A 57,671-nucleotide genomic window follows, 5' to 3' on the forward strand; every position below is an offset into this window, starting at 1 on the left:
ATCAAACAAAAGAAATATAGGTAAATATAGAGCAAGAGCTAAACCCATAGTCTCTAAAAATCAAAAGGATAGCTTGTGATATTTTACTAACTTAATGACATTGGGCTAAAGCCCGTTCCTATTGAATTTTATACATATCGTTGAAGATCTGTCATCTTGGTTTTTGTTCTTGATTCTTCAAATCTAAAACCTATTCTAATACTGGCAAATACCTCTCTTTAATTATACTCAAATGATGATAATTATGTCCCACAATCAGTTTTCCGATTGTTTCCACAGCCAATTGATTTCCATTGGCTATTCCTGTATTATTTAAAACAGATGGTTCAAGGGTTTCAATTAGAATTTGTGAAGACTTTCTTACAAGTTTGTACTCTTCCAGTAGAGATTCTAAAGATCTGTTATTAGCAAAAGAAGCCGAGGCATACTCTTCTTCATCGAAGCCTTGCAATTCCGCTTTATCTCCTCTTGCAAAAGCCAGAATTCTGTATTGAAATATCCTTTCGGTATCAGATAAGTGGAGTAAAAGTTCTTTCAGGGTCCATTTTCCTTCTGCATATGCAAAAAGAGACTGTTCTTCTGTAAGAGCGGCATATATTTCTGCCGTTTTCTCGCCAGATATTTTTAATTCTCCAATCCAGTCCTCTGAAGGAATCTGGTCCAGATATCTTTGTACGTATTTTTGAAAATCAGACATTTTTTTTGAATTATAAGTTATCAGTTATGAATGAAAAGTGAAGAATGATGAATGAAAAATCATTGGTGATGGTTTAGAAAAGACCATTTCTTATTGACTATTAATCATTCACATTTTTAATTCTTCATTTTTAATTTTTTAATTTCCTTTGTTCGTCCATTCATAAAAGTTCACAGAGTCATAGAGTTCGAAGCCGCAGGCCGGATATAACTGGTTTCCGACATCATTGTTTTTTCCGGTTTCCAGCAGAACCCCGCATGCGTTTGATGATCGGCACAATTCTTTGGCTTCTTCGATCAATTCTTTGGAATAACCTTTCCCTCTGTGATTTTCGTTGACATAGAGATCATTCAGCAGCCAGTAGCGCTGCATTCTTGTGGATGAAAATATGGGATACAGCTGGACAAATCCTGTCAGTTTTCCATCTTCTTCTGCCACAAAAATTTCGGAATCTTTGTTCCCGATCCTTTCTCTGAGAAAATTCTCAGCAGCAGGAATATCAGATTCTTTATGATAAAAAATCCTGTATTGGTCGAATAATTCCGCCAATTGATTCACATCTTCAAAAGTAGCCTTTCTGGTATTTTTCATATGGATTATAAATGATGATCATAGCTCAATACCCTTTTCATTTTCCACTGTTTATCTTCTAAAATCCACAAAATAGTAAATTTTGCTCTGCTCCCCTGATTCCATTTTCCATTGGAAAATTCAAAAAAATCATGCTCTCCTTCTTCTATGAAAGCATACAGAACATTATTGTTGTATAAATGATAAACTTTCATACTGTTAGGTACAAGGTCACGCTTCACTTTATTGGGTCCGCCACAGATATTATTTTTAATGGAAGCGGTAAAAGCTTTCTCACCGGAAGTGATTCCTCCTTTATCGTGGTAAAACTCCAGATCGTTGCTGACTATAGATTTATAATGAGAAAGATCGCACTTATTAAATCCTATATCAAAGATCAGACTGTCCAGCTTTTTGGCCGTTTTATACAATTCATCAGTAGTTTTCACCTGAGAATATACCATCTGACTGAAAAAACTTAAGATCAAAAAAAATTGAATCTTTCTCATTATATTTTTATTTTAGTGTATTAAGAAAAAGCTCTCTCAAGATCTGCGATCAGGTCTTCGGCATCTTCAATCCCAACGCTTAAACGTACAAGATCATCCGTAATACCTAATTCTTCACGCTTATCTGCAGGAATAGACGCATGCGTCATCAACGCAGGGTGATTTGCTAAAGATTCTACCCCTCCTAAAGATTCAGCCAAAGTGAAAACCTTTACTTTCTCAAGGAATTTAACGGCATCTTCTTTTTTTCCTGATTTGAAAGTGAAGGAAACCATTCCTCCCGGTTCTCTCATTTGAGATTTTGCAAGTTCGTACTGAGGGTGAGATTCCAATCCCGGATAAATCACTCTATCCACTGCAGGATGAGTTTCCAGATATTTGGCAACTGCAAGTCCGTTGTCTGAGTGACGCTGCATTCTTAATGCTAACGTTTTGATTCCTCTTAAAACAAGGTAAGAATCATGAGGTCCTAAAATACCACCACTCGCAAACTGGATGAAGTGAAGTTTTTCTCCCAGTTCGGCATCTTTTGCGATCAATGCTCCGGCAATTACATCTGAATGCCCACCTAAATATTTTGTAGCTGAGTGCATTACTATATCTGCTCCCAAATCAATAGGTCTCTGGATATAGGGTGTTGCGAAAGTATTATCTACAGCAACCAGGATATCTTTTCCTTTGGCCATTTCCACCACAGCTTTGATGTCTACCAGTTTCATCAGAGGATTCGTAGGCGTTTCTACCCAGATCAATTTTGTTTTGTCTGTGATGACGTCGGCAATTTTTGAAACATCATCAAAATTCACGAAAGTAAATTTAAGCTGATATTTTTCAAAAAGTCTTGTAAACATTCTGTAAGTACCGCCGTAAAGGTCATCTACCGCTACTACCTCATCACCGGGGTTCAATAATTTTAAAACACAGTCGATAGCAGCCAGTCCGGAACCGAAAGCAAGACCTCTTGCTCCGTTCTCAATACTTGCGAGAGAGTCTTCTAATGCCTGTCTTGTAGGGTTGGCAGCTCTTGAATATTCATATCCGGAATGTACTCCAGGACTTTTCTGTGCAAATGTAGACGTTAAAAATACAGGAACATTAACAGAACCTGTTGCAGACTCGTGGTGCTGCCCTCCGTGAATTACTTTTGTATTAAAATTCATAATATTTTTATTTTTTATAAGCCTCCCATAAAAAAATCAAGGCTCTTTGAAACGTTATCAGATTTTCTTTTCACCTCTAGCTTTCCGTTAAAAGCATAAGCCAGAACTTCTATATCTTCCGGAACTTTATCTGGAACAGTAGTGGTAAAAGAAGCCTGATATTCACTGTTTTCGTATTTATCAGTGCTGGTTTCCTTAAGTTCTTCAAACTTTCCGTTGATTTTGAGAATTATTTTTTTCAGGGAATCATCTATATAAGCAATATCTGAGCCGTTTCCTTTAATGAAATCATCCATGCTGGGAACAAGCTCCATCACAGATTCACCTTCCATATCATGAGGATGAAGGCTTCCCTTTAACATCGCTGCTGGAATATCCTTTTCTTTGAATAAAGCAATATCCATATCCGCGTTTTCAGAAACATTCTCCGTCCCGGAAACTTCTTTATTTTCAGAAGCCGGAAGTTTTTCTGTCGTTATAGCAGAATCTGCTGTTTTTGTTTCCTTTACCTCAGTTTTCTTTTCGCACGCGGCCAACAATACCGCCGTACTGATGATTAGAAGTACTTTTTTCATATAATTTTGTGATTGGTGTGGAGTTTTGATATTACAATCTGATGGCAGATTTTACTGCAAATTCATCAGCAATCTGCTCCAGCCATTGTGCTACATCCTCTTCTCCCGTAGCTCTCTGGTACGTACTTCCTAAAGATACCAAAATCTGGTGAATAAACATCTTCATCTGGTCTACCGGCATTTCTTTTGTCCAAAGATCGATTCTTAAAGCTTCCATTGTTTTGTCGTCCCAAACAGAGATCATCGTTGCTTTCGTTTCTTCTTTTTCCACACCACCGTCCTGAGCATTCCATGTTATACTTTCAGGAATGTGGTTCTCATCCAACTCTACATCTATTGTAATCTGAGTTTTTCTCATATCAATTTAAAAATTTTCCGCAAAGTTAATACTTCTTCAGCTTATCTAAAATTTCTACGAAGTTATCTTCATCAGGAAATACTTATTAATGTAAATAATTTTTCACTTCATTAAGATGCGGAAAATACTTAGTTTTAAATTAAAAAAAAACCTCCAAATTACTTTGAAGGCTATTTTTTATTTTGACTGTTACGGTTTTTTAGGTTTGTAAACCGCTTCATTAAATATCTTTGTGGCATCCAGCTTTAAGAAATCCGCCAGTTTGGTTTCGGGTTTCAGTCTGAAATAGGCTTTGCATATCTGCCATCCTGTAAAGATTCCAATCTGAGGCGAAGATTCGTTATCAATTTCCGTATAGAATTTTGAGAATGGTCCGGGAGAAATGAAACGTTCTACCAATCTTGGGTCATCTCCGAAAATCAGGTTACTTTCTACGAAATAATTCCAGATGTTGGATTCATTCGCTACAGCCCATTCGTATTGCTTTTGGGTATAATTCATTTTCAGATAATCCGGTGTATCGGGGAGGAAAGCATCCTGCAACATCATAATTTTTCCGTTCAGAATAACTTTATCAATGAATTTCTGATGATCCGGAGATTCTGTCACAATACTTTCGGCGAAGATCTGTGAAACTTTAGGAACAATATTCTGAGGATTCATCGATTTCTGAAAATAGAGTTCGAGTCCTTTGTAATTGGCATTGCCATCACCCATAAATCCTGTAATATCTATGAATAACAGATTTCCTTTAGAATCATAAAAAATAGGATCCTGAATCATCTGTAATGCGGACGAAAACAGATAAACCTTAGGGCTTTTGAACTGTGGAAAATAATATTTGATATGAGCAAACAGATCCTGAAGCTCTTTTTGAAGCTTTGCCTCATCTATTTTCCCTGCTGCTTCTTTATAGATCTTGATCTCTTCTGCATCCGCTCTTCTTTTTCCAAAATCTGCATCAGAAACGGTTCCCTGGAACCATGGAAATTTAGCTTTAAACTGTTCCAGAGGAATATCCTGGTTATAAAACTCCTTGGAAATATCAGTTAGCTCCACTTTTTCTGCCGTATTTTTCACTTCTACTTTCCACTGATTTTCGGGCTCTTTTTTACAAGAATCCAAAGTGAGAACTAAAATATAAGAAAGGGCAATAATTTTAAAAATCTTCATTATTTTTACATGAAATTTAAGTATACAAAAATAAGGATTAAAAACACAATCGATGAGGAAAATTAAAATATTTACAACCTTCTGCCTGATTATTTCAGGATTTTCTCTTTTCTGTGCCCAAAAAATTAATTTTAAAGATCAAAACTTTGAAAAGGCTGTGCTTGAAAATTTTGACCTTAATAAAAACGGTTCACTGGAACAGCTGGAGGCAGATGCAGTCACTAATTTATTTCTGGTTCAGAAAGGCATTCAATCAGCGGAAGATGCACACCATTTTCCCAATGCTAAAATGATCGTGCTTGATGACAATGCTATTCCCAGTGTTTCTATTAGCCAACTTCCCCATCTTGAACTGTTTTCCTGTACGGGATGCAAGATATCTTCTTTCAGAGGAGAAAGCCTTAAAAATCTGGCTTCACTCTATCTTGACAACAACCTTCTGGAGAATATTTCATTAAAGGAAACTCCAAGAATTGATCAATTAACATTATCTTTAAATCAACTAAAAACCATCGATATCACTGCGCTCAAAAATTTACGAAAGCTGAACGTCGAACATAATAAGATTCAAAAGCTTGATATTTCCGGAAATCCAGCCCTTCAGACACTGAATGTGGGAGGAAATAAAATCAAAGAAACTGATATTAATAAGGGAATAAAAACCGACGTAACTATTTTTGGAACTGAGCCCTAAATTATGACTATGAAAATAGAAACAAAAAGACTGATCTTAAGAAAACTTGAAGAAACAGATGTTAAACGCATGTTTTTGCTGGATTCTAACCCGGAAGTGATGAAATACATTGGTGTTCCGGTACTCACAAAACCGGAAGAATCATTAAATATGATCAGAATGATCCGTAAACAATATGAGGAAAACGGGACAGGAAGACTTGCTGTAATTGAAAAGGAAACCGGTCTGCTGATCGGCTGGAGCGGTTTAAAACTGCTGACACAGCCAATCAACGGCTATAAAGACGTTCTAGAGTTGGGCTACCGTTACCTTCCTGAATTCTGGGGAAAAGGTTATGCATTAGAAGCAGCTGAAGCGGCTCTTGATCTCGGGTTTAAGGAGATGAATGCAGAAATCATTTATGCCTGTGCTCATTCTGAGAATAACGGATCCAATCATATACTAAGAAAATTAGGCTTTGAGAAAACTGGTGAATTTACAGAACCTGACGCAGTCTGCAACTGGTATGAACTGAAGAGCGAAAAATATCTTTAGACTTATGTTTACTATGCTGCAGGAGAGGTTAAAGATCACAAAAAAGTTTTTGAGCTTGTTGAAGAAGCTTTCAGAGATATGGAATACAGTGACCATTTCCTTGTGAAAAGACTAAGGGGGATCTGATAACTTCATTCCTGAACTTTCTCTAATTGCTGAAATCAAAAACGGTGAAATGGCCAGCCATATTTTTATTGCCAAAACTTAAAATAGTGAATGGTGTCGAAACATTTGAATCGCCGGCTCTGGCTCCTTTTCAGAATCGGGGGATTAGAGGACAGCTTCTCCTTCAAGGACATTCAATTGCTAAAGAGCTGGGCTATAGCTCGGTCATTCTGATGGGTACGAAAATTATCATCCTAAATCTGGTTACGAAAAAACCAGTAATTTTGAAATATCTTTTCCGTTTGGAATTCTGAAGGTAACGGAATGGTTGTATAACTAGCAAAAGACGGATTAGAAATATAAAAGGTGTAGTGAAATACCCTTAAAAAAATTGAAATAGATTAAAAAATATAAACAATGCAGACTCAAAAAGTAATAGATCATCTTGTACAGTGGTTAAAAGATTATGCTGTAAAAGCTAATGTAAAAGGATATGTCATCGGTGTTTCCGGAGGCGTAGATTCCGGGGTGGTTTCTACTCTTGCAGCCATGACAGGATTGAAAACCCTTCTGATCGAAATGCCGATACGCCAGAAACCGGATCAGATAGACCGTGCCTGGGAACATATGAATGACCTGAAATCAAAGTTTCCCAATGTAGAGGCTATGTCTGTGAACCTGACTCCTGCTTTTGAAGAACTTTATAAAACATTTGATGTAAAAGACGATCTGTTTCCTAACGAGAAACTGGCTTTCGCCAATACTAGATCACGTCTGAGAATGCTTACCCTATATTATTATGGGCAGATCAACGGTCTTTTGGTATGCGGAACAGGAAATAAAGTAGAAGATTTCGGAATCGGGTTTTATACAAAATATGGCGACGGCGGTGTAGACGTCTCTCCAATCGCAGATCTTTACAAAACTGAAGTGTATACGCTGGCAAAAGCTTTAAATCTGGTTAAAAACATCCGGGAAGCGATTCCTACGGATGGTCTTTGGGATGTAGACAGAACAGATGAACAACAGATCGGAGCTACCTATCCTGAACTGGAAAAGATCCAGAAAGAATACGGAACCAAAACCGCTGACGATTATGAAGGCCGCGATAAAGAAGTCTTTTTAATTTTTGACAGAATGCATAAAGCAGCTCAACATAAAATCAATCCTATCCCGGTTTGTGATATTCCTGAGGAGTGGAGAAATGATTAGTTCTGAATTATAAATTATAAGTTTTATTTATGAACGGTAAAATAAGATCGGTATTTTTCATTTGCCTGGGGCTTCTGTTCGGAATGTCTGTGATGTATGTCTACAATAATTTTATTGCAGATAAAAAGGGAAAAACAGAAACCGAAAAAACAGAAAATTCACGTTATGGAAGTACTTCCACGGATTCTCAAAGTACCCATGGAAATTCTTCGTCACAGTCCATAGGCCAACTGACAGCAGAAAAAACGGTTATTAATTATGTAAAACAGAACCACAGGCTTCCTGACTATTACATCACTAAAAATGAAGCCAAACAACTGGGCTGGAACCCGGGAAAAGGAAACCTCTGCGATGTATTGCCGGGAAAAGCCATTGGTGGTGATAAGTTCAGCAACCGTGAGAAAAGACTTCCCGGAGATGAAAAATATTATGAAGCAGATGTGAACTACAGCTGTGGCAACCGAAATGCAGACCGGATTATTTTTACAAAAAACGGTGATGTTTATCTGACTAAAAACCATTATAAAAGTTTTGAGAAGCAGTAGTTTTTGTGGTCTGGCAGCAATAGTATCCTTAGCATTTTCATGCTCGGAAAAACAGCAGCCCGAAAAGAGTGGCAAGCCGATGACCATACTGATTCAGCCGTTCAAAGATTTCAGTTCTGAAAACGTGAAACAAACCGCAGGAGAAATCAGGAAAATCTATCCTAGCGTGAAAGTTCTTGAGCCCATTGATTTTCCGGAAAATGCCTATTATAAAGCAAGAAACCGTTATCGCGCAGATTCTATCATAAAATTTTTGGATAACCACACAAAAGAAGGTTTTGTTACAATTGGTTTAACTTCAAAAGACATCAGCGTTACTAAAGGAAAAATAAAGGACTATGGAATCATGGGACTTGGTTACAGACCAGGGAAAGCCTGCATAGCCTCAACATTCAGGCTGAATAAAAAAAACAGGGATGAGCAGTTCTTTAAAATAGCAATCCACGAGCTTGGACATACACAGGGACTGAAACACTGTCCTGAAAAAACATGCTTTATGAGAGATGCCGAAGGTGGAAACCCTACTGATGAGGAAACAGATTTCTGCAAGAAATGCAAAACTTTTTTAATTAATAAAAACTGGAAATTTAATTCTATATGAAGACAATATATATCGATTTTACAGACATTGGCGACTACGAGGATTTTTACGCCCAATTAAAGGAAAAAGTGACTCTTCCGGAATATTTCGGAGACAATCTTGATGCACTGTCTGACGTCATTACCGGAGAGCTGGAAATGCCGCTTCACCTTGAATTCGTCAATATGACGGTAGACCAACTGGAGATCTTTGAAGATCTGCTGACGACCCTTGAGGACGCGGAAGATGAAAGAGAGGATTTCAGTTTCACTTATTACCTAGAACAGTATGAAGAAGACGAAAACGAGGATGAGGATGTCGCTGAAGACAAAGAATAATTTGACCTGAATAAAAACAAAACTCGCAGAAAATCCTGCGAGTTTTTTTTGGAAAAAGCGGAGGAATTTGGATGAGTTATGTACGTAACTCGACTTACATTGTTCCCTACATATGAAGTATCATCGCGGAACCTATGATTGCATTTCCGTCGACAGAAACATTAGAATTAATAAAAAACAGATATCAAAATACAGTTTAAATCAAAAAAAACTAAATCAACACCATAAAATCATTTAAAGTGATTTTTATTCAAAATAATTACAAAAATTAAGAATAAAATTAATTACCGGAACGTTTTTTGATAAACCTAAATAAAACTAAACAACGATGAAAACAATGAACATTATTATTCCCTTATTATTGGTCGGCTTTTCTTTTACAGAAGCTCAGGTAGGAATTGGAATAAATTCACCCAACGCCAATGCAGAAGTGGATGTAACCAGCACCAATAAGGGTTTACTCCTTCCAAGACTTGCCCTTGTTTCTACCAATAGCTCCTCTCCCCTTTCAGCCCACGTTGCCGGAATGACTGTATACAATACAGCTACCAATACTTCAGTACCCGCCAACCCTGTATATCCGGGAGAATACTATAATGACGGTACCCAATGGTTAAGGAAATCTACCTGGAATGATGCCAGAATGATTACCGGAGGAAGCATAAGCGACCCTATTGCGCTGATCACCACAGACGTTGTTGCCGAAACAGCATCCAATATAACACTGAGTACTGTTTCCTTTACTTTAGACAGACCGTCTACCGTAGAGTTCAGTGCCAATATTTCTACAAAGTATACCGCTTCCGGAAGCAATACAACCCCTTTATCAGACGGAGCCATAAAATTATGTACGGTCAACTTTCAGTTCACTACAGCTCCTGCCGGAGTTTCTACGACTGCTTTTTTTGGTGATCACTCCACCTCTTACACGAATTCACTTTCTGCTGCCGGGACTGCAACAGGAGATGTTTATCTGAATCCGTATAGCGTAGTCGCTTTGCCAGTAGGAAGCTATGTCCTGATTGTAAGAGGGACGGTTTTAAGCGGAACTGCCTTTAGAATAGGCTTTGGCGGAGGTACCCATGATATGATCCAAGTCATAGCTACCCCATTACAGTAATGGGAAGCCTGTCTATTTTTAACATCATTAAAATATGATACAATGAAAAAAATTAAATATACAATCCTGTTCTTTCTGCTTTTCTTTTTATTGACAAATGCTCAGGTTGGCGTGGGATTAGCCAGTCCAAATGCTAATGCTCAGCTGGATATCACAAGTACCAATAAAGGGGTTTTACTGCCGAGACTGGCATTAATCGCTACCAATAATTCTTCACCGCTAACAGCTCACGTAGCCGGTATGACGGTATACAATACTGCCACCAATACTTCTGTAGCAGCCAATCCCGTGTATCCGGGTGAATATTATAATGACGGAACACAATGGCAGAGAAAGTCTGCGCTGAATGATATAAGAATGATAACGGGAGGTACAATCGCTGATTTACTTTCCCCTATCACCGTAGATGTTGCAGCAGGCACCCCTGCCACTACTACTTTAAGTACGTTTTCCTTTACTCTGGACAGACCATCCAGAGTAGAGTTCGGAGGTAATATTTCTACATCTTTTACGGTGAGTGGTGACAGCACTACGCCACTGGGAGATTCGTCAGTAAAATTGGCAACTGTGAATTTTGTATTTACCACAGCACCAGCCGGAATAGCTGTCAATGCTCCATTTGGAGACAGTACAGTAACTTATATGAATGCCATCACGGCCAATATAACGACCATTACAGGAAATCTGTATACTGCTCCCCATGCTATCCTCCAATTGCCAGCGGGAAACTATGTGGTTAATTTAAACGGAGTGGCATCCAGCAGTAATGCTTTTAGAATTATGTATGGGTCCGGAATCCGTGATATGGCCCAGATTAAAGCCACGCCTACAAAATAACGGTAAGATTTTTAATATGAACTAACTAAAACCTAATCATGAAAAATATATTTCTGACAGTCCTTGCTTTTCTAGGTATTTCATCCCAGACGATGGCTCAAGTGGGAATAGGCCTTGCTTCACCCAACACCAATGCAATGCTGGAGGTAAGCAGTACAAATAAAGGGATATTGCTTCCCAGAGTAGCTCTTACAGCGACCAATAATTCGTCACCGCTTTCAGCACATGTGGCAGGAATGAGTATATACAATACCGTAACCAATACCTCTGTACCAACCAATCCCGTGTATCCGGGAGAATATTATAATGACGGAACCCAATGGCAGAGAAAATCAGCCTGGTCTGAAAAAACAATGCTTTCAGGGGGGACCATAGGTGGAGACGCACTGGCTACAACAACTCTGGATGTTCCGGCAGCTACAACCAGCGGCTCTATTACCACCATTACGCTGGCTACAATATCTTTTACTTTAAGCAAACCTTCTTTAGTGGAGTTTAATTCCAACATCTCTGCTATTTTCACCAATTTTGGTATTGCACCAGGCGCTACCGGGGCAGGAATAACAGATAATGCAGTGAAACTTTGTAATATGTACTACTCATTTACGGCTGCGCCAGCCGGTATACCTATCAATAACGCATTCGGAATATCTTCCCTATCTTATATTAATAGTTTTGCCACTTTTATCACCACTGGTAATTTTTATCTTGTGCCCCGCACTACACTTAATTTACCAGCAGGAAATTATATCCTTACGGTAAACGGCGCCGGTGCAAGCGGAACTGCTTTCAGAGTGACATTTGGTTCAGGAAATCGTGATACCATTAATATAAGGGCGACTCCTTCCAAATAATATCTTTATAGTTGATTGAAATTAAAAAAAGAGATGCAAAAACTGCATCTCTTTAATTGTACATGATAAAAAGTGTTCCGGAATATTTATTATCTTCCAATAACCTCTGTGATCGGGTTTCCTACATTTCCACTTGGAAACTGAATTTTCAGTAATGATGAAATGGTAGGGGCAATATCGGTCATATGATACGCTTTATTGCTTTCCCCTTTCTGGATTCCCCAGCCCATAAAGATCAATGGAATGTGGGAGTCATAAGAATTCCATACACTGTGTGTAGTTCCAGTCTTGGAATATGGAGGAAGCATCGAATCGTGGGAGATTAGCTGGATATCACCGCTTCTCTGTCTGTTGATTCCGTTAATGATTCTCTGTTTGATGGGTTCCGGAATCGTAGCTTCCTGAACTTCATCCACAGATACTGCATATAAAACGGTAGGATCTTTCTGCAATTCTTTGATTGTAAAATCTCTCAAATCATCCAACTCTATTTTGTTATCCTGCATCAGTTTTCTGTCAAAATAAATCTGGTAGTTGTCTACTGCATTGATCAGTTTATCAACTCCGAATTTATCTTTCAGTTTTTGATTGATATCTTTTTCCATTCCATCCCCAAAGAATCCTGTAGTGATCTTATGCTCTTTCAAAAATCCTACTGAATGAGCTCCACCGTGATCGGCAGAAAGAAAAACAGTGTACTCTCCTTTTCCTACTTTTGAATCCAGATAGCTGAAAAACTCGGCAAGATCCTGATCAAGTCGTAAATACACATCTTCCACTTCGATAGAATTCGGTCCGAATTTGTGCCCTGCATAATCCGTAGAAGCCAGGTTGATTGCTAAAAAGTCGGTAATAGTATCACCTCCTAACTTTTCGCCTTCTACAGAAGCTTCAGCCAGTTTCAGTGTCAGTGTATTTCCAAAAGGAGTATAGCGGATATTATCTTTTTTCGTCTGATAATCCTGAGCTAAATTGCTGTAAGGGAAAACAGGTGTTTTCGCGCTTCCAAGCAGTCCTTCCCAAGAAGAATTATCCGGTGAACTTTCTGTATATTGATTGATCGGAAGTAAAGTATTCCAACCGTTTGCTACTAATTTTTCAGGCAGATTCTGGGAATTGAAAGACTTTACCCACTGAGGCAGGTCATTCATATACCAGGTGCTTGTAATAAAGTTTCCGGTACTATCATCAAACCAGAACGCTCCGTTCGGTGTATGGCCTGCAGGAAGAATGGAAGCACGGTCTTTTAATGAAACTCCGATTACTTTTCCCTGGAAGTTGGTAGCCAGTCTCAATTCGTCTGTCACGGTGGTAGACCAAAGGTTTTTCGGAGAATGACTTCCTATTTTTGCGTTGTTGGTTCCTACCGGCTGTACGCTTTCGTCTGCCGTACAGTATACGTTTTTTCCGGTTTCTTTATCCGTCCAGTCGTTTCCGGCAATCCCGTGGATCGCAGGTACAGAACCTGTATAGATGCAGGTATGTCCCAAAGCCGTAACGGTAGGTACGTAAGGGATGTGGACGTTATTTAAAGAATATCCTGTATTCAGAAGTCTTTTGAAACCATCGTTTCCATATTTACCGTAAAAACGGTACAGATAATCCCACCTCATCTGGTCTACAACCAGTCCTACGACTAATTTGGGTCTTTCTACTTGAGAGTTTTTGTTCTTCTGAGCATTGATTGTCATTACGGACAAAAGGGCTGCTGCCGCAATTGAAATTTTCCTAAGCATCTAGTAAATTTTTGTTGACCACAAATTTACGGGTTTTGAAAGTTTTGGAGTGTGAAATTTTATTTAAATTTAATCAAACCAAATACGCTTTCAGTTTTTATTATTTTATCTCATGTAGAAAAAATGTTTTTTATATCTAGGAATAGTTTAAGACCACTAAGTATATATGAAATGCAAGATTTATTGCATTAGAAATTTACTTACTTTTACAGCGATAATTAATAGTTTCATTTATGCGAAAGTATATTTCCTTTTTTCTTATTTTCATTCTCATTAAAACAAGTTCCCAAATCAATAAACAGCAATTAGTTGATAATTGGGCAAGGGTAAAATCCAGTATGCTCGACGGAAGCAGAGATCTTTCAGAAAGTCCTGAACGGTTTTTAATATGGAAACTTTCTGACAATAAAATTTGTGAATACATAGATCCCATATTTGAAGAGCGGAAAACATGCTTTGATATTAAAATAGAAAATACAAGTATCCGAACTTCGCCAAAAACATTCTATGAAATTGATAAGCTAACCAATGATACATTGGTTGTGATTGGCAGATCAGAGGGAATTACCAGCCATGATAAGATAAAGAAGATGTGGTTTGTACGAACGTCAAAATTCCAACATGAATATCTCAATACATTAAAGAATGACAGCATTGTAATAGCCACTCCATATTTTACACCTTCACTGAAAAAGAACATTTTCTCTGATGTTTTAGAGCGATCTATGACGAATAATGATCGTAATCTCAACATCAACGGAAATATTATAATCCATCCAAAGAAACAGAAGATCGATTTTCAATTTGAAAACCAAGATCAATCTAAAAAGAATTTAGAAAATATAGAATTTTTAAAATCAACTGTTGAAAAAAGTTATCATTTATGGAATTTGGCAGGTTTAGAAAAATTTGACCAGATTATAATTCCATATCGCATAGAAATTCAAATCAAGTATATAAATACATTTAAAGGTTCCACAATAAAATTTGCTTTTTTTAAAAGTGATCATAAAGATTTAAATAATATCCCTGTAACAATAAAAGATAAAATGCTGTCTAATGAAACTTACAATAAAGGCATGAACGCTCTTGAAAATCAGAAATTAGATAAAGCTATAGAACTATTTAATAAAGCATTTGACTTGGATAACACCAATATAGATGCGCTGTATAATACGGCTTCTATAAGCCTGAATAAAGAAGATGTGACTACAGCATGTACTGCTCTAAAAAAATTGAAAGACCTTGAACAAGCTGAAGGAACAAAACTTTTTAACGAAATATGTTCAAAAAACTAATTCATACCAACATCTAACCATGTGATCTTTCAACATTATGATTTTAGGCGTATACTGGTATTTTAAATTTCCCGAAAACTTATACCGTTTCCAGTTTTTTAAATTTTTCAAAGGAATTGGAGGCCATGCCAATAATCTTGCCGAACTGGAAGCCAGAATTTCAGTAGAGCATCCTGAAAACCTCATCAAAAAACTGGAGGAATTACATTTCCGTTTTAAAAGAATGTATCTAGATATTAAGATCAATGAAAACCAGTTATTGATTTCAACGGGTGACTATACCCTTTTTGATGAGCATTTTCAATTCGTCTCAGAGATAGAGAAGCTGCTGATTCTTGCCAATGCAATCCTGATTGACTCTTCTTTTGAAGTAAGATCAAGCAGAAATTTAAGACCGGAAAATGTAAAATATGAAACCATAGAACATCGGTTTATCCAAATCATCGGTTCAGATTTCAAAAAAGATAATGCCGAAAATCTTTCTATAAGAATTGATTGTAATCTCCCACTTTCCTCCAAAAAGGACCTTATTGATGATCTGACCCTCATATGCAGGGAAGAGAATATCCATGTTTTATACTATTTTGATCGGACCTTTAAAGATCAATGCAATCTGATGCTCGTTTTCACCAACGGAAGGCAGATGGAGAATGCAGTTCAGCATGTTTGCATTAATTCATTCGGAAGTAAGGTTCGTCAACTAACTGAAAAGTATCCGCTTCATTTCGGTCATTTCGGAGGTATGGAATACTATCCTTTACATGGGCCTTATATGCAATTGATGAAAGATGAAGAATATATTTTAAATAAAAATAAAACTTAATAATGATTAAATTCAAATACGTCATTTTATACGTTGAAGATGTTGAAAAGTCGATGAACTTTTACCAGAATACATTTGATACCCCTATAAAATTTATCACACCGGAAAAAGATTACGGAGAACTGATTACCGGAGAAACCAGTCTGGCTTTCGCATCCGTACATCTGGCCAGCTCCAATGTAAAGAAGGGATTTTTATCTTCCAGGTCTGAAGAAAAACCTTTCGGAATAGAATTAGGATTTACGACAGATGACGTAGAGAAACTGGTAGAAAAAGCCATTAAAAATGGAGCGCTCCCGTATGAAGATATCGCTGTAAAACCATGGGGACAAAAGGTAGCTTACATTAAAGATCTCGACAATTATTTGGTGGAAATTTGTACAGAAATTCAATAAATCACAATCACATTCTTTATTTTCATGGAAATAAAAAAATTAGAAAAACTGACTGAAAATCCTACACCAAACTGGGGACTTAACGGGTATAGCACCGACAGAATATTATCCATCTCCTTTGTTGAATACAGCGGTTCTTTTGAGTTTACATTAAGAGAAAAATCGCTGCATTACACCAAAGTCTGGGAAACCAATTCCAGCGATATAAATGATCTTAATGAAATCATAGAAAAAGGACATTCTTTCGGAGTTTTTGAAAATGGGGAACTCATGGGATGGATCATTGGTGAGCACAGGACCTGGAACAACAGTTTCTATATTGAAAATATACTGATCAGTGAAATGTTCAGAAGAAACGGAGCCGGACTTCAGCTCATTAAAAGTGCTGTTCGTGAAGCCAGAAATTTAAACTGCAGAATTATCGAACTGGAAACACAAAATACCAATTATCCGGCGATACAGTTTTACAGAAGAATGGGCTTCAGCATAACGGGACTGAATACAAGGTTGTACGACAATCCTGAGGAAACTGCTGTTTTTATGACTTTAGACTTATAATAAGTTTAATGATTGACAGAAACTATAAAACATATTGAATTTATTATTTTGTACCGAATGGTACAATTATATACCTTTGTCCCAGAAAATGAATCCCAATGGCAGGAAGACCTAAAATATTTGACGAGCGTGACGTGGTAGCAAAAGCCACTGAAGTTTTCAGAAACAAAGGCTATGATACAGCTTCTGCTGACGAACTGCTTCGGGCCATGGGCATCGGGAAAGGTAGTTTCTATCTTACCTTTAAAGGGGGGAAGAAAGAACTTTACGTCCGCTCGATCAGCCAGTTTTCAGACCATTTTTATCAAAAAATTTCGGAAAGCCTCACGGCATCTGAGAATAAAATCCAATTCCTCAAAAAGTTTTTTCTGAATCTGGCCAACACTTCTGAATGCGACAAAGAACCTGGTTGCTATTTGGGAAATGCTTTGGTACAGCTATCTGAAAAGGATGATGAAATAAAAAAGATCACAGCTCAAATGCTGAAAAAACTTCAGGTTTTGTTTGCTGAGACTATCAGAACCGCACAGGAAACCGGGCAGATCATTAGCACTGAAGATCCGGAAATTATCGGATGGCATCTCAGCAATCTATGGAACGGAATTCATGTGACAAAAAGGATGGAAAGCTCACCGGAAATATTGAAAAGCATTATTGAACTGAATCTTAAAATACTGGACTAAAATTTTTTACTCAATTCTGTACCAATTAGTACAGTTTAAAAATATCTAATCATTTAATAACAAAAAATATTATGAACATTACCAACAACACGATTTTAATTACTGGCGGAGGATCAGGAATAGGATTGGAAATTGCAAAAGCACTTCATGCAACCAACAAAATTATTATTGCCGGAAGAAACAAAGAAAAGCTTGATGCCGCAGCAGAGGGTCTTGACAATGTTTTTACCATTCAGGCTGACATCACCAATGGAAATGATGTAAACCGATTGGCAGAGGAAATTAAAGTGAATTTCGGTGGACTGAATATTCTGATCAATAATGCCGGACACGCCTATGCTTATACGCTTTCCGATACCTCCGACACTTACACCAAAGCTTCTGCAGAATTTGAAACCAATTATTTTGCCCCGATACGTCTGACAGAAAAATTACTTCCTTTATTAAAACAACAGGAAAATGCAGCTGTTGTGAATGTTTCTTCTATTGTAGCATTTGCGCCGGGTTCTCATGTCCCAACTTATTCTGACTCTAAAGCGGCTCTCCACTCCTATACAAAATTGCTAAGGTATGAACTGGCCAAAGACACCGCTGTTAAAGTTTTTGAGTTGATGCCGCCACTTGTCAATACGGATCTTTCAGCAGAAATCGGAGGCAGGGAAAATGGTATTCCGGCTTTAGAGGTAGCTGACAGTTTAGTACAAGGCCTGATGAATGATACCTTTGAAATTCGTGTTGGAAACACTGAAGTTCTATACAGCAATTTCTTTGCTGGCTCTGATGGTGCTTTTGAAATGATGAACCAATAGCTGGTTCCATATATCCAATCTTACTACTGCAGGGGAAGAAATTATTCTTTTCCTGCAGTTTCATTAATATGTCTCATCAAAAAGATCAATTTGCGACTTCTTTACGCTATTTAAATTATTAAATCTTTAAATAATAAACTACCCCGGGGCAGAGCCCCGAAGTATTAAAAGTCAAAAAGTGTAAGTTGAGCCTCATGCACTTTTTGATATTCTTTTTCTTTTCCTTGATTTTCTATATATTTTTTAATGACATCTTTGTTTCCATATTGACCTACTGTGTTTGCGTAATAACCACTTGTCCAAAAATTTCCACCCCAAAGCTTAGCTTTAACTTCAGGAAAACGTTTGAAAATCTCTTTAGCTGTGATACTTTTTACTTTCATACAAATTTCACTAATTGACAAATTTGGAACACTTTGTATCAAAAAATGAACATGGTTATCTTCATAACCAATTTCTAAAAAATGAATTTCATAGCGATGAGACAATTCAATACATATTTCTTTCAAGCCAGTTCCAACTTCTTCACTTATAACCGAATTCCTGTATTTCACAGGAAAAACAATATGGTAAAGAAGTAAGGTTTTATTATGTCTTTTCAAAATATGATCGTCCATAAATCAAAGCTACATCTTTTTATTCTTTTGAAAAACCATCCGTTTTTCAAACTTTTCCTCTTTTCACCCCGAGGCAGAGCCTCGAGGAATTCTTTAGATTAAACCCAAATTACGTGATAGAGATTTTTGTGTTAGGTCAATTGGGTAATCCCAAATTCCAGTAAACCACTTTCTTCTTTTTTTGGTAAGAGCAATTTTAAGTTTTAGGGTATGGTTTGTTTTTTCAAAATAAGCACCCACGGCAAATGTTCTATATCTGAGTGTGGATAAAGTTGTTTGTTTTTTTTTCCCTGAAGGACAACAGACGAAAAGCAGACATCATTAAGCAATCATAGAAAAAATAAGGGCTGCTTCTGTAGGGAAAAATCCTTTTAGATTAAAACTTTCAGCCTTTAACTCTTTAATCCTGTTTTCTGCATCGCCTCTGTTTCTGTATGTTCTCCAAACATCCGTTGCCGATTGCTGTTGGATGGTAATATAGGTGGAATAGCGATAGTTTCTATGAATTTCATCTTCTGGAAAAATGCTCAAAGTTCTTCCTGCCGCCTTTGGTCTTTGTGCTGTTTTTTGTCTAACAATGACAATTCTTCTCGGCTTTTCCCATGTTTTTGCTTGATAAAATTTGTCGCAAATTTCGATTCCCTCATCTATTCCTACCCAAAAATCCTGCCGGTCTATTAAGTGTTGTATTGGGTGATGAAAAAATTATTATTACCCATTACATTATTACTGTCGGTCACCATGTATTCTCAAGTGGGAATAGTCACCCCTTCCCCTGATCCATCTGCTATGCTGGATGTTGTTGCGTCTGACAAAGGTCTGCTTATTCCCAGAGTCGCTCTTACAAGCGCCACAGATCAAATAACAGTTCCCTCTCCGGCTGTGGGGTTACTTGTTTATAATACAGGAGCTGCAGCTTTAACCTTTAAAGGATTTCCTCAAAAATTTACTTCGGGGGTTCTTTACAGCGGCAACGGTACGATTACCTATTCTGTAACAGGAACCCCTGATTTCAGTTCTCCAAGTACTGCCACAATTCCCCTGAGCTTTTTAGGAGCTAATTGCAGTGCCATTATTGGAAATAACCGTTCTTTGTTTGCTGTAGGAAAAATAAAGAGCGCCAGAATTATAGTTCCGGCAACACCATTTATAACAAACGGAGGAACTCGAAATATGATGAATGGAAAAGCTACAAACAATACAACAACGACCAATAGAAAAGCAGCTTGCGAATTGGCAACAGCAATTGATCAATCAAAATTCATTTTTATTAATGGTTTAAGAATGGATTTCTTGGAAAGTGCTACCAATGGTAATGTAAGTCCAAAGTTTTTTAATACTTTATCAACTGATCTCACCTATAATGTATCGTCTCTTTCTACGTATGATGCTAATATACATGGTGCAAATACAATTAATAAGACTGGATATTATTCTTATTATATTGATGGTAAGATGATCTGGGATGTTCTACAGGAGATCAGGCAGAGTACGTAAAATGCAATGGTAACTTTTAATAACGGAGAATGGTACAACTGTACCTGGCATGCCACAAGAGATGTAGATAATTACTATTTCTACATGAGGGCACAAAGATTAAACTAAGATTCTAAACACACACAATGATAAGCTAAACAAAATTGCAAAAAGTGAAGTCCATCCCTTTCACAGTACTTTTTTAGAAGGACATTTTCATCAAATCAAGCTTTATATTGAAACTTTATTTGTAAAACTCACTTGATTAAATAATTGAAAATGATAAAACACAGTTCTGTAGGAGCCTTCACTTCTGCAATGTTTTGTTAAAACAATTTTACTATCTCTTTCAATTCATTTTGAAGAGATATTTTTTTAAACTCTGACTATAAAATTCAGGAAACAAAAGCTATAGCTAACTCATTATAAAATATCTTATCTTTATAAAATGAGTTATTCTTTAGATTTTCGCAAGCAAGTCTTTAATGTAAAAGCTGAAAATAATTTTAGTTTACGTGAAACAGGAGAACATTTTAATATCCCAGTGCGTACCCTTCAAAAGATGGAAGATCAGAATAGAGCCAAAAACGAAGCGAAACAAACCTGCTACAAAAATAGATATGGAAGCCTTAAGAAAACATGTTGATGCTTATCAGTATGAACGTGCAGAAGTATTTGGAGTGAGTCCTAACTGCATCTTATATGCCTTGAGACGCTTGAAGATAAGTCATAAAAAAAACGCTGATCCATCCCAAAGCTAACGATCAGGCAAGGGCTGAATTTAAAAAGCAAATATTCTTCTACGAATTTATTGATCAAAGGCCAATTATCTATCTTGACGAAAGTGGTTTTGCTATGGATGCTCCTAGACCCAAGGGGTATAGTCTGAAAGGAGCGAGATGCTATGGAGCCCAAGACTGGCATAGCAGAGGAAGAGTCAATGCAATAGGGGCGATTCATCGATTTAAAATGCTTAATGTTTATTTATTTGACGGAAATATCAATGCGGATGTTTTTTATTCATGGGTAACCCAGCAGCTCCTCTCATCACTACCCGAAAGAGCCGTAATTGTAATGGATAATGCCACATTCCATAAACGTTCTGATAGTATAGAGGCTATAGAAAGCAAAGGACATAATATTTTATTTTTACCCCCATACTCCCCTGATTTAAATCCTATAGAAAAGAAATGGGCACAAGCTAAAAGCATCAGAAAAAAATCAGGTGTGATCCTCATGAACTTTTTGCTAATTTTTTAACATGATAAAATATGTTGAGTTAGCTATAAAATAAAAGCCACCCAATAATCTGGGTGACTTTTGTGAAAATTGGTCTCTGAATTTTCTAATACGAACTGTTATTCTTTAATTGCTTTGAATACTTTAGATTCCTTTTCACTTTGAATCTTTATCATATATACCCCTTTGTTCAGGTTAGATACATTAATTGAACCCGTTCCTGCACCCAATTTTTTTGTCTCAATAAGTTGTCCTGTCATATTATAAATAGTTATCTCAGACTCATCATTAAGGTTAATAAATAAAATCTCTTTCATTGGAACAGGATAAATTTTAATCTCCGTATTCTTTTCATCAGTAATTTTTACTGATTTCTCCTGAACTTTCGCTTTTGCCATTTTAGCATTCACAAAACCATTCGAAGTAGATTCGGCTTCCCAACTTTCCGGAAGTTCGTTATTTAAATCAGAAGAAATTAATTTTAAATAAGATCCTTGCCCGTTTGCCTGAATTGGCCATGGTAAAGTACTGGTAAAGAATACATAATCAACCGTATTTCCTGATTGGTCTTTAAAAGTTATCGGCTCACCGGAATTACTCAAACTTCCACTTATCCATTGATATTTATTAAACTGATCAAATCCTGTAATCAATGCAGGATCTTTTACCAACATGATGGTTTGATTTGGTGAAATTTTTGTTCCTTTCGGAAATGTATAGCTAACAGCATCCGCAACAGCAAATCCTGAAACATCTAAATCTGATCCTCCTGCATTTGTAATCATTAAAAACTCTGCATCACCGTTGGATTGCGGTTTATAATTAATTCCCGTGATAACAAATTTCCCCGGATTTGCTTCTTCAACTTTAATGGTTTTTGAAAATTTTGGTCCCCAATTGTTTGTTGCGAAAGGACGTGTCACAATAGCATAAGTACCCACTGGCAAATTAAATGCACCATTATACAAATAGGCTTCCTGTGAAACTGCACCATCATTTCCCATCGGATCTGTTCCATTTAACGTATAATAAACCTGAGTTCCCGAATTTGGATTATTGATCTGGATATTATCTGTTTTTTTAATCGTTTCAGGTGTTGGAATTTCGTTTGCTAAAAGTGTATGTGCCATATTATATTCCAGCCACTTTTTTAAACTAAATGAAACTCTCTCCGGAACCTGAGCAACAATTCTTGGGCCGTCAACATTTTTCCATTGTTTATAAACATTACCTGTATACCCCATGTAAGCTGCATCCAGTTTATACAGTCTATCAAGCTCAGTCATTGTAGTCTGAATTTTGTTTTGCACGTGCGCCACAGACAAAGGCGCTCCATCTGTTCCTTCAAAATTCCCTGAAGCCGACCCTATATATTGTAAAACAGCATCTTTTACCAAAGTTTTAAATTCAAGATTTCCTGTTGTGGTATTCGTATTTGAGCCCATGAATTGTCCAAATAGACCTCCCGGGCCATTCATACTGCCTGCCAAAAGCCATTTGTACTTATAATTACCGCCGCCACCGAAAAATCCTCTTGCAGGCATTGATGTATCTGATGAAGAATAAGTAATTCCGCCAAAGAACGAACCATCCGTATCATTGATCATGAATTTAGCTTTTATCACATTAGGATCGGTGTTATGCATAATGGCAACCGCTTCGTTTTCGGTATCAGTAAACATAAACATCAACTGGAATTTGATTAAATCATCAACATCTACCACTTTTTTAAACTCCTGAAATTTCTTGGCTAATGCAAGATTTCTGATGTTATTCCATACAGTTTGGCTTCCGTCTCCTGCTTCTACAATTCCGCCTGTAAAATATCCGTCCTGTAGATTTACTTTAGTATAATTATTGTCATCATCCCCAAAAACTTCCTCAAGATTATTTGCGTTAAAGTCGTTTCGCATGGTCTTTAAACCCCGGTATTTCCCGTTGACAAATAGGTTGACATACCGTGTATTTAAGGCATATTTCCCCATTTCCTTCTGCAAATTCATTGATATTTTTTCACTAAATCGCATGAAACCAATATTATAAACATTTCGGGAAGCGTTATCCTGGCCTTGTTTCAATTCTAATGACTGAATTTTACCCGGGTTTTCAAATGCATCGCTCGGATAATCATCAAAGAACTTATAATTGGCTTTTTTCACCCCCGAATCTGAATTAAATTTAAACTTAAGATTAGGATTATAAAAACCAACACTCTCCTGCCCGAATTTTCTCGTCAAAGAGTTACTAAAGAAGTTATTTCTTCCGCTATACACATTATTATCAATGTATTCTACAGATGCTTCTGCCCATATTGTACTGGGTTCAGAATTGGTTGTGACAGATACAATAGGAACTTCGCCAATCGCCTGTGCATATTCAGCTGCAGTAATATTGGATTTATAATACCATTGCCAATATCCGTCAGCTGTAGTTTCGTTGGCATAATTATTTCTCAAAACATACGTATGGGCAATCACCCCTGAGTTGTTTCCGCCGGCATCATAAGCATACACTTTTACTGCTGAGGTTTTGCTGATGGTAAGCGGAGCGGTGTAGGTTATTCCTACCGTTGCAGATGGAGTTTTTCCATCTAAAGTATATTTTATTGTGGTTCCGGGTTGCCCAGAAATGGTCAGATCAAATCCGGAATCATAAACCCCTCTTGTTTTACTGAAACCTAGGTCAAGACGTTGTTTTCCATCAGTATTTGAAGTATTGTAAGTAGGTTTAATAAAACTGGATAAACTTCCTGTTCCATTGGGTAATCTTCCAAAAGACTGATTAAAAGGTATATTTTGATACGTTAAAACATCCTGTTGAAGAACATTTCCGTTTACTTTTCTTGAAAGATAAATGGTTTCTCCGTCGGAGCCCAATCCAAAATTCAGATGATTATTTCCTTTGGCAGGATCGCTGTCAGCGATAAAAGTTGTAAACCCTTTGGCGGGAATATACATATCTTTTAATTCGCTTAGCGTTCTGTTTCCATTTTTATCGGAAAGATAAACTCCGCTGTTCTGATCTTTAAAATAAACCGGATAATCATGATCATTATAAAGCTCGATCCAGTCGGTATCTTGGCTCAGAGTACCTTCTGATGACACCTCGTTAATATAAAGTTTGGTCATATTCGCAGGATTGGTTTCTATCCCTTCAATCACAGGACCTGTGTTATTATTTAAATACTCAATGACCAATCTTGGCTGATAAAGTTCTGAACCGTTTCTGGAATACACATTTGCCCCTCCCGATTCTGATTCCAATTTAAAGGCTAATGAGCTGCCAGACTGCCAGCCATTGATTCTTACCTGATCAACCAGATTTCGGAGATTTGAAGTTCTGTATTTAGAGTTTGACACCCAATTTCCCGTATTCCAATCTACAAAAATTGATGAATAATTACGTTTTGTCATATTCTCTACTGTATTAGTATACACCAAAGCATCTGAATTTTCAGAAGATATCTTTACTTGTGCATTTGTACTGTTTCCAAAAGCATAGAATTCAATATAAGCATCAGTAACGTACGCATGATCAGGAAGCTGAATATTTTCAAAGCGAATACCTGTAGTTTGTGGTACAACTCCGGATTTCCCTCCCAATTCCAAAATTCCTCTTGCCAGATTCATTCCTCCGGAAATAAGAGCCTGTACGGCATCATTATTTCCATTGGAAACATATTGACGAACGGTTTCATCCTGAGGAACCGGACCTACACTTGGTCCTGCCCCATTACTTTTATATTCAATAACCAATTTAGGCTGATAATTAGGAGATCCTTCTCTGGACCAGGCTGTGGCATTTCCTTGATTTCCTTCAATTTTAAAAGCAAGCGGCTGCCCGGACTGCCACCCGCTTAACCGGTTCTCATCTATGATTTCTTTTAAATCAATACTTTTATATAATGTGTTTGCCGATGTCCAGGGAGAGGTAATCCACTTGGCTTTACGTTGAGAGTAGTTTCGTCCTGAAATAGTACTGTTTGCGATTGTATAAGCTGCAGAATTACCCAATTCTGTGCGGAAAACAAGCTCTGCATTATTAGCATTGATTCCGTAAGAATACAATTCGATGTAAGCTTTTGTAATTTGAGCATCGGCAGGAATCTGAACATTTTCAAATCTTAATCCTGTGATTTGAGGGGTCAATCCGAATTTCCCGCCAAATTCTAAAATTCCTTCAGCCAAAGTTGTATTTCCATTCGTCAGAAATTGCTCAGCGTCATTATTTCCCGAAGAAATTAATGTGGTAACAGTAGTTGTCTGCGTGGAATAATTGATGACCAACTTAGGTCTCATTCCCACTGCTGCAGAAAATGATTTTACAGTAAATGCCCCTTGTCCGCTCCCTTGAATACGAAATGCAATACTGGCATTATCAATAGCAGCAGGAAACATTTCACTGAATATGTTTTTCAGATCAGGAGACTGATACTTTTGATTGATCACACATCCTGAAGTGATCCATTCTGCAAAACCGTTGGAATATATCCTTGATTTTAAATTTAATCCCGTTGAAGCAGCGGTCGATGTTGGATATGCGGGTGAGCTTCCTATTTCTCCGGTGATTTTCATTGTTGTGGAGGCTGTACTTGCTTCATCTCCGTAAAAAACGAGATAAACACTGTTAATAATCGCATCAGACGGTAACGAAATTCCATCAAAGCGCAAAAATGTTTCCTGCAACGTGGCTCCGTCTTTTCCTGCAAGCTCTAAATCTGAACTCCAGAAACTCGCGGTGTTATTATTCAAAATTTCAACATCATTATTCTGATTGTTGACTTCCATCTGAAGTAAATTCTGTGAAAAAATCAACGCAGGAGATCCAACGAGAAGTAAAAACAGTTTTGTTTTCATATTTTAAACTTTAGTTTTAATTATTACAAAAAAACCGCCAGTGATGACGGTTTTAGTGTTTTTTTAGAATAAATTAGTGAATAGGTGCATTGTGGATAGCCCATGCAAAAATATTTCTCCAAAGATCATACGTAGCAGCATCTGTATTAGCTCCGCTTTTATCTCCAAAAATAAATGCTCCTTTATCATTTCCTATTCCAAGATTGCTTGTAATATCAGCATACAAATATCTTCTCGTCCCATTAGATCCGAATACCACTCCATTGGTGGAAGTTACATAAGCTGCATTGGCACCTTGTGTAGCAATTGAAGAAGGGGTAACTGCCGGAAGCGTATATCCATCCGGAGAAACCAAAACCTGAGGCAGTACGTTTGGATAAATATTAATTGTACTTGTAGTTCCCGTTTCAATATAAAATCCTAGACCTTGAGCAAATTGAGTTTCGTTAAGTTCGTCTCCCTGATCAATTACAATTCCTTTTCCGGCTTTGTACCAGTCATTCAACACAGCAATTGTTCCACTGTTAGATTCCGCACTTGAACGTCCGTTTAAATATACGATTGATGCTGTTTTTAATTCATCACTTAAATCTGCAATATTTGTTGGGCTCACACATACAATCTCTATGCTTGCTACTCCTGCAATGGTCTTAGCTTGAGCCGAAGCAAGCCATGCCCCTGTTTTTGCTGCTGCATTACCTGAGATATAGTATCCACACCCTGAAATAAGCCCTGTATAATAGTTTGTTCCTGTAATATTTACAATTTTTAACACAGAAGTTGCTCTACTGATGAAATTCACCGGAACATTACATGTTACGCCGGAACTGCCTATAGATGAGATATTAGCATTGTATGTCCCTGTAGAAGGAGTTCCTGCTAAAGAAGATGGATACAGACTTACAATCTGTTGCCCAATATTAACAAAAGTACCCTGTGCTACAAAATTGACTCCGTTGACTACAGTGGAATAGCTGTATGATCCCAGAGCTGTTACCCTTACTGGAATATCAATATGAACATTTTGATTGGTGACAGGTTCATCAATATTATAAACACCCACCACTTTAATAGTATTACAGTCAGTAAATATTACAGTCCCTTGTTTTTCACCACAAAACTGTGCCCAACCCCCTGTAGAATTAGAGCCGTTCCAATTCCAGACATTGTAGCAGTTGGTCTCTTTATTGTAAATAGTGAGGCCATTTTCCTTTTCTCCGGGGTTGATATCATTCCTTTCCGTAGTCGTATATCTCTGAATCAAAAGACCATTGAGTTTATCGGGATTAGAACTGTTTTGATCAATACGCTCAGAGATATGTAATCCTGTTTTCGGGTTCGGGTTGGGTGTATTAATACCTATCTGTCCAAAGGTTATCATACTTAGAAGGGAAAAGGTTGTAATAAGTTGCTTTTTCATCATAAATTATTTTAGTAATTATATTATTTAGTCATAGTTATATCAGCCTGAACTAGGTAATAGTTCAGAATTATAATGGTGAATGGAAAAATGAGTATGATGGATATCTAAGTAAATTGATATCCGGAAAATTGATTTTTATAGCTTTTTATAAAAACTTGTTTGGGCTATAAAAGAGTCGTGAAGAAATTGATTTCTTTCAGAAGTTTCATTTTTTTTCATCGTGTAATTTCAAAATTTTGTATTTCAATACTTATGAGATAGCTAGGACATGACATCCCAGCTAATTTATGTAAGGCATTTGTGTTCAAAAATTAGAATCATAATTCCAATCGTGAAAAATTGAATGCAGTCCATTACACTAAATTTTATACGATTGTTAATTCTAAAATTGTGTTGCAATATTAACTCAATATTTAAATTAGTTTAGAAAAAAAAGACCCTCACTTACACTCAACACACCCTCAATTTGATTTAAAACACACAAAATATACATTAAATGATAAATTAGACAAATAACAGGTTAATAGGTATTTAAAAGGAACAAAAGATCTGGTGGCATTGCGACCTGTCCCAGTGCAGACAAAATTATTCTCCGGGGCTCTTTACCGGATGAAAGCCTTTTGAAGAAAATGACCTCCGAAAATCAGTTTTCTTCCTGGCAATATCGCTATTATACAGACCAGAAATTCGAGGCAGAAGAGCGCACCGAATATTTCAATTTTCAGAAGAATAATGACAATCCGGATCCTGTCATCAAAAGAAAACGTATTATTATCTGAGCGGTCTTCCAGTAGGTTTACTTCTCCACAATGGCTGTGCTGCCAAGAAAATACCTTCCGGGCAATATCGATTCAAAGAGGACCTTTTGTCGGAAATAACCGATGCTCCTGCCAGCCTTGAGCCCAAAACCGAAAGGTATACTTATGACACAAACAAGAACCTGGTACTGATGGAAGATCTATGGAACGGGCAAAAAGTAAGCGAGCTGGAGATGATTTATGATAAAAAAGGGTTTCTAACTTCCATACAACGGAAATCCGATGCAATGGATATGGTTCAGTATTTTCAAGACCGCACGCTGTGGTTAACCTATACCTTTTACTAGACCTGTTGTTTCATCTTCTACCTAAACAGACTTAAATTTTCGCTATATCCTTGCCTGCATAAGGTGGAAAAACGTCCAATTCCAAATTCGGATTTCCTATCAGCACCGCTTTTGTATTGCTTAAAACATCAAACCCTGCTTTGTCGTAATACTTGCCTACTCCTGCATAATAAAATAGTTGGAAGAAAAATCTTCCAACTATTTTATTTTATACATTATTATACCATTAAAAAGAAATAAAACTGAAGATCTTGTTTCTAGTGCTTCAGTTTTTTCTACACGCGCATTCGTAATGCTCGTTGAGGTATACAATCGATTCCAGGCAGAGTTCCTGTAATACAGATATATCGATATCGGAAAGTTTTTTTATATAGATACAGGCTTTGCCCATTTTGAATTTCCCCAGATTGGCTAATAATTTTTCGCTTTTTTCGGTTCCGGAATAAACGTAGAGTGAGAATGCCGCTTTTCTTGGCGAAAATCCAAGAATGGGAGCATCACCTTCATGCCCGCTTGCATATTTGTAATGATAATTACCGAACCCAATAATCGTTGGCCCCCACATTTTGGGTTCAAAGCCGGACCATTCCTGCATAAGCTCTATAAGCCGAAAACTGTCGTTTTTCTTCTGCTCACTGTCAACATATGAGTTGATAAAATCCACTACATCTACTCCGGTATAGTTCGTTTTGGTCTTTGCCATTGCTCAGGTTTTTTTGATTATTGTCTTAAAATCTTTTCCATCTTTTTACCCTTCGCCAATTCATCAATTAATTTATCCAGATACCTTGCCTGTTTGGTTAGCGGGGTTTCAATTTCCTCAATACGGTAGCCACAAATGACTCCGGTTATTAAATGTGCGTTGGGATTCAATGTGGCTCTTTTGAAAAATGTTTCAAAAGTCACTTTCTCGTCGATAAGTTCCTGCAGTTTTTTGTTATCAAATCCGGTCAGCCATTCTATGACCTGATGCAATTCTTCTATAGTCCGGCCCTTGCTTTCCACTTTTTTGATGTAGTGCGGATAAACAGATCCAAATATCATTTTAGCAATACGCTGATCGTGTTCAGGTGTTGTTTTCATATCCTGATTTTTATTTTAAATAGGATGAATTAGTCGTTAATGACCGGTTCCACCAGCTTCATCAGCTTTTCCAGTGATTCCTGCCAACCTAAATAACAAAATTCTGCAGGAATCTGTTCCGGGATTCCTTCCTGTGTGATCTTGATTTCTGTGCCACACAATACCTCTTTCAGCCAAACGGTGGTTGTCATTTCGCCGGGAAGATTCGGATCTTCAAATTTGTCTGAATATTTAAGCAATTCGTTGGGTTTTATTTCCAGATACTGCCCTCCAAAAGAATGACTCTTTTCAGTAGTGAAATTATGAAACGACATCCGGTAGCCTCCGCCCACTCTGAAATCCATTTCGTGTACGGTACACAAAAACCCATAAGGCGGCAGCCAAAACGTCATTGCATTAGAATCGGAAAATGCCCTGAAAACCCTGCTAACAGGAGCTTTTATTACTCTGTGGAAACTTACGGTACTTGTTACCATAATTTTATTTTTTTTAGGTTAAACTTACTCTGTCTTTTCTGTTAGTTTATAGATAAATTCTTCTATTTCCATTTGTCATGCATTGTCAAAAAATTGGTCCGTTCCGATTTTAATAAAACCATTTTTTTCTAAAACTTTTTGCGACCCCAAAATTATCAAATGCGACCCGCCCAAAAATAGGTCTAAAAGTTTAAAAGGTCATTTTTTTTTAACTTATGTTTAGGTTTCTATGTTTTTTAAATTCACTCGGGGAATTTCTTATTTAGGTCTAAGTCGATAAGCATGCTTTACTTTATTTATGCGACCCTTATCCAAAAAACTCTATAGTCCGGAACCAAGCATTTTTATCCAAATAGGTTTATAAACAGGATTCTTAATTCCCTCTGTATGGTACGGGTTATTATTACCCTTCTTTTGTTTCAAAAGTGGTTGGTCTAGCGCAAAGACATTATCGGCAGGTATATGTAATGCTTTGTTTATTTTATCCAGCTGTTTAGCAGCAACTTCCTGTACATGATAAGTTGCGAAAACATTTTCCGGGCGTGTTATTAATTTTTTAAAATACCAGCCAGCAATTTTTTTCGTTTTTGAATCGCTGTAATCCCAACCGCCGGAAAAGCTGATGACTCTTGCTACCGACTCATGCTGCGCAATAAATTCAGCCATTCCTCCACCTTGCGATTGACCGGCCAAGGCTATATCGCTCCAAACAGGTTTGCCTGTACTTTGATTTAAGTATTGAGACCAGAAACCTTCTTTATCATTTTTCGACAAATACTGTAACAAATTTATCAAACGAGGTACAATAGCATCTTGAGACTCATCCGGAATAGATAAGAAAACAGTATCACCATATATACGTTTTCTACGAAATTCAGCAGCACAATCAATATCTTCACTTAATTTGTTTCCCACACATACCTGTGAAACACCGGGAGTACTAATAAAAGAAAGTGCAATAATCCTATATCCTTGATCCAAAGCTGTTTTGAAAAAGGTTATTGGAACATTATTAGTCGATCCATTAGTACCCGTAAGCCATAACAACACCTTACTATTTTTAATAGCCCTGTCGTAATAAACAACATGCACACTGTCCCAGTTCCGTACAGTGGGATCTGCTTCGCTAGGTCTTACTTTAAGTATTTTATATCTGGCAAAATCAGCAGAACGGTTTATACTTTGTGCTGTTATACTTATAACAGGATTTACAACGAGGACCAATAAAATAATTGGTAAAATGATTGAGAAAAAAATCTTTTTTTTCATTCGTATTTAGTGTTAAAAATTAGTATACTAAGTTATATAAAAGTACTATACACTTCGAAAATCCCAAGATAAAATCTGAGCATGCGCAATGTGGTATTAAATATTGAAATCTCCAGATTCTGTTTCACAATAAATGGAAACTCTGTACACCTCCCCTTACTCGTAACAATCCCAGCTGATCTAAGATCCAAAGCATTCGATATAGTTAAAAAGATACTTACTCCCAAAATAAAAACCCTGTAATTATTTAAAATTAAAGGGTTTAAATGCCTTTCAAGCGTTTTTGAAATCAGTGCAACCTGAATTAAAGGTCATTTTAATTATATCCAGGTATTTTTTTTTAAGAAATAACTATAAATGTCTGCCAAATTTTAAATAATAGATTATGTTTAGCTTTGTTTAAAAAAACTGGATACAGTTTTTGGTGTAAAGACTCGTAGAACTATTTAACATTATAAATCTTCTTCCATCTTGCCACTGTATTTCTACTGAGCTTAAACTCCAAAGCCAATTGTGTATTACTCATATCATATTTTATCTGATAATGAAGTAATTCAAGAATAGAATCTTCATCATACGATCTCCCCTGCCGTGTAACGATCTCGTTTACTGTTTGTTTTGAAATTAATTTATTGAATTTGATGATGTCAATACTCCTTTCCAGTTTTGGAACTGTCATATAATCTTCTAAACCTTTAAACTTTATAAGATCCTCATATATTTTCTGATAATTAGGTGTTTTCATATCATAAGTATTTAATGTTTTCTTAACCATTTGTAAATTGTAGTCCTTGGAATGTTATACTCTTCCATAATTTCTATTACAGACTTTTGATTGGTAGAAACTAAGCTTACCAAAAACTCCTTGATCTCTTTAGTGTAAATATTTTTTCTAAATATTATATGTCCATTAACTTTTTTTGTCTCTTTATTCCTTTTGGTATGGGAGATACCGTCATATAACAAAAGATGAGTCACATATAACCTAAAGAAGTCATATTCTGCCAGTTTGCACCATTTAAGAAGAATAGCCGTGTCTAAACTTTTTTGGTCATACATTTTGGTGATCTCTTCTTCGTGCATCTTGAAATATTTACAAATACGATCAATAGATATTTCCTGCTCCTTTACCTGTTCTTTTAAACAGTTTCCTATATGTATGTCTTTAAAATCTATATCCATATTATTGAAGATTAGTTTTTTTAACATGCTTTACTATCCACCTGTAAACCATCCATTTATAAATAGTTCTCTTGGATATATTGCTTTCTTTGGAAATTTGTGAAATGCTTTTTTGTTTAGTATCAATTAACTCTAAAATAAAATTTCTTATTTCTCTTTTGTTGAGGTGCATGGGATTATTTATTATACTTTAGAGCCGTTTAGAGTAAAAGTACTACCAGGTAATACTGTATTAACCCCTGCATTCCAGGCTTGAGAATACATAACGTTTGACAATATCAGTAAAGTCGCAAATAATAAATTTTTCATGTAAATTAATTTAAAATTTTCACTAGGGTTTCCAGAAGGACCATACCGTTCCATTAAAAATAGCCAGCTGATGTTTCACATTATCATACACGATCATCCCAGCTGCAGGATTGATGATATTCAAATGCGGACTATCTACTTTTGGGAGTATCATTGCTTTATTGGTATCTGTTAATACCAAAATCCCTGAGGTGCCATCTGTGGCAGCATTTATGCCTACTGCTGTTTTTGCAGAAGTTTGCTCCACAAGCGCATCTTGTAATGTAGTATTCACGATACCTGTATTATCTATGCTCAGATCAAACCAACTTCCGTTTTTTCTATATTTTACTTTTTTATCGGTAATGTCATAAATCATTGTCCCGTCTACAGCACCTGTTACTGATCCTGCAGAAGTTACCCAGGGCAATAATAACCCCCTATTGTCCATCCCGAATTCCAATGAAACTGAAGAATTGGTCACTGAATTTTTGCCTATTGCCACCTGTGCAGAAACACAGGCGCAAATAATGATAAATATTGATATAAACGTTTTTTTCATTTTTGAGATTATTATGAGTTAAAGTAGTATTAATAATCAGGGCAGGCTTGTGTATTAAAGCACTGCCAACTAAATGTCATTCCATTATCTACTGTCGTATAAATTTTCAGACAATCGGCTTCTTCATCGTAAACCATCATTCCTTCAACAGGAATAGCAATAGCATTAACCTGTGCTGTCGTAGGTATTCTGTTGACCACAAATCCTTTGGTCTTAGCTTCCAAAGCCGTCCATGCTCCTTTTCTAACCATTGGCCAGTTACCGCTGTTTACACCTGCTCTTCCTAATGCTGTTATACCATACTTTGTGTCTAATACAGTTCCAGTCAATGTGGCCGGTTTGTAGCAGAAACAGCCTGAGCTTACGGAAGCATTCTGAGAATCTCCTATTCCTTGTCCTGTATTTCCAACAATTGTAGGAATTCCATTTATGTCAACACATACAGAACCTGCACATAAATTTTGATTAGAAGCCGAAGAACCTGTTCCTACAGAAAGACTACCTCCCGCATTAACTAATTGGGATAATGTAATATTGGCTGTTCCTTCTAAAGCATCGAGACATCCATCATTATCTGAATCCAGGTCAAGATGATTTGGAATACCATCTCCATCGGTATCTATCGTGGTACATGTTTGCTGTCCATCTAAAAACACATCAAAACTATAAGCCCAGACATCTGCTGCTATTCTTAATTCCGCATTTGTAATTGTTGAAGCGGTTTGATTTGCACCACTAAAAGAAGTTGCATCCGGAATAAATACAATCTTCCTATCTGCATCCCGGGCAAAAACTGCTTTACCGTTAGCATCCACCATTGCTGTTTCATATGTTCTGGTTAAAGAAGCAATAGTCATTTGTACAGTCCCGGACTGGTTGAAAGTATTTTCCGGCCAATAACCGTTAGTAAAAACAGCATCCCCGATAGATCCATAAGGAACATCTGTATTTAAATTATTATTCGTGATCTGATACCCGTAATCGGTTGCATTGTTCTGCATTACAATTACTCCTTTATTGTTGTTGTCAGACCATGACAATATTCTGGTATTCACTGCCGTTGAAAGCTTGTCTACCGAAGTTTGTGCATCAGTCGCTGAAGATCCTACATAGAATACATCTATATTATTGGCCAGCAACTGGGCTTCAGTAATAGCTGCTTCGGTAGCATACGGTACAAACGTAATCCCTGAAAATTTATTATAAGTCCCTGTGGAACTAAAATTAGCCGTATTGCTTAGCATATTCATCATTAATCCGGTTGTCCCCACGGTAGTATTTAAATATCCTATTCTTAAATTTCTTCCCAATCCGCTGCAGGTATTACCTTCATTCGTATCCAAAATACCATCATTATCATCATCCATATCCGCGGCATCAGGCAGAATATCCCCGTCACTGTCTAGGCATTTCCTGATCGTATTATCCAATGCATGAGGGTCATACGTGCTTAGATAATCCGGAATCCTGTTTGTATTGGCATCCACAATATCTGCCAAACCATCGCTATTAGTATCTGTTGCCGTACCAGCAGCTGAAGTAAAGGCAAAGTTAGGAGTTAAAGAAGTTGTTGCTCCCGATTCCAAAGCATCACTGCAACCGTCCCCATCTGAATCAAGATCCAAATGATTTGGGGTACTATCTCCATCTGTATCTACTGTCGTGCATTGAGGAGCAACAAACCTGTCAAAGAAGTAGGTCCAGGTATCTGCAATTGCCTTTTGGTCATTTGTTGTGGGAGTGACCATACCAGATTCTGTATTGTATATCGTGGCATCAGGGAAGATCAATAAATTATATCCTCTGTCTGTAATCACTACAGGTCTCAAATTCGCGTCGGTCATCAGAATATCGAATGGTCTGGTACTGGACTGAATGGTCATCTGAATTGCTCCTGACTGATTCAGGGAAGACGTTGGCCAATACCCGTTGGTGTAGGTATTCGTTCCTATTGTTCCCGAAGGCGTGTTGGGATTCACATTATTATTGGTAATGGTATACCCGTAATCAATAGCATTATTCTGAAGGGCAAATATTGATTTGCTGTTATTCTGTGCCCAGGTGATTAATCTGGTGTTGAGAGCTGTAGATACCTTATCTGCACTGGTGGTGGCATCATTAGCTGAAGATCCAACAAAAAATACGTCTATAGTATTGGCAAGTAAACTTGCTTCAGTAATGCTTGCTTCAGTGGCAAAAGGAACCAGGGTAATCCCCGTAGTTTTATTATAAGTACCATGGGATCCAAAATTATTTAGATTTAATAATAAATTGGTTGCTAAACCATTGTCTCCTACACCACTGGCTAAATATCCTACCCTGATATTCCTGTTAATTTTTCCACAAAAATCTCCTTCGGAAGTATCTAATACTCCATCATTGTCATCATCTATATCAATGGGGTTGGGAACACCATCGTTGTCTGTATCAATACACAGGTTTTGATTGTTATTATTGGCATATTTTGCATAGGTGGAAACGTAAGAAACTTGTCCGCTGTCTGCACTGGTTTCCACAGCATTCGCCAAACCATTGGTTCCATAAGGTGCAGGCAAAACGCTAATCGTTTTATTGGAAGTCGCTCCTCCTTCATATGCATCCGGACAAGTATCACCATCACTGTCCGTATCCAAATGGTTAGGGGTTCCGTCTCCATCCGTATCCACACTGCAAATTCCGGATTTCGGATGTGCTGAAGGGGTATAAACCGTTGTTGTTGAAAGAAGGGATGAGATTTCGTGTATTGCTGCGGTACCCGCTGTTACAGAGGTTGCATTACCTGCAGAAACAGTTCCTATATACCTGATCTGGTAATATAGATAAGGGGTTGTTGAAGTATTGGTAAAGACTGGATTGGTACCGGCTATACTAATTCCGGCGCCTGTTGTAAGAAGCGTATAGCCAATACCGTCATTGGAGCCGTATAATTTTGCAAAACCACTACCCGCCATTCCATTAGCGGCTTGAGTTACTGCCACCGATTTTAGAATAACCGGAGTTGGGTATTGCACCGTAAATATAGCTGACCCTGAAGTGATGGCCTGTAATGCTGCAAAATTATACGCAGTAAGTGTAGTTCCATCATTGGTGTTATCATTATATAACAATGGAATATTAGTACCGGCAGCAGGATCTCCGACTCCCCCATTTAAAGGAGAGATAACAGAAACTATTCTATTGGCTTCATATACCGTATAAAAACAGTCCGGTGATTCTTCTGCATCCGGAACACCATCATTATCATCATCCAAGTCACTGACATCCGTAATGCCATCACTATCTGAATCCTGAGCTTTTACTATATGTGTTCCAATGGAAAGGAATAAACATATGGTAAAAAAATTAATTAAAAGTTTTAGTTTTTTCATTATTCTTACTTATTGGATATGCTATTTTTATTACTTAATGTCCGTGATTGATATGACGGCTTTTCCTTGTGTGTTGTACTTATGTTTTTAATAAAAAAGTCACGCTTTATTCACTAGGAATAAAAAATATCTTTTTGAATATCTTAGTTTCTATTTATTATTTTCTAATTGTTCGCTCTTTTCCCTTAATATTTTCACTTCTTTACTGAGCTCAAACACATAGAGATATAGTTCTTCTATTTTTTCAAGATTTATTTCTGAGGCCCGGTTTAGGATTATGCCTCCCTGACCTTCTACATCAGAAGCAGACGGAACTCCCGGTAGATGTTTATTTTGGCGCGTGAACTCTTCCACTTCGTCTAAACTCATCATCTTATAAGAAGGGTTTAATTTTGATGCCCCTTCAAAATGTTTTTCAAATACATAATCCGGGGTAATTGTTCCGGAGGCTAGAATGTTACCCATTACATGTAGTTTTTGGGAAGGAGTGGTTGTTCCGATCCCAAAATTACCATTGGTTGCCAATATTGCTCTGTTGTTATTCGCTCCAAAAACCAAAGGTCCCGACGATGAATTGGTTCCAATGAAAAGTTCAGTACTTCCGGTAGATAGCAGTCTGGAAGTACCATCAGTTAAAAGCTCCATATCCAATGTCCGGCTGGAGTTAATCAATGCTCTAATTAATGAGTGTCTACTCCCTCTGCTGATAATCCTTGTACTACCCGGCACTGCAACATTAATATCAAATGCTATATGATTATTTACATTACTGGTCCCATTCTGGAACCACAGCATTTTATTATTGGTTGAAACCATCCTGTTACCTGTAAGAGTACCATCGGAATTATAAATATTGACTCCCTGAGGAAGGGTAACGGCACTTGAGGATACTCCATTCACAGTAGTCGTCAATGTATTTCCTGAAACCGTATTGTTCACCGTGTTCACGGCTGTAGTAGCTGAAGCTATTCCATTGACTGTAGAGGTAATGGTATTTGCTGTACTGGTCAGGGAATTGGTAATCGCCACGTTTCCTGCAGAATCTCCTGTTTTTATCCATTTTGACCCGTCGTTGTAGTATAAACCCGGAATAACATCAGATACGGTAGCCGTATTGTATACCATCATTCCTGCTACATGGGTACTGAGAGGTGAAGGACTGGCTGTAGAACTCAAAGCTATACGGGTATTGAGAATCCCTTTATTGGTAGACACAACATCCAATGCTGCATCCATATTGGGCGTTGGCGTGTTTATGCCAATCTGAGCCAATGAGAAGGTTGAAATTAGGAAAATTCCTAAAGAAATTACATTTTTTTTCATTGTGTATGTTTTTAGAATATGTGTTTAATCAAAAAATAAGAAGGAATAGATAAGATATATCAGTCCCAACTTATGACTGATTTGGATAATATATACCCGTATAGGTATGGGTAAGTGTTAATTTTTTTTCATATTAGTGTTGTGTTTCTTATGAGGCTGTCAAAATTTTAAAGAAAGTAAACCTGAAATTTCATATGGTATAAAACCTGGTTTCCATAAAGCTTCAAACCTCTTTTTTCATCAATATCTCAATATCTCAGTTGTAAATCAATAGAAATATTCCCGTGAAAGCAAAAACAAGGGGTACCAACGGAGTACTTCAATATGTAACCACCTATTAATCAGTCGTCAATATTATTACGAAACCACAGCACCATATCATCTTTTGCAGGAACAGATAGCCTTTTTCTCAGATTATATTTATTATTTTTTATAGTTTGAACTGCTTTAAAAGTATATTCTGCAATATCTTTTGTATTAAATCCTAAATATATATAAGCACATAGGATGAGTTCTGAAGTTCTAAGGTTAGGATTAATTTTCAGTATTTTTTCACGAAATTCCGGATAGATTTCCTGAAACCTACCCCAGAATTCAGGACTATTTTCTTTAACCAATTGGATGATCTCCTCAAATGATTCATTTATTTTTTGTTTTAATACCTCCACTTCTTTATCTTTTTGCACCATCATTATTTTCTTCTCTTTGAGTAAAAAGCCTCTCTTCTTATTTTTCCTGTAATAAAAGAACCCTAATGAAGAAACAGCAATACTGATTATAAAAATTCCACCGATGATATAATATAAGTTTTGTCTGGATGATTGGTTTTGCTGTTCCTCCTCTTCTAAGAATTGAACTAAAGAAATATCTAATACTTGTTTTTGAATTGCATTCAGGCTGTCATTTAGGGGGACATATTTGGCAAGATATTCTTTAGCTTTCTTAGGTTCACCCATACTGTCATAAGAATTGGAAATCATTTGGTACAGTGTCCTCATGTCTTCCTTTCTTTTCATTTTCGTATAAATGTCAAGCGATTGCTGATAATATTCTATGGCTCTTCCATAGTCCTTTTTTACAAAATAAACATTCCCCATTCCCCACAGAACAGATCCTTTTTGATACTTAAGATCCGGTTGGGTAATGGCTTTATTCCATGCTTGCTTTATGTAATATTCTGCAGAATCAAGTCTGTTATTATCGTTGTGCCAAAAGGATATTTTTCCAGCATTTATAGGACTAGGTTCAATTTTATATGCTTTATGAAGATAATAAATAACAGAATCCGGAAACTTAGTAACTACACTATTTGAAATTGCTTTATAGCTGTAGGCATAGCTAAGATAATAATTCGGAGCATCTTTTACTCTGCATCCATAATATATGGCTTTGTTAAAGCATTGGTTTGCTTTTTTATAAAACCCCAATATCTCATAATTTCTGCCATATTCTACATAAAGTTCAGATAATAACCTATCATCCTGCTTTACATAATCTTCTTTTTCCGCCAGTTTCAGAAACTGCAGACTTTCTTTATTATTCCCTATTGAAAGTAAAGTATTGGCCATCTGTATGTAGCCTCTCGTAATTCCTCTACCATACCCTATCTTTTTAGACTCTTTAATCGCTTTCTGATTTAACAGGATTAATTTCTGAAACTCACCTTTATCTCTTAATACATTGGTTACCTTATTTTGTAAACTATCAATCTCACTCTTTGTATATTTTGTTCGAGAATCAGAATGAGTAGATCCTTTTTGAGAGAAAAAAAAATTCGGAATAAGAATAAAGAGTAACCCGGATAAAAAGAATAAAGCAGAAAAATAGAAGATATTTTTTTTCATAAATGTGTTATTGAGTTTTAATTTTTTTTAGGATTTGGTGTATTATAGACTATCCAAGCGTTGGAAGGTTTCTGCTTTCTATTACAGTTGTATTGGGTAAGAATTTTTCAAAACTTACCAGAAGATTTTGGTGTGTTCTTATGGAATAAAAATTAGGGTTTGCAGTGAGATTTCCAGATGCGATCGATCGATTTATATCAATACCAACTTTACTAGTTCGTGCAAAAAAAACGGCTTCCGAAAAAAGCCCAATAAGTGTGATCTTTTTTTTATCATTATGTGTATATTTTATCCTTAGTTAGAGTTTGTGCTTTATTTAATTTTACGAAGAAAATTATATTGTATCAATACCAACTTGAGTATGCTATGAATAATAAATTTGTAATATGAATGCAACGGAGACATTTTTTTTAAGCAAAATTTATGGGACAAATTTACAGATGAGATATAAAAAGATGATACTGCATCCGTACTACCAAAACATAATTAATTGATTTTAAGAAGATAACATATTTAATGAAGTACAAATACAGTACGAATGCAGTGCAAATGCAGTGCGAATTCAGTAAAAAATTGATTGAATTATAAGAGTTATTTTCGAAATTATCTATTTTTATGCCCAGGTTTCGAAATAAAAAATGAATAGAAGTGCTTCAATATAATTGATAGTAACTACAGTTTTATGATCCATTTATTAAAATCTAAGTCAGCAGGAAGTCCTAATTTTTTACGTAGCCTATATTTCTTTGATTCTACAGTACGAATAGATATATGATCATACTGTGCAATTTCTTTATTGGAAAAATTAAGTTTTATCAGCGCACAAAACCGGATATCATTAGACGTCAGCTGTGGATACTGTAAGGCGAGGTTATTGTAAAATTCAGGATATAATTCTTTAAACTTCGTTAAAAATAAAGGAGCTGAATGAATGGCAAGTTGTACAACTTCTTCAAATGTCGTATCAGGTTTTTTGTTGAGATTAAGAATTTTTTCTTCTTTTTTACTGGTGAAATGTTTCTTTTGTTTGGCTACATATCTGTTACGTATAATGATAAACAATACAATGATAAAAATAATACCTGCTAAAATGTAATCAAGGTTATTTTTACTTTTCTCTGCTTCATCCTTTTCATTTAATATTTTTTCCAGCGGTATATTGATAGCTTCTTTTTCTGCGATACTAAGGCTATCATTAATTATAGTATATTTTTCTAAATATTCATTTTTCTTATCTGTATTGTTGAGTAGGCTATATGTATTATAAATCAGCTTATAAGTGTCCCGAATATCTTGCTGCCGGTTTATTTTTTGTGAAATGGCTAAAGACTTAAAGTAATAGGTCAGGGATTTTTCATATTCCTTTTTTTCTGTACATAATTTGCCATAAGACTGCAAAATCATTGATTTTTGGTATATGGGATATTTTTCACTGAATAAAAAAGCTTTTTTAAGATAATATTCAGCAGAATCAAACTTTTTGTTTTTTAAATGACGTTCCGAAATGGCAACAAACAGCAGCGGTTCAGGAGATAAACTCATACATTTCCGTTGCATCTCGTTAACAGAATCTGTCATATTCAATTTCTCAAAATTGTCTAATTTCCAGGCATACGAAAAATACAATTGTCCTTCTCTCTCTTTCTTATTATCAATTTGCCCGGCAAATTTAATGGCTTTATTAAAATTGATATTAGACTGGCTATACAAACCCAGCTGAAAATAATTTCTCCCATATTCATTAAATACACTTGACTTTAGCGTATTATCTTCATATTCTATCATCATTTTTTCGGCAAGAGAAAGATAAAATAAACTTTCCTGATACTTATTGAGTGTGCATAAAGTATTTGCAATATTAATGTATCCCAGGATAACTCCTCCTTTATGATGTAACTTTTGTGATGCTTTTATCAGCTCTTTATCTAATAAAATACTTTCTTTATGCTGCCCAATCTTTTTAAGTCTTCTTGATTCGTTTCTTTGTAAGCCGTCGATCTCAGCAATAGTATAAGTTTGTGCAGTAAGTTGCATAGCAAAAATCAGAAATAAAAGATGGAATCTCTTATTAAAATAGTAATATAAGTTCATAAATTTTCAATCCTCCGTGTTGTTATACAAAATTAGTGTTTTTTTACATCCATAATGATTTTATTAATTATTATGGATAACTTCATTTAAATACTATTCATTTATGCATATTTGATAAAATTCAAAGGTGATTTTCAAAAAAACAAAGATTAGATCTAAAAATAAGAAACCCTATAATTATAGATAATTACAGGGTTTTTAAACATTTTCAATGAGATTTTGACATCCCATTCAACTGGCAATCAGTCCATTTATTTTTCTTTTTTTTGTTGTAAAGCCCGCTGATAAAAAGACTGTTCTGCAATTTTTTCCTCTGCTTCATTGATAGCGGCCAGAAGATTGTTTTTATTGTCCCCGATTTCGCCTAATACTTTTGATACCAGTTCCCAAACCGGTTTCATTTTTTCGATCAGTTCAATGCCTTTTGGAGATAATACGATAAGCCTTCTCCGTTCATCCTGTTTATCTTTTTTCGATTGAATCAGCTTTTGTTTTTCCAGTTCCTTAAGCAGACTTATGGTGGAAGGATGGGTATACCCTATTTCATTGGCGATCTCTACAACACTCAGCATTTTTTTGTGATGCAGGGTAAAGATGACCGGAAAATATTTAGGCTCAAAATCAATATCAAAAGATTTATAGATCATAGCACCATCTTTTCTGAGCTGCTCACTCAGACGCTGAAGCCTTGTGGATATGGCCAGCATCCCTGATTCATCTATGATATTCATACCGTATGGTTTTGCTTTAAATTTAAATAATAAAAAACATTATCTGCACTCATCAATGGAAAAAAAGCAGGAAGATTTTCTTTTTCAACCTCTACAAAATGATTCCTTTCATAAAAGCGTATGACTGCTTTCAGTATAGTAACGGTTCCCAAGTATATCGAGTCTATGCCATTTTCCTGACAGAAAGAGACCAAAACTTCCAGCAGTTCCTGTGCAATATTCAGCTCTTTTCCTCTGAATTCTTTTTTGACAAACATTTTTCTCACCGCTCCTACCCCTTCATCAAATTTAACCAGCGCTATCGAGCCTACCAGTTCACCATCTATAAAAGCTCCCCAAAAGTTCCCACCGGGTTCCATATAAAAACTTTCAATCTGTTTCAGGTCCGGCTGGTCTTCTATCGTTATCGGTACGTTAAATTCTTTCTGTTGAATCGTCAGGATCAGATCAATTAACTGATCAGAATAGGTATTGTCTAGCTGTTGAATATGTATTTTCATTTGTTTTAAAATTAATAGTACAAAACTACGTAGTCTACTACATATATACAAACAAAATATTCCTTTTAACACTATTATTCCTTTTAGAAGCATTATTTAATCTAAAATAAAAGATTGATAGCAGATATAAAATAGAATCAGAAATAAAAAAACGCATGCCGTTACTGACATACGTTTTACTATTTATCGGTTGAAAATAATTATTTCCATCCACCACCGAGAGCCTGATAAAGCTCTACAGCTGCTTTCATTTTACTGTATTCTGCATTAGAGATATTCAATTCTGCATTTAACGAATTGACACTTGCATTCAATACTTCAAGATAGTTGGCCATACCATAGTTCACAAGCTCCTGAGAATAGTTAACCGATTTTTTGTAGGCATCCAATTCTTTTTCTTTCAATTCAATAAAAGAATCCTGAACAGAGAAAACTCTTATGGCATCAGAAACTTCTTTTCCGGCTGTAAGAACAGTCTTTCTGAAGTTTAAATAAGCCGTTTCCTGATTCGCCACACTTACATCATAGTTGGTTCTTATCGCTCTCTTATTTAAAATAGGTTGCGCTAATCCTCCTACGACACTTGCAAATAAAGAATTCACACTGAATAAATGATCAATATCAAGAGACTGGATCCCTCCGCTTCCCGTAATCTTCAAGGTAGGATAAAACTGAGCTTTTGCAGAATTGGTCAATTCAAAAGCATTCATCAGCGTATACTCTGCTCTCATCACATCCGGACGGTTGGCAAGCAATTGAGCAGGATATCCTAATTTCAGATCGATTGGAATTTTTTGCGTTTCCAAGGTTGATCTTTCAATCGCATGAGAAGGTTCTCCCATCAATAAACTCATGGTATTCTCCAATAACTGGATCTGAGTATCAATATCAATCAATAAAGACTTTGCATTGAAAACCAATGCCTCACTTTGCTGAACGGCAACTTCTGTAACCGTTCCTGATATCTTCAAAGCCTTAGTTGTTTCTAAATTTTTCTCACGAACAGCAATGGTTTCCATGATGATCTTTTTCTGAGAATCATACGTTAACAGCTGATAATACGCAGAAGCAACAGAGGCAACCAAATCACTTTTTACGGCTTTATGAGCTGCAACAGTTCCTAAATAAGTAGCAAGCTGAGCTTTTTCCTGAGCCTTTAATTTTCCCCAGATATCAGCTTCCCAACCAAGACTTGCTGTGATATCAAGCTGGTTGATATATCTTCTGTCTCCGAACAACTGTCCGGTTTGGGTATTCAAAGACTGAGTCTGGAAAGAATAACCTGGTCCAACAGTGACTGTCGGTGCATAAGCTGCCTTACTCTGCTTTAAATAGGCTTCCGCAGAAGTGATGCTCTGCAGGGCAATTCTTATATCTAAATTATTTTCTAAAGCTTTAGAAATATGCCCCTGAAGTATCGGATCAGTGAAAATTTCTTTCCAGGAAACGTTCGCGATACTGGTACTGTCTGTAGGAAGCATATCTGTACGGAAAAGCTTTTCGTCTACAACATTTTTCGGCCTTTCATATTCTTTTCTCGCCATACAAGATGAAACGGCTGCCAGAATTGCGACTGAAAAAGTTATTCCTTTTATGATGTTTAATAAACTCTTCATTTTTTGTAATTAGGGATTAGGAATTAGGAGTTAGGGATTAGGAGTTAGATTTAAACTACCTCCTAAATCCTAATCCCTAAATCCTATTAAACTTTATTCTGCTAAATTGATCTCTTCTTTTTTAAGCGGTTTCACTTTTTCTTGTAAAGTCTGGAAAATCACATACAAGACAGGAATTACGAAAAGTCCTAAAATTGTACCTATTAATAATCCAATCGCGGCACCTGTTGCAATAGATCTGTTACCTACCGCACCAATTCCGCTTGCCAAAACCAATGGTAACAAACCGAAGATAAAGGCAAAAGAGGTCATCAAAATTGGTCTTAATCTCGCTTTTGCTGCATTGATGGCAGACATGACAATAGTTTCACCATGATGCCTTCTCTGGACAGCAAACTCGATGATCAGAATGGCATTTTTCGCGAGCAATCCTACAAGCATGATCAAAGCGATCTGGAAATAGATATTATTTTCCAAGCCCATTATTTTTTGCCCAAAATAAGCTCCCATTACCCCAAGAGGAAGAGAAATAATCACCACCAACGGAAGGATATAACTTTCATACTGAGCAGAAAGGATGAAGTACACGAAAACCAAACTTAATCCGAAGATCAATAAGGTCTGCGATCCTGAATTCAATTCTTCTCTTGTTAACCCCGTAAACTCTACATCATAATTTTGATTTAAAGTTTCTTTCGCAACATCCTGAACCGCCGTAATGGCATCTCCGGAACTGAATCCTGCAGAGTTGGCCCCTGTAATCTTCACGGAAGTAAACAGGTTATATCGGCTTACGGATTGTGGACCATATGCTTTTTTCAGCGTTACAAACTGAGAAATCGGGGACATTACTCCTGAAGCTGTTCTTACATACAATTCATTTAGATTATTGATGTTTTGTCTGTTTTCAGGAAGTGCCTGAACCATTACTCTGAACTGCTTTCCGTATTTTGTAAAGTCGGCGGTGTAAACTCCTCCGATATATCCCTGCATGGTACTTAAAATCGTACTTACAGAAACGCCAACCTGTTTGGCCAAAGGAACATTGATGTCCATTTGGTACTGTGGATATTTTGTATTAAATGATGACTGAGCAAATTCAATCTCAGGTCTCTGCATCAGTTTTCCGATGAACTCGTTGGTTTTGTTATCAAGATCGGCATAATCTCCACCTGATTTATCCAGCAATACCATTTCAAAACCGGCACTGTTACCAAAACCTGGTACACTCGGCGGCTGGAAGAATACCACTTTCGCATCCGGAACTTTTCCTGAGATACCGAATAGTTTTTTAGTAATATCTTCGGAAGTCTGCCCGCCTTTTTTCCTTTCGTCAAATGGTTTCAACTTAATGAAAGCAAGACCGTTATTACTTCCGTTTCCTGATAAGAAACCTCTACCAGTAGAAATCGTAACGTTTTGTACTCCCGGAACTTTCATGGCATTAGCCTGAAGTGTTTTCAAAGCATTGTACGTTCTTTCCATTGAAGCACCCGGAGGAAGCTGTACGTCTGTAAAGATGATCCCTCTGTCTTCTGTAGGGACGAAACCTTTTTTCATAGTTGAACTCGCCCAGAATAAAATACCTCCTGTCACGGCAAAAATGATCAAAGTAACCCATTTATGTCTTAATAAGAATACAAATCCTCTTCCGTAACGATCGGTTGTCGTTTTGAAAGCGATATTAAATTTATAGAAAAACTTCTGTAAAAAGTTTAAGTTTTTATATTCTGCGTGGTGTGCATCGTGAGGTTTTAAGAATAATGAACATAAAACCGGACTCAACGTTAATGCATTAATTGCAGAAATGATGATCGCAATAATTAAGGTAATACCAAACTGCTGATAGAAAACCCCCGTTGGACCTGTAATAAATGTTACCGGAACGAATACCGCTGCCATTACTAATGTAATAGAGATAATAGCTCCTGTGATCTCATCCATCGCCTCTACGGTCGCTTTTTTAGCATCGGCAATACCGTGTTCCATTTTGGAGTGAACGGCCTCTACGACGACAATCGCGTCATCCACCACAATACCGATCGCAAGAACCAGTGCGAATAAAGTTAATAGGTTTAATGAATACCCAAATAAATTCAGGAAGAAGAAGGCACCTACAATAGATACCGGAACCGCAATGGCCGGAATTAAGGTAGATCTAAAATCCTGTAAGAAGATATACACCACAATAAATACCAGAATAAAGGCCTCAATTAAGGTATGAACTACCTTTTCAATCGATGCTTCAAGGAATTCGTTGGTATCAAAGTTAAAGGTATATTTTACACCTTCAGGGAAGCTTCCTTCTGCTGATTTCAGGTACGTTTTAATATTTCTGATGATATCCTGGGCATTGGAACCCGGTGTCTGGAAGATCCCCATACTGATGGATGGGTTGTTTCCGTTTTCCCCGACTCCTGTATAAGACTGTCCTGCCAGTTCAACTTTAGCCACATCTTTCAGCATTAAGTTCTGTCCGTCCGGAAGAGCTTTGATGATGATATTGTCATATTGGTCTTTTTCGTTGAATTTTCCGACATACTTGATGATGTATTCAAAAGAACTCCCGCTGTTTTGTCCGATAGAACCGGCTGCTGCTTCTCTACTCTGCTCATTAATCGCAGCCGTAACATCATCCGGAGCTAGCCCATAAGCTGCCATTTTTGAAGGATCCAGCCAAACTCTCATGGAGTAATTTTTACCCCCGAAAACGTTGGCATCACCTACTCCATTAATTCTTTTTAAGTTCGGAATAACATTGATATTCAGGAAGTTTTGAAGATATACATCGTCTAAGTCTTTATTCTCAGAATAGAAAGACATATACATCAGGGCACTTGTCTGCTGTTTCTGTGTAACGACTCCTGAACGGGTTACCTCACTTGGAAGTAACGGTGTTGCTCTGGTCACACGGTTCTGTACGTTTACCGCAGCAATATCCGGATCAATTCCTTGTTTAAAGAATACCTGAATCTGTGCCGAACCATCATTTCCCGCACTGGAAGTAATGTAGTCCATTCCTTCCACCCCATTGATCTGTTCTTCCAAAGGTACTACAACACTTTTCATGACAGTTTCCGCATTGGCTCCTGTGTAGTTGGCTGAAACGCTTACTGTAGGAGGTGCAATATCGGGATACTGTGTGACTGGCAGGGAAATCAATCCCAAAACACCGAGAATCACAATCAAAATTGAGATTACGGTGGATAAAACCGGTCGGTTTATAAAATTTTTAATCATTTTAGAATTTCGGTTTTATAGATTGTACAAGGCTATCCATTTTTATAGGTTTCGGCTTTACAGCAGTTCCCGGTTTTAAACCTCCGATTCCTGCAGCAATAACAGTTTCCCCTTTATTAATCCCGGATTTTACTAAAGCCATGTTGTCAATTCTGTCAATGACATTAATCACAACATTTCTTGCAGTATCACCTTTATCAACTTTGTAAACGTAAACGATACCTTGTTGTTCATACGTTGCGCTTTCAGGAACAACCAATACGTTATCATATGTTTTTGGAAGTCTGATAGATCCGCTGTTACCGTTACTCAATAATTTTTGAGGGTTTGTAAAAGCAACTCTGAACTGAATAGTTCCAGTTGTCGCATCAATTTGTCCTGTAATGGCTTCAATTCTACCTTTTTCAGAATAAATACTTCCGTTGGCCAACTGTAGTTCAACCATTGGAAGGTTTTTGATCTTTTCGGGCATGGTAGCTCCCGGAGATTTTTCAAGGAAATCGAAATATTCTTTTTCATTCATAGAAAAATAGGCAAACAATTCAGAAGTATCTGAAATGGTCGTTAAAGCAGTCTGGTCTGTTGGACCCACCAAGCTCCCTACTTTTAAAGGAAGTTTACCAATAACTCCGGAAATAGGCGCACGAATGATAGAATATTCAATATTTGCGGCTACTCCTTTATAGTTTGCAGAAGCCTGTTGTTTTGCCGCCATTGACTGTTGCAACTGAGCTTTTGCCTGAGCTAAATTAGCCTGTGCAGTCTGCAGCTGAACATCACTGATGATATTTTTAGCCACCAAAGGTTTTAGTTTATTGACTTCTACCTGTGCTGCATTTACCGCAGCCTGTGAAGCTGCAATCGTAGATTCAGCGGCACCGATTCCTGCTTTTGCTGCTGCTGCATTTTCTGACAGGATATTGGTTTCAAGACGGAACAAAGGCTGTCCTTTGGTAACATACTGCCCTTCGTCTACTAAAACCTGAGTGATATATCCCTGTATTTTCGCACGTACATCATTATTGACCCTTCCTTGTATGGTAGCTGGAAATGTCTGATAACCTACGATATTTTTCGCCTCTACATTGATCACAGGATAGGGTTTTGCACCATCCTGTTTTGGAGCTTCTTTTTTGCAGGCTGTCAGTGAAAACGCTGCAATAGAAAGTATAACTAGCTTATTATTCATTTTAAAGTTTATTAAGAGATTCCTGAATATTTTCTATGTTTTTGTGTAAGAGTGCTTTGTAAGCTTCTATTCGCTCGTTGTATTGATTGTCATGATTTTTTTTAAAGTTGTTCAGGTCATCCAGCAGTTTGAGTTCGTCTTCCATTTTTTGAACAATTTTTTCAAATCTGATCTTCTTGTATTCATCATTGATGAAAAAATAGCGTTTTCGCTCATCCATTTTGTTATGGTCGATGATCAACTGTGCATTTAGCAGTAATGAGATACTGGTAGAAACAGAGCTTTTGCTTGCGGAAAGCACTTCGACAAATTCATCAAAAGTAATTCCTGCTTTCTCGTAATCGAAAAGAAGGTAGGAGTAAATTTTTGAAGCTAAAGGGGGTAGATTAAAAACGGTGCCATAAAACTTTACAGCATCCTGAAATATTTTTTCATCAACTTCTATACTTTGGTGCATAATATAAAAATTTTGACAAAAGTAGAAATTAGTTCAGAACTAAACGAACAAACATGATAGAGTTTATAAATACAGACTCTTTTAAAAATTCAATGAAAGATGATTTAACTTTTCACTTAAATTATAATCTTCTCATAGGCTTTACGCATTCCGTCTGCCAAAAGAACTTCACCACAGTAGGAATAACCTTTACTTTCAAGGATCTTCAGCATGGCTATATTATCATAATTCGTATCTACTTTTACACTTTGAATTCCCTGGGATTTTGTAAAATCTTCAATATGGTCAAACAATTTTTTCACCATTCCCTGTCCTGCAAATTTTCCGTCAACGGCTACTCTGTGCACCACCACGAATTCGCCATCGCTTAGCCAGGCTCCTTCAATCGTACTGTAAGCAGGCTCGTCATTTAAGATCAAAGCTGCGTATACAGCAATTTCTCCGTCTACCGTCATCACATACCCAAAGCCTTTTGCAATGTCACTTTCTACTGTTCCCATATTAGGATATCCATTTTGCCACTGGGTACTTCCGTCCTGTTTTCTTCTTTCAATGGACTGTTGAATAATCGCCCAAATCTCATGCCTGTCTTCAATTTCAGCTTTCCTAAGCTTAGTTTCTAAATTCATTATTGGTTTATTTTTAAATAGAGATTTAAGATTGAAAAATTAAGAGATTCATTGTTTTTTTGATTTGGCTAAAGCCGGATTTGAATAATCTGTACTCTGAAGGCGGGCTAAAGCCCACCTCTATTAAATACCTTACTCATAAAACAAAAGTTCATAATTCCTTAATCCCGTAATCTTTTAATTCTTACGTTTTTAACTCTTTGAATCGTTTTATTTTTTGAATCAAAAAACCGAAAACTAATTAAAATTAATTTTCGGTTCGAAGTAGTAAAATTTAAAATTATGAAATTGTTTTATTGATTTTCACTTTGTTGAAGATAAGCATCTATTACCTGGAATGCATTCTTCTCGTCTTCAAGATCTACCATGATTTTTAACGACGTTGCGGTAGGCGTGGTCGTAAAGGTAAGATAGCTGTTTTCGACGCTGTTTGTAATTTGTGCATCATCCAATTTAGACTTTATTAACTGGATTTCTGAAGGCTTATCACTTTCAAAAACCGATACTCTCGTACTTCTTTCCATATTTCTATATCGTTTGAGTATCTAAATGTACAACGTTTTTTTTAAAATTACAAATCTTTGGTTTTAAATTTTGTTAAGATTCTGCTCGATTTTATCTATCGCCAATTGAATTTCTTCTCTGGTTACATTAAGGTGTGGTCTGAAACGAAGGGACTGATCCCCGCACGAAAGAATGATCAATCCGTCTTTGAAAAGTTCGTTCATTAAGTGGTTTCTATCTTGTGCTGAAGGCAGATCTATAGCACACATCAGGCCCCTTCCTCTTGCATTTGAAATTTTCTCAGGATATTTTTGAGCCAGTTCTTTTAATCTTTCTAAAAGGTAATCACCCACTACTCTTGCATTTTCAACCAGGTTTTCTTTTTCGATCACTTCCATCACCAGCTGGAAACGAAGCATGTCGATAAAGTTCCCTCCGAAAGTAGAATTGATTCTTGAACTTTCTCTGAAAACGTTGTTCGGGATTTCATCAAATTTTTCTTTATTGGCTAACACACCACAAACCTGAGCTTTTTTCCCGAAAGCAATAATATCAGGTTTTGCAGTAAAATGCTGGAACGCCCACATTTTCCCTGTAATGGCAATACCTGTCTGAACTTCATCAAAGATCAGCAAGATCTCATTCTGATCACACAATTTTCTCAATCCTAACAAGAACTCGTCTCTGAAGTGATTGTCACCACCTTCAGCCTGAATAGGCTCGATGATGATGCACGCTACTTTATCAGGGTTCATCAGAATAGCTTCCTCAATCTGAAGAAGAGCTAAATTTTCGTTCCTGATGGTTTCCTCTAAATTTTCTTCTGTGATTGGGAAAGATAATTTAGGATTTAGGATTCTTGGCCAGTCAAACATCGGGAAATACTGATATTTTCTTGGGTCAGAAGTATTGGTTAAGCTTAATGTATAGCCGCTTCTACCGTGGAATGCCTGTCTGAAATGGATACAGATTCCGGCTTCCGTTTGAAGTCCTTTTTCAAAATTCTTACGCGTTTTCCAGTCGAAGCACGCCTTCATTGCATTTTCTACCCCTAAACTTCCACCTTCAATAAAGAAAGCATACTGCAGTTCTTCAGGAATCACTACTCTTTCAAAAACTTCCAGAAAGTGAGCATATTCCTCTGAGTACACGTCTGCCAAAGTTGGTTTGTTGACAGCCATTCTTCCCAGCCATTCTGATCTTTCTACAAGATACGGGTGATTGTACCCTATAGATGCTGATGCAAACATCGAGAACATATCAAGGTACTCTTTGTCTGTAAGCTTGTCATATAGCCATGATCCGTGTGATCTTTCAATATCCATCACAAAATCAAAGCCGTCTGCCAAAACGTGTCTTCCTACTGTTTCTTTTACTTTATTTGCTTTTATATCAATTGTTTGTTCCATAGTTAACTGTGTTTGATTTAAAAATTGAATGCTTAAAAGATTAAACATTCCAGGTTATTAATTTTTAAATTTTTAAATCGTTAAATGATTTAAATTAGAATTTTTACAGATCGAATTTAATCCCTTGTGCCAAAGGAAGTTGAGCCGTATAATTGATTGTATTGGTTTGTCTTCTCATATAGTATTTCCAAACATCTGAGCCGGATTCTCTTCCGCCTCCGGTTTCTTTTTCACCACCGAAAGCACCACCGATTTCAGCACCTGAAGTTCCGATGTTTACGTTCGCAATACCACAGTCTGAACCTGCATGAGAAAGGAATAATTCTGCTTCTCTAAGATTCTGGGTCATGATAGCAGATGACAATCCCTGAGGAACATCATTCTGGATAGCAATAGCTTCCTCCAATGTTTTATATTTGATCAGATACAGGATCGGCGCGAAAGTTTCGTGCTGAACGATCTCATAAGAGTTTTTAACCTCTGCGATGCATGGCTTAACATAACATCCTGATTCGTATTCTTTTCCACTTAAAACACCACCCTCAACTGCAAATTTTCCACCTTCTTTCTTACATTTCTTGATAGCCGCTTCATACTGATTCACTGCATCTACATCGATAAGCGGTCCTACGTGGTTATTTTCATCTAATGGATTTCCTATTTTCAACTGTCCGTAAGCTTTTACCAATCTGGTCTTCACTTCGTTGTATACGCTTTCGTGTATGATCAGTCTTCTTGTAGACGTACATCTTTGTCCAGCGGTACCTACAGCTCCGAAAACAGCTCCGATGATAGACATGTCTATATCTGCGTCTTTAGAGATGATAATCGCGTTGTTTCCTCCTAATTCAAGGATAGATTTTCCGAATCTTTCTGCTACTTTAGAAGAAACCATTCTTCCTACTCTTGTAGAACCTGTAAAAGATATTAATGAAACTCTTTTATCATCAACCAGTTTCTGCCCGATCTCATGGTCAGCAACCAATACGCTTGAAATACCTTCAGGAAGATTGTTTTCCTTCACTACTTCAGCCATAATGTTCTGACATGCGATAGCACATAATGGTGTTTTTTCTGATGGCTTCCAGATGGTAACGTTTCCGCAGATCCATGCTAAAGCTGTATTCCACGCCCATACGGCAACCGGGAAGTTGAAAGCGGTAATGATACCTACAACCCCAAGCGGATGGTACTGCTCGTACATTCTGTGACCAGGTCTTTCTGAATGCATCGTGTAACCGTGAAGCTGTCTTGAAACCCCTACTGCAAAATCGCAGATATCAATCATTTCCTGAACTTCTCCAAGACCTTCCTGAAGGGATTTACCCATTTCATAAGAAACCAGTTTTCCAAGGTCGTCTTTATATGTTCTTAATTTCTGGCCTAGCTGCCTAACGATCTCACCTCTTTTAGGAGCAGGGATGGATCTAAACTCCTGAAACGCCTTCTGAGCCGTCTCAATTACTTTGTCATAATCACTTTCTCCGGAAGTCTTAATTTTAGCGATTAATCTGCCATCTACGGGAGAAAAACTTTCTATCGTTTTCCCTGAAGCAAAATATTTTCCGCCCACTGAAGTCCCCTTATTTTCTTCTTTGATACCAAGGTTTTTGAGTGTTTTTTCGATTCCGAAATCCTTTACTTTTTTAGACATAAAATGTTTACTTTTCGTTTCCTCTAAAGATAGAAATATTATGCGAACCTCAAAATTTTAATTTTTAACATGCTTTTTATTTGGACTAATTATAAACATGCTTATCTTTGTGATGTAATCTTTTGAATTTCAGGAATGGAAAATAATAATCCAGTAGAGGATAGTAATACCGTAGAGGAAAAGAAGAGCTCCAAATGGAAAAGCTTGGTTAAGAAGTTTGGCATTGGTGGCATCATATTCTTCACCGTAAAGGGAATCATTACCTCTACCCTTATTTATTTTCTGGGGAAAAATTTCTGGACCATAATCAGTAATTACTTCACAAGACTATTTGAATAAATACCTGATATTTTAAGCATAAAAAAGCAGAGAAAATTTCTCTGCTTTTCTTTTTTAATATGGTCAATGGAATAGTTATTATTCTGTTATTGGGTTAATTATATGCAAAATTGCTATTTAGACTTTTTGCTTTACCCTATTCCTTCTTCGTCTTTCTTTTTCCTCCCCGAATTGACCAGGCTTTGGTGCAACAGGTATTCAATCTGCCCGTTTACGCTCCTGAATTCGTCATTGGCCCACTTCTCCACCTGCTTGTAGGTAGATTCATCGATCCTTATGACAAAGGATTTCTTGCCTTTGTTTTCGGAGGGTTTTGGAGTTTTTTCCGATTTCATTTTTTCTCGTTACCTGTTTAGTCCTTCTTTTTTAATCGCGAAAAAGATGCAAAGATTTCGTTTAAATAAACTTTTATCCCAGTTCGCAAAAGCGTTTTACTCAGCTAAGTTTGTTATGAAATCTAAGTATTCATTTTTCATTCCTCACTTTACATTCTTCATTTTAATAAAGAGTTCCTGCATTTAAGATCGGCTGAGCTGCTTTTTCACCGCAAAGAACCACCATTAAATTGCTTACCATAGCCGCTTTTCTTTCATCATCAAGCTCTACAATATTCTCTGCAGAAAGTTTTTTCAATGCCAGATCTACCATTCCTACTGCTCCTTCCACAATCTTGGTTCTTGCTGCTACAATTGCGGTTGCCTGCTGTCTCTGAAGCATCGCTCCTGCAATCTCTGAAGCATAAGCCAGGTGAGAAATTCTCGCTTCCTGAATGATAATTCCCGCTTTTGAAAGACGGTCGGTAAGCTCCTGCTCCAAAATAGAATTGATCTTATCACCCCCTTCTCTTAAAGTAATGGGTGCATGATCGTCCTCTAAATTATCATAAGGAAAACTCATTGCCAAATGACGAACCGCGGCTTCACTCTGCATTTTTACAAAGTCTGAATACCGTTCAACATCAAAAGCCGCCTTATAGGTATCGCCTACTTTCCAAACCATTACCACTGCGATTTCAATGGGGTTACCCATTTTGTCGTTTACTTTCAACGTCTGCCCCTGAAGGTTCTCAGAACGTAATGACATTTTTTGCGATGTGTACAACGGATTGATAAAAAAGAGTCCGTTATCCTTTACACTTCCCACATACTTTCCAAAGAAGTTCAATACTCTTGAATGGTTCGGCTGAATGATCATCAGTCCCTTCAGGAAGAAACAGAACAGCAGAAAACACAGCATCGCTATGATCACAAATGTGATGCTCTGCTCAACTCCGGAAATAAAAAAATAAACAGCTCCGGCAAATAAAACCAGACAGAATACCAGCGCCAGATAGCCTGACATGGGCTTTAATACTTTTTCCATAATTGCAATTTTAATTTGATATTATTTTGATATCATAAAGATATAAATAAGTTTTGAATCCTGGATGATTCGTGATGAGTTTTTTTAGGGTGCCTGATGCAAACTCTGTGATACTGCACAAAAAAATCCCGGAAAATAAATCCGGGATTTCAGTTGTTATATTGTAAACGTTCTATTTCTTCGTTAATGTTTTAAACTTGAAGTAAGAAACAGCGGATAAAAGAAGCATAGTTCCCAAGCCGATGTATACCCATGCCGGAACAGGAACAGGATCTCCTGCTGCATATGAGTGAAGTCCGCTTAGGTAATAATTAACCCCAAAGTAGGTCATTACCATTGAACAGAATGCAAACATCGTTGCTACGTGGAATGCCCATCTGCTTCTTAATCCCGGAACCAATCTCATGTGCAATACAAAAGCATATACCATGATGGAGATGAAAGCCCATGTTTCTTTTGGATCCCAGCTCCAGTATCTTCCCCAGGATTCATTGGCCCAGATACCTCCTAAGAAGTTACCTACTGTTAATGCAAAAAGACCTATTGTCAGTGACATTTCAGAGACGATCGCCAATTCTTTTAATGTCGTATCATGGTGACGCTTATGATTTTCCTTATTTGAAATAATAAAGAATACCAGAGAGATCACCGCAATGATCATTGACAGTGCAAAGAAACCATAACTTGATGTGATAATTGCTACATGAACAATTAACCAGTAAGATTTCAATACCGGAACAAGCGGCGTAATCTGCGGATCAAGAGCTGAACCTCCATGGGCAAATCCCATCATAATAACAGCAACCATAAATCCGGCAGCAGGAATCAGTGCATTGGCATTTCTGTACAGAACAAGTCCTGCCGTAATACCCACCCAGGAAATGAAGATAATGGCTTCATACCCGTTACTCCAAGGAGCATGTCCTGAAATATACCATCTTGCTACAAGGCCTAAGAAATGGCATAAATATCCAACCAGACCTACAGCAATGATTATTTTGATGATTTTATTTAAATTTTTACTTGTCTTGAATAATTCTACAAATCCTAAGATCAATAACAATCCACCTATTATAGTATAGAAGATCAATAACTTGAAGTTGATGTTCACGGTGTTCATGAAAACCTCAAGATCAACTTTAGATTTTGCAGGAACAACCGCTTTCCCCCATTTCTGCTGATATTCTGAAAGCTTGGCTAATTCAGCATCTGCTTTGCTCCAGTTTCCGGTCTGCTGTGCCGCAATAACTTCTGCAAAATAAGGCCCCATTACCTGCTGAGATTCCATATCCGGCTCAAATTTCTGGTCAAGCCATGAGTGCCATGTATGATTGGCATCGTTTTTCACAGGAACGATTCTCATAAACTGACCACTGAAGAACTCGTTGAAGATCTGTACTCTTTCGTTCACAGAAATTACTTCTTTATCGTAATTGGTCTGTTCAGAAGGTTTTTTACGGAAAGCCGTGTTGTAATCATGTTCCAGGATATAAGTCAGATTACCATTGGCATCTGCAGGGAAAAGATTCATCAATGATGTATACCCTTCCTCATCTGCTTTTGTTTTGTTTTTCAATTCATCCCCTCCTTTTGTACCGACTTTGATCATTGGAACCATAGTCCAGCTAGGAGTATCTGTATTGATCGACAGGAACCATTGGTTAGCCGTAAGAGAC

General features: G+C 36.9%; 56 protein-coding genes (1 of these 56 running past the window's edge). 20 read left to right on the top strand and 36 right to left on the bottom strand.

What is annotated here, in order from left to right; all coding sequences use genetic code 11:
* Positions 1–190 precede the first annotated feature (190 nt).
* From HHL23_RS18400 to gldB, 7 genes are all read right to left on the bottom strand, one after another.
* Positions 191–697: a DinB family protein gene (locus HHL23_RS18400; RefSeq protein WP_169236236.1), complete on the bottom strand. Its 507-nt coding sequence runs from the start codon at positions 695–697 to the stop codon at positions 191–193.
* A gap of 138 nt (positions 698–835) precedes the next feature.
* Positions 836–1,288 (bottom strand): GNAT family N-acetyltransferase, encoded by a 453-nt coding sequence (locus HHL23_RS18405; RefSeq protein WP_169236237.1) that lies wholly within the window; start codon positions 1,286–1,288, stop codon positions 836–838.
* Positions 1,289–1,293: 5 nt separating this feature from the next.
* The gene (locus tag HHL23_RS18410; protein WP_169236238.1) at positions 1,294–1,776 is read right to left on the bottom strand and encodes a nuclear transport factor 2 family protein; all 483 of its coding nucleotides are present in this window, start codon (positions 1,774–1,776) and stop codon (positions 1,294–1,296) included.
* Between the two features lie 20 nt (positions 1,777–1,796).
* The gene (locus HHL23_RS18415; protein WP_317174715.1) at positions 1,797–2,939 is read right to left on the bottom strand and encodes a cystathionine gamma-synthase; all 1,143 of its coding nucleotides are present in this window, start codon (positions 2,937–2,939) and stop codon (positions 1,797–1,799) included.
* 11 nt (positions 2,940–2,950) lie between these two features.
* Positions 2,951–3,511: a hypothetical protein gene (locus tag HHL23_RS18420; RefSeq protein WP_169236240.1), complete on the bottom strand. Its 561-nt coding sequence runs from the start codon at positions 3,509–3,511 to the stop codon at positions 2,951–2,953.
* Between the two features lie 31 nt (positions 3,512–3,542).
* On the bottom strand, positions 3,543–3,869 hold the full coding sequence (gene gldC, locus HHL23_RS18425) for a gliding motility protein GldC (RefSeq protein ID WP_169236241.1): 327 nt from the start codon (positions 3,867–3,869) through the stop codon (positions 3,543–3,545).
* A 189-nt stretch (positions 3,870–4,058) separates the two neighbouring features.
* Positions 4,059–5,042 (bottom strand): gliding motility lipoprotein GldB, encoded by a 984-nt coding sequence (gene gldB / locus HHL23_RS18430; protein ID WP_169236242.1) that lies wholly within the window; start codon positions 5,040–5,042, stop codon positions 4,059–4,061.
* Between the two features lie 52 nt (positions 5,043–5,094).
* Between gldB and HHL23_RS18435 the strand changes: the two genes are divergently transcribed.
* From HHL23_RS18435 to HHL23_RS18475, 9 genes are all read left to right on the top strand, one after another.
* Complete coding sequence (locus tag HHL23_RS18435; protein WP_169236243.1) at positions 5,095–5,736, top strand: leucine-rich repeat domain-containing protein; 642 nt, start codon at positions 5,095–5,097, stop codon at positions 5,734–5,736.
* Positions 5,737–5,745: 9 nt separating this feature from the next.
* Positions 5,746–6,270: a GNAT family N-acetyltransferase gene (locus tag HHL23_RS18440; protein WP_228464844.1), complete on the top strand. Its 525-nt coding sequence runs from the start codon at positions 5,746–5,748 to the stop codon at positions 6,268–6,270.
* 522 nt (positions 6,271–6,792) lie between these two features.
* Positions 6,793–7,587, top strand: a complete 795-nt coding sequence (gene nadE / locus HHL23_RS18445) for an NAD(+) synthase (protein ID WP_169236245.1) — start codon at positions 6,793–6,795, stop codon at positions 7,585–7,587.
* Positions 7,588–7,616: 29 nt separating this feature from the next.
* Positions 7,617–8,132, top strand: coding sequence for a ribonuclease domain-containing protein (locus tag HHL23_RS18450; RefSeq protein WP_228464846.1), 516 nt, complete (start codon positions 7,617–7,619; stop codon positions 8,130–8,132).
* Complete coding sequence (locus tag HHL23_RS18455) at positions 8,119–8,733, top strand: matrixin family metalloprotease (RefSeq protein ID WP_228464848.1); 615 nt, start codon at positions 8,119–8,121, stop codon at positions 8,731–8,733. The genes HHL23_RS18450 and HHL23_RS18455 overlap by 14 nt, the downstream gene beginning before the upstream one ends.
* Entirely contained in the window at positions 8,730–9,050 is a 321-nt protein-coding gene (locus HHL23_RS18460; RefSeq protein WP_169236246.1) for a barstar family protein, read from the top strand. Before HHL23_RS18455 ends, HHL23_RS18460 begins: the two co-directional genes overlap by 4 nt.
* Positions 9,051–9,378: 328 nt before the next feature.
* Positions 9,379–10,170, top strand: coding sequence for a hypothetical protein (locus HHL23_RS18465; protein ID WP_169236247.1), 792 nt, complete (start codon positions 9,379–9,381; stop codon positions 10,168–10,170).
* Positions 10,171–10,212: 42 nt separating this feature from the next.
* Positions 10,213–11,007, top strand: a complete 795-nt coding sequence (locus HHL23_RS18470; RefSeq protein ID WP_169236248.1) for a hypothetical protein — start codon at positions 10,213–10,215, stop codon at positions 11,005–11,007.
* 38 nt (positions 11,008–11,045) lie between these two features.
* On the top strand, positions 11,046–11,861 hold the full coding sequence (locus HHL23_RS18475; RefSeq protein ID WP_169236249.1) for a hypothetical protein: 816 nt from the start codon (positions 11,046–11,048) through the stop codon (positions 11,859–11,861).
* Between the two features lie 89 nt (positions 11,862–11,950).
* On the opposite strand, the gene pafA is transcribed toward HHL23_RS18475, so the two are convergent.
* Positions 11,951–13,597, bottom strand: coding sequence for an alkaline phosphatase PafA (gene pafA, locus HHL23_RS18480; RefSeq protein WP_169236250.1), 1,647 nt, complete (start codon positions 13,595–13,597; stop codon positions 11,951–11,953).
* 233 nt (positions 13,598–13,830) lie between these two features.
* On the opposite strand from pafA, the gene HHL23_RS18485 reads away from it, so the two are divergent.
* From HHL23_RS18485 to HHL23_RS18510, 6 genes are all read left to right on the top strand, one after another.
* Positions 13,831–14,895 carry a tetratricopeptide repeat protein gene (locus HHL23_RS18485; RefSeq protein ID WP_169236251.1) on the top strand — a complete coding sequence of 355 codons (1,065 nt, stop codon included), beginning with the start codon at positions 13,831–13,833 and terminating at the stop codon, positions 14,893–14,895.
* A 37-nt stretch (positions 14,896–14,932) separates the two neighbouring features.
* Entirely contained in the window at positions 14,933–15,718 is a 786-nt protein-coding gene (locus HHL23_RS18490) for a hypothetical protein (RefSeq protein WP_169236252.1), read from the top strand.
* A gap of 2 nt (positions 15,719–15,720) precedes the next feature.
* Positions 15,721–16,113 (top strand): VOC family protein, encoded by a 393-nt coding sequence (locus HHL23_RS18495; protein WP_169236253.1) that lies wholly within the window; start codon positions 15,721–15,723, stop codon positions 16,111–16,113.
* 24 nt (positions 16,114–16,137) lie between these two features.
* Positions 16,138–16,671, top strand: a complete 534-nt coding sequence (locus HHL23_RS18500) for a GNAT family N-acetyltransferase (RefSeq protein ID WP_169236254.1) — start codon at positions 16,138–16,140, stop codon at positions 16,669–16,671.
* A 98-nt stretch (positions 16,672–16,769) separates the two neighbouring features.
* Positions 16,770–17,354, top strand: a complete 585-nt coding sequence (locus HHL23_RS18505) for a TetR/AcrR family transcriptional regulator (RefSeq protein ID WP_169236255.1) — start codon at positions 16,770–16,772, stop codon at positions 17,352–17,354.
* Between the two features lie 71 nt (positions 17,355–17,425).
* A complete protein-coding gene (locus HHL23_RS18510; protein ID WP_169236256.1) occupies positions 17,426–18,163 on the top strand; it encodes an SDR family oxidoreductase in 738 nt (245 codons plus the stop codon).
* Positions 18,164–18,327: 164 nt separating this feature from the next.
* Here HHL23_RS18510 and tnpA read toward each other — a convergent pair whose 3' ends face one another.
* Positions 18,328–18,780, bottom strand: a complete 453-nt coding sequence (tnpA, locus tag HHL23_RS18515; RefSeq protein WP_169233696.1) for an IS200/IS605 family transposase — start codon at positions 18,778–18,780, stop codon at positions 18,328–18,330.
* A gap of 321 nt (positions 18,781–19,101) precedes the next feature.
* Positions 19,102–19,470: a transposase gene (locus HHL23_RS22930; protein ID WP_394354159.1), complete on the bottom strand. Its 369-nt coding sequence runs from the start codon at positions 19,468–19,470 to the stop codon at positions 19,102–19,104.
* A 6-nt stretch (positions 19,471–19,476) separates the two neighbouring features.
* Here HHL23_RS22930 and HHL23_RS18525 point away from each other — a divergent pair, with 6 nt between their 5' ends.
* The 3 genes from HHL23_RS18525 to HHL23_RS18535 all read left to right on the top strand — a co-directional run bounded on the left by HHL23_RS18525 (position 19,477) and on the right by HHL23_RS18535 (position 21,516).
* Positions 19,477–20,277: a hypothetical protein gene (locus tag HHL23_RS18525; RefSeq protein WP_169236257.1), complete on the top strand. Its 801-nt coding sequence runs from the start codon at positions 19,477–19,479 to the stop codon at positions 20,275–20,277.
* Positions 20,278–20,771: 494 nt separating this feature from the next.
* Positions 20,772–21,017: an IS630 transposase-related protein gene (locus HHL23_RS18530; protein ID WP_317174714.1), complete on the top strand. Its 246-nt coding sequence runs from the start codon at positions 20,772–20,774 to the stop codon at positions 21,015–21,017.
* Between the two features lie 31 nt (positions 21,018–21,048).
* Positions 21,049–21,516, top strand: a complete 468-nt coding sequence (locus HHL23_RS18535) for a transposase (RefSeq protein ID WP_317174716.1) — start codon at positions 21,049–21,051, stop codon at positions 21,514–21,516.
* A 98-nt stretch (positions 21,517–21,614) separates the two neighbouring features.
* Here HHL23_RS18535 and HHL23_RS18540 read toward each other — a convergent pair whose 3' ends face one another.
* Entirely contained in the window at positions 21,615–26,351 is a 4,737-nt protein-coding gene (locus tag HHL23_RS18540; RefSeq protein ID WP_169236258.1) for a lamin tail domain-containing protein, read from the bottom strand.
* 73 nt (positions 26,352–26,424) lie between these two features.
* Positions 26,425–27,771 carry a hypothetical protein gene (locus HHL23_RS18545; RefSeq protein ID WP_169236259.1) on the bottom strand — a complete coding sequence of 449 codons (1,347 nt, stop codon included), beginning with the start codon at positions 27,769–27,771 and terminating at the stop codon, positions 26,425–26,427.
* A 632-nt stretch (positions 27,772–28,403) separates the two neighbouring features.
* On the opposite strand from HHL23_RS18545, the gene HHL23_RS18550 reads away from it, so the two are divergent.
* On the top strand, positions 28,404–28,553 hold the full coding sequence (locus HHL23_RS18550; RefSeq protein WP_169236260.1) for a hypothetical protein: 150 nt from the start codon (positions 28,404–28,406) through the stop codon (positions 28,551–28,553).
* 86 nt (positions 28,554–28,639) lie between these two features.
* A complete protein-coding gene (locus HHL23_RS18555; protein ID WP_169236261.1) occupies positions 28,640–28,879 on the top strand; it encodes a hypothetical protein in 240 nt (79 codons plus the stop codon).
* Positions 28,880–29,144: 265 nt separating this feature from the next.
* On the opposite strand, the gene HHL23_RS18560 is transcribed toward HHL23_RS18555, so the two are convergent.
* The 24 genes from HHL23_RS18560 to ccsB all read right to left on the bottom strand — a co-directional run.
* Positions 29,145–29,582, bottom strand: coding sequence for a DUF1801 domain-containing protein (locus HHL23_RS18560; RefSeq protein WP_169236262.1), 438 nt, complete (start codon positions 29,580–29,582; stop codon positions 29,145–29,147).
* 17 nt (positions 29,583–29,599) lie between these two features.
* The gene (locus HHL23_RS18565) at positions 29,600–29,962 is read right to left on the bottom strand and encodes a DUF2200 domain-containing protein (RefSeq protein WP_169236263.1); all 363 of its coding nucleotides are present in this window, start codon (positions 29,960–29,962) and stop codon (positions 29,600–29,602) included.
* Between the two features lie 29 nt (positions 29,963–29,991).
* Positions 29,992–30,438 (bottom strand): SRPBCC family protein, encoded by a 447-nt coding sequence (locus HHL23_RS18570; RefSeq protein ID WP_169236264.1) that lies wholly within the window; start codon positions 30,436–30,438, stop codon positions 29,992–29,994.
* Between the two features lie 321 nt (positions 30,439–30,759).
* Positions 30,760–31,707, bottom strand: a complete 948-nt coding sequence (locus HHL23_RS18575) for a BPSS1187 family protein (RefSeq protein WP_169236265.1) — start codon at positions 31,705–31,707, stop codon at positions 30,760–30,762.
* A gap of 442 nt (positions 31,708–32,149) precedes the next feature.
* The gene (locus HHL23_RS18580; protein WP_169236266.1) at positions 32,150–32,452 is read right to left on the bottom strand and encodes a helix-turn-helix domain-containing protein; all 303 of its coding nucleotides are present in this window, start codon (positions 32,450–32,452) and stop codon (positions 32,150–32,152) included.
* An 11-nt stretch (positions 32,453–32,463) separates the two neighbouring features.
* Entirely contained in the window at positions 32,464–32,790 is a 327-nt protein-coding gene (locus HHL23_RS18585) for a hypothetical protein (protein WP_228464852.1), read from the bottom strand.
* Between the two features lie 430 nt (positions 32,791–33,220).
* Positions 33,221–33,739: a hypothetical protein gene (locus HHL23_RS18595; protein ID WP_169236269.1), complete on the bottom strand. Its 519-nt coding sequence runs from the start codon at positions 33,737–33,739 to the stop codon at positions 33,221–33,223.
* A gap of 29 nt (positions 33,740–33,768) precedes the next feature.
* Positions 33,769–37,107 (bottom strand): hypothetical protein, encoded by a 3,339-nt coding sequence (locus HHL23_RS18600; protein WP_169236270.1) that lies wholly within the window; start codon positions 37,105–37,107, stop codon positions 33,769–33,771.
* Positions 37,108–37,257: 150 nt separating this feature from the next.
* Entirely contained in the window at positions 37,258–38,430 is a 1,173-nt protein-coding gene (locus HHL23_RS18605; RefSeq protein ID WP_169236271.1) for an autotransporter outer membrane beta-barrel domain-containing protein, read from the bottom strand.
* A 341-nt stretch (positions 38,431–38,771) separates the two neighbouring features.
* Positions 38,772–40,274: a tetratricopeptide repeat protein gene (locus HHL23_RS18610; protein WP_169236272.1), complete on the bottom strand. Its 1,503-nt coding sequence runs from the start codon at positions 40,272–40,274 to the stop codon at positions 38,772–38,774.
* Positions 40,275–40,946: 672 nt separating this feature from the next.
* The gene (locus HHL23_RS18615) at positions 40,947–42,062 is read right to left on the bottom strand and encodes a helix-turn-helix transcriptional regulator (RefSeq protein WP_169236273.1); all 1,116 of its coding nucleotides are present in this window, start codon (positions 42,060–42,062) and stop codon (positions 40,947–40,949) included.
* Positions 42,063–42,616: 554 nt separating this feature from the next.
* Positions 42,617–43,096, bottom strand: coding sequence for a MarR family winged helix-turn-helix transcriptional regulator (locus tag HHL23_RS18620; RefSeq protein ID WP_169236274.1), 480 nt, complete (start codon positions 43,094–43,096; stop codon positions 42,617–42,619).
* Complete coding sequence (locus HHL23_RS18625) at positions 43,093–43,596, bottom strand: GNAT family N-acetyltransferase (RefSeq protein WP_169236275.1); 504 nt, start codon at positions 43,594–43,596, stop codon at positions 43,093–43,095. The genes HHL23_RS18620 and HHL23_RS18625 overlap by 4 nt, the downstream gene beginning before the upstream one ends.
* 200 nt (positions 43,597–43,796) lie before the next feature.
* A complete protein-coding gene (locus HHL23_RS18630) occupies positions 43,797–45,212 on the bottom strand; it encodes a TolC family protein (RefSeq protein ID WP_169236276.1) in 1,416 nt (471 codons plus the stop codon).
* Between the two features lie 93 nt (positions 45,213–45,305).
* Positions 45,306–48,452, bottom strand: a complete 3,147-nt coding sequence (locus HHL23_RS18635; RefSeq protein WP_169236277.1) for an efflux RND transporter permease subunit — start codon at positions 48,450–48,452, stop codon at positions 45,306–45,308.
* A gap of 1 nt (position 48,453) precedes the next feature.
* Entirely contained in the window at positions 48,454–49,641 is a 1,188-nt protein-coding gene (locus HHL23_RS18640) for an efflux RND transporter periplasmic adaptor subunit (RefSeq protein ID WP_169236278.1), read from the bottom strand.
* A 1-nt stretch (position 49,642) separates the two neighbouring features.
* Positions 49,643–50,098 carry a transcriptional regulator gene (locus tag HHL23_RS18645; RefSeq protein WP_169236279.1) on the bottom strand — a complete coding sequence of 152 codons (456 nt, stop codon included), beginning with the start codon at positions 50,096–50,098 and terminating at the stop codon, positions 49,643–49,645.
* A gap of 116 nt (positions 50,099–50,214) precedes the next feature.
* Entirely contained in the window at positions 50,215–50,727 is a 513-nt protein-coding gene (locus tag HHL23_RS18650) for a GNAT family N-acetyltransferase (protein ID WP_169236280.1), read from the bottom strand.
* A 293-nt stretch (positions 50,728–51,020) separates the two neighbouring features.
* Complete coding sequence (locus HHL23_RS18655) at positions 51,021–51,251, bottom strand: DUF2007 domain-containing protein (RefSeq protein WP_169236281.1); 231 nt, start codon at positions 51,249–51,251, stop codon at positions 51,021–51,023.
* Positions 51,252–51,314: 63 nt separating this feature from the next.
* Positions 51,315–52,640, bottom strand: coding sequence for an L-lysine 6-transaminase (gene lat, locus HHL23_RS18660; RefSeq protein ID WP_169236282.1), 1,326 nt, complete (start codon positions 52,638–52,640; stop codon positions 51,315–51,317).
* 103 nt (positions 52,641–52,743) lie between these two features.
* A complete protein-coding gene (gene amaB, locus HHL23_RS18665; protein ID WP_169236283.1) occupies positions 52,744–54,294 on the bottom strand; it encodes an L-piperidine-6-carboxylate dehydrogenase in 1,551 nt (516 codons plus the stop codon).
* A 470-nt stretch (positions 54,295–54,764) separates the two neighbouring features.
* Positions 54,765–54,968: an Arc family DNA binding domain-containing protein gene (locus tag HHL23_RS18670; protein WP_169236284.1), complete on the bottom strand. Its 204-nt coding sequence runs from the start codon at positions 54,966–54,968 to the stop codon at positions 54,765–54,767.
* Positions 54,969–55,131: 163 nt separating this feature from the next.
* Entirely contained in the window at positions 55,132–55,995 is an 864-nt protein-coding gene (locus tag HHL23_RS18675; protein WP_169236285.1) for an SPFH domain-containing protein, read from the bottom strand.
* A gap of 172 nt (positions 55,996–56,167) precedes the next feature.
* A protein-coding gene (gene ccsB / locus HHL23_RS18680) for a c-type cytochrome biogenesis protein CcsB (RefSeq protein WP_169236286.1) crosses the window boundary here: on the bottom strand, positions 56,168–57,671 show its 3' portion. It continues 1,766 nt past the right edge of the window; only the last 1,504 of its 3,270 coding nucleotides appear in the window; its start codon lies beyond the right edge, outside the window; it ends in the stop codon at positions 56,168–56,170.

The sequence above is a fragment of the Chryseobacterium antibioticum genome (assembly GCF_012927325.1).
GTDB classification, from domain to species: domain Bacteria; phylum Bacteroidota; class Bacteroidia; order Flavobacteriales; family Weeksellaceae; genus Chryseobacterium; species Chryseobacterium antibioticum.

Bases quoted from the DNA above. Each gene is read 5' to 3' on its own strand.
- nadE (WP_169236245.1), top strand. From the start codon at position 6,793: ATGCAGACTCAAAAAGTAATAGATCATCTTGTACAGTGGTTAAAAGAT.
- HHL23_RS18500 (WP_169236254.1), top strand. From the start codon at position 16,138: ATGGAAATAAAAAAATTAGAAAAACTGACTGAAAATCCTACACCAAAC.
- HHL23_RS18560 (WP_169236262.1), bottom strand. From the start codon at position 29,582: ATGGCAAAGACCAAAACGAACTATACCGGAGTAGATGTAGTGGATTTT.
- HHL23_RS18605 (WP_169236271.1), bottom strand. From the start codon at position 38,430: ATGAAAAAAAATGTAATTTCTTTAGGAATTTTCCTAATTTCAACCTTC.
- HHL23_RS18655 (WP_169236281.1), bottom strand. From the start codon at position 51,251: ATGGAAAGAAGTACGAGAGTATCGGTTTTTGAAAGTGATAAGCCTTCA.
- HHL23_RS18450 (WP_228464846.1), top strand. From the start codon at position 7,617: ATGAACGGTAAAATAAGATCGGTATTTTTCATTTGCCTGGGGCTTCTG.
- HHL23_RS18465 (WP_169236247.1), top strand. From the start codon at position 9,379: ATGAAAACAATGAACATTATTATTCCCTTATTATTGGTCGGCTTTTCT.
- HHL23_RS18580 (WP_169236266.1), bottom strand. From the start codon at position 32,452: ATGAAAACACCTAATTATCAGAAAATATATGAGGATCTTATAAAGTTT.
- HHL23_RS18670 (WP_169236284.1), bottom strand. From the start codon at position 54,968: ATGAAATCGGAAAAAACTCCAAAACCCTCCGAAAACAAAGGCAAGAAA.
- HHL23_RS18420 (WP_169236240.1), bottom strand. From the start codon at position 3,511: ATGAAAAAAGTACTTCTAATCATCAGTACGGCGGTATTGTTGGCCGCG.
- HHL23_RS18600 (WP_169236270.1), bottom strand. From the start codon at position 37,107: ATGAAAAAACTAAAACTTTTAATTAATTTTTTTACCATATGTTTATTC.
- lat (WP_169236282.1), bottom strand. From the start codon at position 52,640: ATGGAACAAACAATTGATATAAAAGCAAATAAAGTAAAAGAAACAGTA.
- HHL23_RS18615 (WP_169236273.1), bottom strand. From the start codon at position 42,062: ATGATGATAGAATATGAAGATAATACGCTAAAGTCAAGTGTATTTAAT.
- HHL23_RS18400 (WP_169236236.1), bottom strand. From the start codon at position 697: ATGTCTGATTTTCAAAAATACGTACAAAGATATCTGGACCAGATTCCT.
- HHL23_RS18470 (WP_169236248.1), top strand. From the start codon at position 10,213: ATGAAAAAAATTAAATATACAATCCTGTTCTTTCTGCTTTTCTTTTTA.
- gldC (WP_169236241.1), bottom strand. From the start codon at position 3,869: ATGAGAAAAACTCAGATTACAATAGATGTAGAGTTGGATGAGAACCAC.
- HHL23_RS18565 (WP_169236263.1), bottom strand. From the start codon at position 29,962: ATGAAAACAACACCTGAACACGATCAGCGTATTGCTAAAATGATATTT.
- tnpA (WP_169233696.1), bottom strand. From the start codon at position 18,780: ATGGACGATCATATTTTGAAAAGACATAATAAAACCTTACTTCTTTAC.
- HHL23_RS18545 (WP_169236259.1), bottom strand. From the start codon at position 27,771: ATGAAAAAGCAACTTATTACAACCTTTTCCCTTCTAAGTATGATAACC.
- HHL23_RS18540 (WP_169236258.1), bottom strand. From the start codon at position 26,351: ATGAAAACAAAACTGTTTTTACTTCTCGTTGGATCTCCTGCGTTGATT.
- HHL23_RS18510 (WP_169236256.1), top strand. From the start codon at position 17,426: ATGAACATTACCAACAACACGATTTTAATTACTGGCGGAGGATCAGGA.
- HHL23_RS18650 (WP_169236280.1), bottom strand. From the start codon at position 50,727: ATGAATTTAGAAACTAAGCTTAGGAAAGCTGAAATTGAAGACAGGCAT.
- HHL23_RS18550 (WP_169236260.1), top strand. From the start codon at position 28,404: ATGACCTCCGAAAATCAGTTTTCTTCCTGGCAATATCGCTATTATACA.
- HHL23_RS18610 (WP_169236272.1), bottom strand. From the start codon at position 40,274: ATGAAAAAAAATATCTTCTATTTTTCTGCTTTATTCTTTTTATCCGGG.
- HHL23_RS18410 (WP_169236238.1), bottom strand. From the start codon at position 1,776: ATGAGAAAGATTCAATTTTTTTTGATCTTAAGTTTTTTCAGTCAGATG.
- HHL23_RS18475 (WP_169236249.1), top strand. From the start codon at position 11,046: ATGAAAAATATATTTCTGACAGTCCTTGCTTTTCTAGGTATTTCATCC.
- HHL23_RS18595 (WP_169236269.1), bottom strand. From the start codon at position 33,739: ATGAAAAAAACGTTTATATCAATATTTATCATTATTTGCGCCTGTGTT.
- HHL23_RS18405 (WP_169236237.1), bottom strand. From the start codon at position 1,288: ATGAAAAATACCAGAAAGGCTACTTTTGAAGATGTGAATCAATTGGCG.
- HHL23_RS18525 (WP_169236257.1), top strand. From the start codon at position 19,477: ATGAAAAAATTATTATTACCCATTACATTATTACTGTCGGTCACCATG.
- HHL23_RS18675 (WP_169236285.1), bottom strand. From the start codon at position 55,995: ATGGAAAAAGTATTAAAGCCCATGTCAGGCTATCTGGCGCTGGTATTC.
- HHL23_RS18485 (WP_169236251.1), top strand. From the start codon at position 13,831: ATGCGAAAGTATATTTCCTTTTTTCTTATTTTCATTCTCATTAAAACA.
- HHL23_RS18495 (WP_169236253.1), top strand. From the start codon at position 15,721: ATGATTAAATTCAAATACGTCATTTTATACGTTGAAGATGTTGAAAAG.
- amaB (WP_169236283.1), bottom strand. From the start codon at position 54,294: ATGTCTAAAAAAGTAAAGGATTTCGGAATCGAAAAAACACTCAAAAAC.
- HHL23_RS18435 (WP_169236243.1), top strand. From the start codon at position 5,095: ATGAGGAAAATTAAAATATTTACAACCTTCTGCCTGATTATTTCAGGA.
- HHL23_RS18440 (WP_228464844.1), top strand. From the start codon at position 5,746: ATGAAAATAGAAACAAAAAGACTGATCTTAAGAAAACTTGAAGAAACA.
- HHL23_RS18630 (WP_169236276.1), bottom strand. From the start codon at position 45,212: ATGAAGAGTTTATTAAACATCATAAAAGGAATAACTTTTTCAGTCGCA.
- HHL23_RS18460 (WP_169236246.1), top strand. From the start codon at position 8,730: ATGAAGACAATATATATCGATTTTACAGACATTGGCGACTACGAGGAT.
- HHL23_RS18635 (WP_169236277.1), bottom strand. From the start codon at position 48,452: ATGATTAAAAATTTTATAAACCGACCGGTTTTATCCACCGTAATCTCA.
- gldB (WP_169236242.1), bottom strand. From the start codon at position 5,042: ATGAAGATTTTTAAAATTATTGCCCTTTCTTATATTTTAGTTCTCACT.
- pafA (WP_169236250.1), bottom strand. From the start codon at position 13,597: ATGCTTAGGAAAATTTCAATTGCGGCAGCAGCCCTTTTGTCCGTAATG.
- HHL23_RS18575 (WP_169236265.1), bottom strand. From the start codon at position 31,707: ATGAAAAAAAAGATTTTTTTCTCAATCATTTTACCAATTATTTTATTG.
- HHL23_RS18645 (WP_169236279.1), bottom strand. From the start codon at position 50,098: ATGCACCAAAGTATAGAAGTTGATGAAAAAATATTTCAGGATGCTGTA.
- HHL23_RS18505 (WP_169236255.1), top strand. From the start codon at position 16,770: ATGGCAGGAAGACCTAAAATATTTGACGAGCGTGACGTGGTAGCAAAA.
- HHL23_RS18585 (WP_228464852.1), bottom strand. From the start codon at position 32,790: ATGCACGAAGAAGAGATCACCAAAATGTATGACCAAAAAAGTTTAGAC.
- HHL23_RS18570 (WP_169236264.1), bottom strand. From the start codon at position 30,438: ATGGTAACAAGTACCGTAAGTTTCCACAGAGTAATAAAAGCTCCTGTT.
- HHL23_RS18620 (WP_169236274.1), bottom strand. From the start codon at position 43,096: ATGAATATCATAGATGAATCAGGGATGCTGGCCATATCCACAAGGCTT.
- HHL23_RS18640 (WP_169236278.1), bottom strand. From the start codon at position 49,641: ATGAATAATAAGCTAGTTATACTTTCTATTGCAGCGTTTTCACTGACA.
- HHL23_RS18490 (WP_169236252.1), top strand. From the start codon at position 14,933: ATGATTTTAGGCGTATACTGGTATTTTAAATTTCCCGAAAACTTATAC.
- HHL23_RS18625 (WP_169236275.1), bottom strand. From the start codon at position 43,596: ATGAAAATACATATTCAACAGCTAGACAATACCTATTCTGATCAGTTA.